Genomic DNA, 57,671 nt, shown 5'->3' on the forward strand with positions numbered 1-57,671 from the left:
GGATGAAGCCGTGCGCCTTCTCGACGATGCTTCGCCGCTCGTGCGCGCCATGGCGGTCTGGGCCGTCGGCCGGCTGCTCCCGGGCAGGGCCGTCGCTTCGCTCGGTGCGCGCCGTTTCGAGCGCGAGGACGATGCGGCCGTGCGCGCGGAATGGAGCCGTGCGCTCCCGGTGAAGAAGGAGGTCGCGTGAGACTTTTCGTTTTCGGACTCGGATATTCAGCACAAGCCTTCATCCGGTCGGCTCCATGGACGCATGTTGCCGGAACGGTGCGCGAGGCCGAGAAGGCCCGGCGTCTCAGGGCCGGGGGCATCGCGGCTCACGCGTTTGGGGAATGCGGCGCGGATCTTCTGGAGGATCTCCGGCGCGCCGATGCGATCCTGATCTCGGCCCCGCCCGATGCCGGGGGCGATCCCACGCTGAACGGGTTTGCGGACCGGATCGCATCGTCGGACGCCTCGTGGATCGGCTATCTCTCCACGACCGGCGTCTATGGCGATCACGGCGGGGCCTGGATCGACGAGACGATTCCGGCGGCGCCGCAAAGCCGCTCATCGGGCCTGCGCTATGGGGCCGAACAGGCATGGCTCGAACTCGGGCAACGAGGCGGACGGGCCGTTCACGTCTTCCGCCTCACCGGCATCTATGGTCCGGGGCGCAATGCCTTTACCAGCCTCGCGCAGGGAACCGCGCGGCGCATCGTGAAACCCGGGCAGGTGTTCAACCGCATCCACGTGGATGACATCGCTTCGACGCTCGCCGCATCCCTGCTCAGGCCACGGCCCGGCGCCGTCTACAACGTGACGGACGACGAGCCCGCGCCGCCGCAGGATGTCATTGCCTACGCCGCCCGGCTGGCCGGTGTCGAGCCGCCGCCCGAGGTGGCATTCGAGAATGCCCGGATGAGTCCGACGGCACGCAGCTTCTATGCCGAGAACAAGCGCGTCTCGAACCGTCTGATCAAGGACGAGCTCGGCGTGCGGCTGCGTTTCCCCACCTATCGCGAAGGCTTGGACGCACTTCATGCGGCGGGGGAATACGTTCAGGCCGCGTGACGGTTCGCGGTCGGTCCGAAATGGTCGATGTAGCGCGGGTTGATGGCTGAGACCGGCAGGATGACGAGCACGTCCGTCGTGCCGAATTGCTCGTCGATGACGGCCCCTGTCCCGAAGGTCGCGCCGAGCCGCAGATAGCCCTTGATCAGCGGCGGGAGGGCATGGAGCGCGGCCTTGGGGTCGACGGCCTCCCTCGGCAGAACGTCCATCCGCGTGAAACGCTCGGGCAAGGCATGGGCCTGCCAGGAGGCGGGCGCGGCGGCATAATGGTGGAGGAAGCTCAAGGGCAGGGCGAGCGCCCCGGCATCGGTGCCTTCAAGGCTCGCGCAACCGATCATCACGTCGATCTTGTAGTGCAGAACGTAAGACCAGATGCCGTGCCACAGCAGCTCGACCGTGCGCTTGTTGCGATAGGGTTCGAGCACGCAGGAGCGGCCGAGCTCAAGAAAGCGCAAGGAGGAATGGGCCTTCAGAAGCGGGGCGATGTCGTATTCGCCGCGGGTATAGAAGCCCTGATGGCGCTCCGCCACATCCTGGCGAAGCAGGCGATAGGTACCCACCACCTTCGGTTTGGCCCGGCGCAGGGAGCCTTGCTTCGCGTCATGGTCGAGCACGAGAAGATGATCGCAGATGGCGTCGTATACATCCACATCACGCCGCGAGAGCAGGGCGGCCCCTTTCGGCACGGCCGACATCTCCTCGTAGAACACCTTGAACCGCAGCTTCTGCGCTTGGCGGATTTCCTGAGCCGTCGTGGCGAGACGGACCTCGAGGGAGCCGATGCGGCCGAGCACGGGGTCGAGGCTGCCGTAATCGCGCACGGCCCGCCTCGCCATCGCGCGAAACCCGTCCAATGCCGGAGTCAGCGCAGGTTTTACGGAAGCTGCCATTCCATTCAGCAGAGAAGACGTCATCGAGATCTCATGGGGCGGGCGGGTCGGTGGTCGTGCCGGCTTTGCACCGTGACATAGCCATCGTTTCAAACTGTTTTGTGACAAAGTATATCACAGGGGCCATGCGATTTCACCAGAATGCACAGGCACTTTTCTCAGGTCATGCCGCCGACCGGCGGTCCATACGGGACCGGTAGGACAGGGCTTCGGCAAGATGGATTCGCCGGACGCGCTCCTCCCCGTCGAGATCGGCCAGCGTCCGGCCCACCTTCAGGATCCGGTGGAAGCCGCGTGCCGAAAGGCGCATGGCATTGGCGGCGTCACGAATCAGCAAAAGCCCCTCCGAATCAGGCTGCGCGACCTCCTCCAGAAGAGCCGGTGGACAGGCGGCATTGGTCATGAGGCCGATTCCCAAGGCGGAGTAGCGCTTCTCCTGCCGCCTGCGGGCTGCCGCCACCCGGGTCGCCACCTGCGCCGAGCCTTCCATCGGCGGCGGCAGAATGAGATCGGCCGCGGTCACTGCGGGCACTTCGATGGCCAGATCGATGCGGTCGAGAAGCGGGCCGGAGAGACGCGCCTGATATTGCGCGATGCAGCGCTCGTTGGGCTGGCGACGGCAGACATAGCCGGGCTCCGTCGCCTGCCCGCAGCGGCACGGATTCATGGCCGCTACGAGCTGGAACCGCGCCGGATACGTGACCCGGTGATTGGCCCGCGCAATCAGGATCTCCCCGGCCTCCAGGGGCTGGCGAAGGGAATCGAGCACCTGGGGCTGGAATTCGGGCAGCTCGTCGAGGAAGAGAACGCCGTGATGAGCGAGGGACGCCTCGCCGGGCCTGGCATTGGGGCCGCCGCCGACCAGGGCGGCCATGGAGGCGGAATGATGCGGAGCCCGGAAAGGCCGCCGGTTCGAGAGCGCGCCGTCCGCAAGCAGTCCGGCCACCGACTGAATCATCGAGATTTCCAGGAGTTCGCGCGGCGAAAGCGGCGGCAGGATCGACGGCAGGCGCTGAGCCAGCATGGATTTGCCGGCCCCAGGCGGCCCGCTCATCAGCAGATTGTGGCTGCCGGCAGCGGCGATCTCGAGAGTTCGCTTGGCGCTTTCCTGCCCCTTGATGTCGCGCAGGTCCGGCAGTGCGTCGGAGGCGGGCATGATGGCCGGTTCCGGCCGGCTCATCACCTGGGTGCCTTTGAAGTGGTTCGCGAGCTGGATCAGCGAGCGCGGCGCCAGGATTTCGAGATCGCCGCTGGCCCAGGCCGCTTCCGAGCCGCACCCCGCCGGGCAGATCAGGCCGTGCCGTCGCTCGACGGCCGCCATGGCGGCGGGCAGCACCCCGGCCACGGTGGTGATGGAGCCGTCGAGCGCCAGTTCGCCGAGAACCGTGAAGCCGTTGAGCGCGTCGCCCGGAACGGCGCCGATGGCGGCCATGACGCCGAGCGCGATGGGAAGATCGTAATGGCTGCTTTTGACGTATGTACGAAAGCCTACTCTTAAGACTGGTGGATCGTGGCACAGGCGAGGAGCCGCATGACGTGCGAGCTGGTCAGGGTTGCGCGCACGTCATGCGGCGGTTTCAGTAGCCGCGCTCTTACCTCTGTGGGGTAAGTATGTAATCCAAGTCTGAGGATAGAGTTCCGAGGGCGTTGGCACCCTACCGTCTTCGGTGAGGGGCCTTAGGTAACGGCATTCTCGTCCATGATGGGGCCCCCAGTGCCTCGCGGTGATCGGCCGGGAGGATCTTGGTGAGGGCATCAAACTCGTCGCTTGCCGCAGCTCGTGATCGTCCAAGCGGTTGGCTTTCCAATGCTCGACGATTGCACGTCGCCCAGGGTGCGTTGCAGCTGGGAAGGAGGGAGTGGCTGAGAAGAGATTAGAGATCGCTTCTGAGTGACAATCGGGCGGAGACCTTTATCTCCACCTCGGAACCACAAGGAAGGCTTGGGACAAATGGCGACCTCAATGGCCCAAACGTCATTCCGTCGTACCGATCCAAATCTCATCTTCTGATCCACGCCCAGCGAGTTCGAAGGCACTGGGTGGACGAGCAAGACAGAAGCCGTCTACCGCAAAGATGATCTCATGCTAGAGGCGTCCCAGGCAATCTTCAAAGTCTCCAAGGAGCTTGAACAGCAGTCCACCTCCGGATTTATAGAGGTCCCCGTACAGACGGACGTGATAATGCTCAGCGAGCGGCTTCGTCCCAGACTGGAATCCCTTCGCACGAGCAATGCCAAAGACACCGTTGGAAAAGTGCGCCCGATATTGCGAACTTCGGCCGCCCCAACCCACGTGGGTACCCGCCGCGTCAGCGAAAACGCGATACCCATTCGGTGGGGAAGCTTGACCCAAGAAGGTCAAGTCGAACATCCTGGCAAGCTTCTCACGAACTTCATCCAATGGACCTAAGGACACCTTGTCCTTGCACTCGAAGGCCATGACGGGCAGACCACTTGGATAACCACCAACAGTGCCTCGGAAATGTCCCGCGACCCCAAATGGAATCATCGATACGTCAATCTCATGGAAGGCGTTACTGCGGCCCTGCCATTGCAAACTTCCATGAAGCTCGAATACTGCTGAACCGCGCAGACGGCTGATCCGCACAAAACTGGGCGAATTTCGTGAGGCAGGAAGAATTCCTCCTCGCTGCTTGCGCAGCAAGTATCGCGCCCCTGCACGTAAGGGAGCGTCCCTTCCGTCACGCAGTGACACTGACCACGCGGGCAAGTTGCGGGTATGCTCGGCCAGCTTCATGGTAAGCCAGACCTCGAATGCCTTTCCCGCTGCGAGAGGCACGCTGGTGCGGCTATGGGAGGCAGCAAAAGATGCGAAGATCGACTGAAGTTCTCGCCGGATCGCCAGTGGGATAGCCATCAGCTTCACTCCGCCCGAAGAAGAGCTTGAGCGAGGGGATCAAGCAGATGATCGAGACGATAGGCAGCTTTTCGTGCAGCCTCAGAGAAGAGTTCGGTGTCTTTGCCCGTCTCGGTATCGACAAGGTAGATCCCGACAGGGCTCTTGCTTTCCGTCAGGAGCGCGACAATCTGCTCCGCTTCGTCAAGCCGTTTGACTGGCTCGACTAGACGAGTGCGCAGGAAGTCGATCGTGACTCTTATTTGCTCCGCGTCCTCGTAGGCGGTGTCGTCAGTCTCTTGTTCCGGCGCCGGAAACTGTTCGGAGCTCTCTGCATGGAGCTCTGTGGTTGATCCGTCTGATGTTCCGATTATCCGGCCCTGAGCAAGGACGCCGTACAGCTCACCAGCGAGTTCACCGAGCCCAGCCCTATCCATCATCAAGATGATCCTCATCACATCGGCAGCAATAGCCATCCTGGCGTTCCTTCATGTTTGGCAACGTAGCGTGCTGATTCTATTTGCCATCCACTCAAGCCAAGATAAATCCAGCCTTTCGATATCGATGGTTCGGGCAGGTGAGGGTAGGAGTTGCGGATCCTTGGGGCGATGGAATCGGGAAACAAGAGGAGATGCGTACGCCAGACGCCATGACAGGGTCCGGAAGGCAGAGATGGTTGAGGGTCAGATCAGAGTTTGACTCCTGTTCTCTCTTCGATCTGCTTCTTCAGAAGCCCCTTTCCGAGGCCAATGAGCAATTCGACCGTCCATCCACCTGCTTTCAGTGCTCCGTCTTTCGCCTTGCGCCAGATGTCTGGGTCACGAACGCTTTCCAAGAAGCCGTAGCCTGCCTTGGTGGTACGAATACCAAGGTCGAACCTAATCATCGATTGATGCCCCGAACTGTACTGGGGGCGGACGACTTGGTGGTTGGCAGGGCCTGCCTCATTCTGGCGTTCGATGTGAGGATCGATCTGCTCTTGGCTGTAGCCCTCCAACTGGAGTTCTTTCCGGCTCAGTCGTGCGCGATCATGGTCTTCAAACCGAAGCAGCAAACCTCTGATGAGATCCATGTCACGTTTCATCAACCCTCATCCTCGACATCTGGGAGAGTCTCGGCAAGATCGCCCTCAGCCTCGATCCCATACTGGGCCGCCAGAACGGCAATCTGCATCGCGGTGATTGTGCGAAATGCTCCTAAGACCGTGATTCTCTTAAGAGAGACCTTGTCTCAAATTCTAGATCTCAGGTACCTGAAGTTATCCTCTTCCGTTTTGCGCGGGGCGCGACCTCAGAGTTAGTTAGGCTTGTCATACGCGAGTTGTCTCAAAGTCATCAGCCATTCGGAATCTGGATAACTGGCCGGGTCGGTTGAATATCGATCACCGGGTTGCAGCGAAGAAACGGTAGGATTCCGGTCGCTTGTGTCCTGGTCGTCTCTCTTGCATAATCAGACTGTCAGGTGCCCTCCGGAGGAGGAGTTAGCCGACAATTGACGCATTTCGATCAAATAGGTTCGGAATTCACAATCGTTGACAAAAACTGGCATTCTACACGCTAAGTAGGTCGCCATAAGTCTTGCAACGCGAGAGCTGTGGGTGTTCTCTGGGGAGCATGCACCGACATGATCACTCTCCCGAGACGTGGCTCGGCGAGGCGGATCGCAAGCGGCTGGCCGCAGCGCTTGCTGGCGCCCGTGAGGCCCGTGTGTATCGCCGCCTCGAGGCCCTGTTGCTGGTGGCCGAGGGCTATTCCGTGGCCGAGGCGGCTCGCCGCTGCCGCGTCAACCGCTCCAGTGTGCACCGCTGGCTCGTCCAGTACCGGGCCGAGTATGAGGCCACGGCACTGATCGACCGGCCGCGCAGCGGGCGCCCGCGTCTCCATCACACCCTCACGCCGCGTCGGCTGGCGGCGGCCCTGGCACGTGACCCGCGCCGCTGCGGCTACCAGGCCACAAGCTGGACGGTGCCGCTGCTGGCCCACGACCTGGCCGCCAAGGGCCTCGCGGTCAGCCCCCGCACGCTGCGGCGCCGGCTGCACGAGGCGGGCTATCGCTGGAAGCGGCCCCGCTATGTCTATGTCGAGCGCGCGGCGCATCTGCCGCAGAAAAAGGGGGGATCACCCGACGTCTGAAGGCGGGCTGGCACAGCGGCGATCGGCTGCTGTGCCTCGATTGGACATTGTTGCGGCTGTTTCCGCCGCTGCGGGCCACCTGGGCGCTCAAGGGCAGGCAAGCGGTGGTGCCGATCACGGGCCGCAATGCCAAGCGGGTGCTGTTCGGGGCCATCGACCTGCGAAGCGCTCGCCGGGTGGTGCTGGTCCGCACCCGTGCCGGTCAGGCCGACGCTCAGGCATTCCTGCGCGCGTTGCGACGCTGGTATCGCGGTGCCGGCTGGCTCTGGCTGCTGACGGATCGGGCGAGCGCCCACACCGCCCCGCAGACCCAGGCCCTGGCCGACCGGCTGCGCATCCGGTTCGTGTGGTTGCCCCGGCAAACGCCCGAACTGAGCCCGATGGATCAGCTCTGGCGCGACCTCAAGCGGCTGGTAGCGGCCAATCGGCAGGCGGCCTCAATCGATGCCCTGGCCGCCGATGCAGCTGATTGGGTTCTGACGTTGACGCCACAACAGGCACGCCGCAAGGCTGGCATGGCATCCGAACGCTTCTGGCTCAGAAAGCTGTTGCAGGACTTTTGGCGACCTACTTAGGACCTCAGACCACGAAGCCAGTATCTGAACGCAACATCTCTTCGGTATGAGTGACGACCTCGAGGTCGGAAGCACGAATTTCCAGACAGTGTTGGCGTGGCCGGGGTACAAGTTGCGCCTCGAGAATCACGGTCTTGCCGACCATCGGCTACGTGGCGTCGACAACTTTCTCGATACGAAAAGCGCCTGCACCGCTCTGACGCCCCTCAACAGTTCCCTCAGCTCTCCATTCAAGATCCCGAGTTATTGATGCGGGCGCACATCCCTCTATTGTCGTGATCGAGATCGAGGGCGCGACCTGCGCGGACGCTTCCCAACCTCTCCTGACTGCTGGGGGGCAGAGTTTAGAGCAGGCCAGTCATCAAGTAGGCGACGCCGCAAATCTGCGGCTAGGCCGGGGCTCTGCACATAAATTCCAATCTCAGCCTGCGGAGCATCACTCCGCGTGTCCGCTGACGACCAGTTCAGGCTGGTGATCACGACATGGTCCTCATCCCACAGGAGGAACTTGCCATGGAGTTCACGATCAGGGATTTGGACAAGGCGGACACCCGCAGCTGCTGCAATCCCCGAGAGATCTCGCGCATCCTGCTTCGTGACTGGTCCTGAGGGGCGGGAGTAACAAATCACGGCATCGACCAGTCTTTTCCCGGCCTTTACCATGGGGACAATCGTACGGGCTTCGGCAGCAACCCCAAACCGATCGCCTCCGATCACAATTGAGTGCTCCGCCGTCTCCCGAGCTTGCCGTATGAGAGCGCCATGTCCATCGCCGGTGACAATCTGCAAGCGCGCGTCTCCGCTAGGAGCCGATTGCTTCTTCAGCGTCCGGGCCATTGTCGTCAGGTCGGCTGCAACAGGCGAACTCGTTGACGATCCAAAGACCAACTCTGCAAATTCCTGCGCCACCCAGGCAACGGCGTGCGGGTGACGCACCGCAAGCGAGGCTTCCACGCGATGAAATCCCGTTGAGAGCCAGTTGCAGGATCCGACGACGGCGATATGCTCTCCCTCGGGCCCCTCGCCACGGTCCGCAATCAGGAGCTTGGCGTGGGAACGGGTCGAGTACAAGTGGACTCGTGCTCGATTGCGCAGGTGGTGATCCGTCCCGATCCGATGGTTGATGGCGATTGCGGCTTCAAGGTTGGCAATGCGGGACTTCTCATCCTTTGCGGCGCCCCAGAAAATATCGATGCGAACGCCTCGCTTGGCCGCGCGCCGGAACTCGTCCTCAAGTTCGACAAAGGCAGCTTCCCGTAAGAACGTCGAGTGCATGACCACGCGTTCCCGAGCATGGCGCAGCACGTCCAGCAGTAGCTCACGGTGATCGTGTCCCGTCAGGACGAGATCAGACGGATTGAGGGGCGGTATCGACACGGGGTCGGTCAGGTCTGCACGGGCCGATGCGGGACGTTTTGCGGAGCGAGCGCGGATCACTACGCCGGTCTGTGTCCCGGCGGCGGCCCGGTGGAGGGCATTGATAAGGTCCTGCGGAGGATGCGGGGGAAGCCCTTTGATCTTGTCACCGATGATCGTGAACAAGGCGAATTGATCTAAGGTCGCCGAGGCGTTGAAGTCAACGCTCGACAGCTCCTCGTCATCGGCAAGCACCTGGTCGACGGCGCCATAGAGGTCGTGGGCGCTCATGTTGCCCCAGCCTCCTTCGACGATGATACGACGCACATCGTATTCTCTCTCGATGGTTTCGAGTTCGCCTGACCGATATGGCTTGAGATCCCGAAGCCCGAAAGCCTTCCATTCAAACGGCTCCATGACGAACGAAACTCGTCTTGCGGTGCGTTTGATCACCGCCGGCAGGATATCAAACGTCTCAATGGCTTCGCGCCCGGCTCGGGTTGCCCGGAAGGCGGCGCCCCTCCGGGCGGCTGCTAGCTCAACCCATCCAAAACGCATCATGCGCAGAATGATCTCGTTGACCAATCGCGCGGGAAGACACGCGTCCGCAGCAAGATCCGCTGCTGTCTGTGGCGTGACAGACAGCGCCCAAAGGACCAGCCGGTCCACGCCGCTCCAGTGACGCCCCTTGTCGACCCACACCCGCAGCCTAGCGAGCTTGACCGGAACCGCGACCCGAATGGTATTGCTCTTGCGACTCATTGGGCTTTCCCGACCAGATCCGTCCACCGCACGATTGAGAGCTTTTTGGTTTGGCCGTTAGGGAGATACTCGTCCTTAAGCCGGTCGACCACGTCGATCATAGTGGCCAGGAAGGGCGGGGCCCCGCCTTCTTTATGGCGGCGGTAGCGCCGTCCCTGCACACGCAGAAACTCAAGACTGCCAACAATCACCAGCTGCCATTTGGCCCGGCTCAGAAGGACGTTCATGCGACGCCGGTCCCGCAGGATCCCAAGCGCCGCTCGGCCGACATGATCATTGTTGCGCACGAGCGAGACGATGACGAGATCTGCCTCGCTGCCCTGGAACGAGTCGACCGTGCTTTGAAACGCGCTGGCATTGGCGGCGGTCATGAATCCGGAAAGGTTGTCCAGACTGCCAGACAGCTGATCGTCAATGGCCCGGCCTAAGCGTTCCACCTGCTCGTTGTAAGGTGAGAGTACTGCTAGCGTGGGGGCCTTGCCATCCGCTGTGGGTTGCGGGCGGAAGTGCGCCAGGATCTCCAACACGGCCTTGAGTTCGGCGGGATTGTGATAAGTTGGCAGCTGTTCAGCCGCGCCGGCCTCGCTTTGCATGTAAGGGAGATCGACGAACACGATCGGCGAGGAGGGCAGCCGCGGATCAGTGATGGTAAACGGCGGGGGATCGCGCTCAACCTCGTTGGCTCGCGCCGGGGCCGTTTCCAATTTCCCGTCGTAGAAGCATTCCGATATCACAGTTGCAATCACAGGATGCATGCGGTGTTGCTGGAGGAGCTCTGTGGCAACCCGGCGGCGGCGCTGATCGGAGCGCTTCTGCCGTTCAAGCTCCTGCGTTACCAAGCTTTCGAACAGAAGCAACACCCGCCGCGCAGCGTCACAGATCTCGCTCAAGACCTTATCGTCTTCGGCGGCTTCGCGCAGCTCATCAAGGCCAAAGTCGCGGAAAATGTTGCCGACCACGATATCGCATTCGTCCAGTGCCTGTTTGACCCGTGTCTGATCGGCAAGAAAGCTCCCGATGCGGTCGGTATCGAAAGGCGGGAGTTGGTTGTGGTCTCCGATGAGAAGGCGGCGCATCGAGAGCAGTTGCGGCGCCAGAAGCTCCGGTCCGGTCGCCTTCGCGGCCTCCTCAATGATGGCCCAGTCGAACTGGGCGCGCTCCTCCACGAGACGCTCGAGATCGCCGGAATTCGTGGTCGAGAACAGGACGTTTGCCGACTCGAGCACCAGAGACTCGAATGACCGGCGCTGGCGCAGAGCCGCAGGGCTGAGTTTGGTGCGCAGATCTCCGGTGACGGCGGCGGCTTCCTTCATTTCGCTCAAAGACCGCCGGATCGTGAGTGGCGCTCGGCGGGCGAGAGGACTGCCACCAAGCTTCGCGAGATAGGCCTTGGCGCGCTCGGGCGTTTGCGCGCCCGACAGATCTGCCCCCGTGTCGGCTTTCGAACGAACAAGGATGATTTCCTCTGACAGTCCGGCTTTCTGCAGCATTTTTTGCACTGCTGCCGCGAGATGATCGAGGGCTTGGTGCGCTTGCGCGCTCAACAGCAGCCGCGCTGCTGGGTCTGCGGCTAGGGTCCGCCGCACTGTCTCGGTCACAAGCGTCGTCTTGCCGACACCGGGAGGCCCTACGACAAGCTGATTAGGCCCTGTTGACCAGATCGACCGAAGCGCCTCCTGTTTCGACTCGTCGAGCGCCTGAAAATGCGCATCCTCCTCGAGCACGTCGTCCCGGTAGGTTCGCAGGCGCGCCCGAGGATCAGCGAGAACGGTCGCCAGCTCGGCCTGCGTTGCCAGAACGCCGAGCATGCGGAGCCTACGCTTCAGCACCTGCTCGGTGCCGGTATCATCAACTTTCCGCAGATGAAGCTGCATCGCGGGGGGCACGGCGCCCTCGACGACTTGGAACTCATAAACCCACCGGTTGTGCTTCTGTACTACACGCAGGAAGCGTACACTCGCGGACGCACGGGCGGTTCCGCCGAGACCGCCGAAGTCCGACAGTTGCCAATCCGCGTCAAAATCGGCCTGTTCCTGCTGAAACAAACGGCGCATCAGCCGGTGCGGATCATCGACGCGAAGGGCTTCATTGAGACGCGCCCGCTGCTCGGCATCACTTGGGACGAGGTCGACGACTGTTCGATCCCCCTGACGCCGTTGTGCAGCGAGCACCTCAACCGGAACGATTTCCGCGGCCCTGAATAAGGCTTCCGCGACCTGGGCGAGAAGCAGTCCTCGGCGAACCGTTACCGTTGGATCGTCGTCCCTGTCGTCAGATGCAAAAGCGGCGCTCCAATCCAAGGCGTCGCTCCGCAACTCCTGGAGCCGCCGGGAGGCAGCGCCAAACCGCACGATCTCAATGCGGTTTGCGGGGATTTCCAGCGTCTGGCGCCGCCCAAGTTGAACCTCCCGGCGCAGGCGAGCCGCGTTGGTGCTGGCAATCGCCCAAGTCTCATCGGAACCAGCCTGCCGGAACGGCTGCAGCCCATAAACCAGTGTTTCTGTAACAAGGAAGAGTTCTCCACGTGTGGTGCGGATCAGCTCAGCGCCAGTTTCAATGTCAGCCTGGACGAACTCTGTCTGGGCCTCGACGTCATCGATGTCGAACGCATCGTTGGACGCTATGGCGAGGGCATTGGACAGTTTACTTGTTTCCCCGAGGCGCAGAGCCAGTACATAGCGGCTGTTGTCGGCGCGGGCTTCCGCTTCCAGCTCATTGACCACCGTGTCAACCCGACTCACGACAAGAGGCGCATCCAGGGCGCGGTTGCGCTCCGGCCGGACGAGGGCCCGCACTAGGTCCATCTCAGCGGCCCGCAGTTCGAGGCTCGACCGCCCCGTGAGAAATGCCGGCTCCTCCTCATCGAGCCGACCGGGATCAAGTCCAAGAAGGTCTGCCGTGATCAGGCCAAGGGCCCGCCAATCATCCAGAAAGGAGAACACCACAGCTCCGACGGGGCGGCTCTTTGCGATCAACCGCAGGGGAGCCTTATCGACCTCGGCAATCCGCAGGCAGAATTCAAAGCCGCCAAGGCGGAAATCGGCTTGTGTCGACGCACCGGTCGTGAAGACCGCCCGGTGGTCCAGCCGTCCGTGAACGAGGCCTTGGCCGTGCACCGCTCCGAGTGCCAGAGCCATGCGGCGGATGTTGGTCCACAGGATCAGCCGTTGACGCGGACCATGGAGAGATTTGAGCCAATGATCGGCTCTCAAAAAGCGGGCCACGTATTCTAGCGGAGCGAGATCGCCGGGCATCGCGAGATAAAACGCGTCGCTGGTCTCACCCGACCCTGTCACTTCCACTATGACCTCGTCCGCATGAGGGAACGCGCGGACACGTTCGCTTTGGCGCATCTCATGACGCCAGAGTTCGCGCAGATCAGAGTCAATCGCGGATCCAGTCTTGTCCCAGTATTTCAGGACGGTTGGCTCATCGTTTCGCTGGTCGACAGCCCGGATAAGAGCCGATTTCAAGGCCGCGGTATCAGGTGTTGCAAGGAAGGCTTCTTCCAAGTGGAACCTGTCGGCTAATGTTCCGGCTTTGCGCCTTGAGGATGATGCTCGCATGGCTGATTAGGTTGCTTCCCCCTTATCATCGACTTTGGTTGTGTCTGAGTGGTGAAATCGGTCACCCTTCGGACATTCCGCACTACAGGTGTAATGGAAGTGCTCGACATCCGTCGAATGCCGCCACAGGAAGTCTGCTGGAAGTTCACAACTTTCGACCTCCTGTCCGAAGGTGAGGTTGGGAATATGTTATTCCATTTAGAGCTGTTTCCACTTGCGTGGAATCAGCTCTCTATCTTTGGCTCGGTCGCATTTTTGACGGTGAACCGGATCCACTTCACCGAAAAATGCTCTAGCATCCTGGCGCCCAGCCGATAGCCTCGGTGAGCGGGCCTCCGCTCACCCGTGGGGGTTCAAGCATTAGGACGGCAGGACCAGCTGAGAGAGGCAAGCCGAAAGTTGCGCCGCTCGGGTCTGATCGAGGAAGCTTCAGCCCTCGAGCCTGAACGACATTTGTCGGTTGTCATCGGGTTGGCCGAAGCCAACCGCGTCAGATAATGTGGTACAACGTTACCGTTCTCCTTGTTCCTCTGTCTCTCCTCCGGGCCTTTCACGATTGGGCAATCTCAGGACTTTGTCTTCGGCGTAGGAGAGAAGGTCCTTGAGTGGCTTCGCGAGTGCCTACAGGCTGCCCCACGATACATCGCCGCCTTCTTGAATGGCCACGAGGTACCGGTGGAGGCGGTAGTAGGCACCAGGTTCAAGCTTTCCCCATCATAGAGGTCTCTCTGCACAGCTCTCAAGTCGGCGTACTTGAGTTCACCTTGTGTGGCTGGGAATCGATGTGCCAGATATTCGCAGCGAATGTGCCCATTCCCGCCAGAATGAGAATGCGTATGGCCGGGGGCTGGTTCTTTGCGCCTTCCAACGTTTCTCTCGTTGACGCCAAGGCCTTTTCAAACTGGACCCGACTTCTGACCTGCAGTCGTTTCAGTTACCGTGCGCCAGTCTGATCTTTCGAAAGGGGTCTATATACCTAGATCACCCGGTGTGCGGATTTAAGCTGTAATGAGCTTTGCGAAGGCCAGCGACGAGAGATCACTGTGTTGGCACCGCAGCGCCATCGTGTGGCTGACGAGCTTACGCAGCCATTGGGCCGTCAAGTGCCACAGATCCCGTGCCCACGTCCGCTTGGCCTGATAGCGCTCGGTCAGTTGGCTCAGCACAGTTTCAATCCTGCGTCGGGTTTGCACGAGCCAGTGCGGCCAGCCTCCTGCTTTCGCCGCCGCTCCCCGAGGCGGCGCCAGCAGAGCAAGCCCCTGCATCGCCAGATCGTCCCGTAAGCGCGGGCTCCAGTACGCGCCGTCCCCAAGAGCCCATCCCGTCTGACCGGCCAGGAGTTCAGGCGCAAGGGCGAGATCAGCCGCATCCGAGGAGGCTAGGGTGGCGGCGGTGATCACGCCCGGCCAGGTGACGCACAAGTGCAACCGCGGGCCATAGTATGTCTGATGGGCGAGCATCATGCCCGAAGCTGGCAATCCCCGGGAAACCGCGGCAGCGATGTGCCCGCGCGAAGTGGCAGACCGGTACCGGCAGGCTATCGATCAGGGCCAGGGCGAGGTCCTGACGAGCCGTTGTGGCCAGGTGCTGCCACAGTCGGGATTTGATCACCCATAGGTTGGCGGCATGACGGGCGAAGGTCGTTCGACGGATCGTGAGCAAGCCGGGAAAGAGGTCACCGAAGTGGCGGCGGAAATCGGCATAAAGCTCCCGGTCGGTATCGATGTGCAGGAGCTCGCCGACCGCTTCAATGGTCAGAACTTCGCTGTCGGCCACCGTGGGAGCGGGACCGCGCTGGCGCAGCTTGGGGCAGGATTGGCGGAAAAAGTCGTCGATGGTGCAGAAGACAGTTATGGTGAAGCTCTCGAGGTCCATGGCAGGCTCCTCTGGCAGCAAACAAGTATCGCAGGCTGTTCACCGCTTCAGGATAGCCGTGGATCTCGAGACCTAAAAACTCGCACACCGGGTTTGCTAGCCGAGGGACATCATTTGCCCGGCGGTTTTAGGAACAGTGTGAACTGAACGGGCTTTTTCCCGTAATGCTGGGCCACACGCTGCCTAAGCTCATGGATATCGTCGCATGGCTTCGCCATACCGATAACCTCATAGCATCGTGAGACGAGCTGCCGGACTCCGACATTCTCTGTAAGTTGGCGGTGCCAGTGAATCCCTGCTTTAGGTTTGTTCGCCTTCAGATATTCGGCCACATCAGAATCAAGCGTGTCGTAGATCAGCTCAATGACCAGTTTGCCCCACCACTTTGGACGGGAGTGCAATGCCCCCTTCCATTTGGTCAGTCGGCCGAACTCCTGCCAAAGTTCGTCTGGAAATGTCTTCTCCCAATCCCTGAGTTCGTCCGCTATGAAAGCGCGCAGTTTGACCTGCAGGGCATCTTCGGCACGCTCGTATTGGTAGCCGGTGGCTTCATCGACAAGCGCATCAAGGCCCGTTCGGGTAAGGCCTGCGGTCAATACTGCGCAACGGATAGCAATTTCACGCTGGCGATCTGTGAGGGCTGCACCCTCGTAGAGCGCCTGCACGTATCCCCTGCAGATCAGTTCAAAATGCTCGGTCGTGATACCGAGTCCAGGCCACTGCGTGCCAGGGATCGAAAACTTCACGACCTCCTGCAGGATCTTATCGATGTTTATGTAAGGGTTAAGGGCCTTCTGCCCCGCATAGTCCTGCAGGCTTCCACGCTCCACATTGGCAATGGCTTTGGTCGTGGAGCCAGATGACAAGACGCGCGTTCCATCCTCAAGAACGTAGCAGTCTATCTCGTTGCCCCCCAAATCCAGAACGCCACGCCAGGTGGCGGTGGGCAAGCTTGCATCGGCAACCTCCCGATTGCCCTTTCCGGGGCCTTCCGGGTCGCCATCACCTCCTGCAGCAACCATCGCCTGGGCAACCTCATCGAAAGCTGCATCTATCGGCTCAATCGTCTTATCGTGAGGCATGGATCAGACCCTTGTAGGTAAGGTGCTTGCCGACCATCCGGTTGATGGCCATGTCGATGAACGGCCTGGTGCCAGCCCGCGCGGTATTGTGGCGGAAGGAAAATTTGTTGGCGTAGCGGTGAAGGTGCTTCGCGCTCATGTAGTGATAGATGCCGATGTAGCGGCGCTTGAGAAGTGACCAAAAGCTTTCGATGCTATTGGTGTGCGCCATGTCGCGGACGTATTCGCCAACCAAGTGATTGATCTGAATATGGGTAAAGCCAGCGCCTCGCAGGCCCACATTGCCGCCATGTGTGTCGGTAACGACTGTAGCGCCGGGGGTGGCATTCTCACGCACGAATGCGCTTAGCATTAGTGCCTTTGTATCTTCTACGACGGCGGCGCGAACGTCGCCAATCTCGGAGTGGATACCGACAACAGCAGTCTTGCCGACCGAGCCGCGACGAGCGCGAAGCTTCTTTTTGGCGCGCTTGTTCTTCTCGCGACCGCTAACATAAGTTTCATCGACTTGGACATGATCGCCCATGCTGCCGCCCTGTCCGGCCATCCACGTTTCACGGATGCGCTGCGCAAGGAACCAAGCCGACCTCTGAGTTACACCAAGTTCGCGGGCCATTTGGGTAGAAGGGATGCCCTTGGGCGCCGTGGTCATCATGTGGATCGCCATCAACCACTTCTGGAGCGGCAAGCGGCTTTCAGCGAGGACCATGCCAGTGCGGACGCTGAAGTGCTTGCGGCAATCCCTGCAGCGGTAGGGCATCGGCTTGTGGTTCTTGATCTCGGCAACCGAGATGCTGCCACAGTGGGGGCAAGATACCTCGCCAGCCCAGCGATTGTGCTCGAAATACTGCCGGGCGGCTTCCTCATCAGGGAATCGCTGGAAGAACTGATGGAGGCTGACAGATTCGAGCTTTTCGGTCATTCCGACTTTCTAGCCGGTGGATCCTGCAGGTGTCAATCCAATTTTGGCTAGCTATGTATATAGGCCCTTTCGAAACATCAAGAAAGTGAATCAAGAAGAGGATAGAGGGATTTGATTGGTGGCTAAACGCTTCGGAGATGGCCTCGAGGCGGGCGACTCTGACCGCTCCCTATGCCTGACGAGTGGAGCCCTGGGTGAGAGCGATTGGCGATCTCAACAATGATGATCCTTGCTCCAGCTTGTTCTGGGCTGAAGGTGTTCGTTCGGCCGCGGTATGCGACGAGGTCCAGTCCTATGCTGTCAGCAAGCTCGATATCAAACAAGAACAGTTTTACATCGCGGCGTACTCTATAGCCCATTGCGCGGTACTCTGCGGCGATTATCTTGATTTGATCCTCCTCGTTCATCTCTGCACCACCTTCGAATGATCTGGTGGATCCTGGGCACGGACGTAAATCGCAACCAGATTGTATTGCGCGGAGGATGGCGGCGAATTCCATGGGTGTTGAGGCGGCACCATAGAGCACGTTATGAAACTTGAGGTTGGTGCGCTGACTCGCAATGCGCTCTATCTCCCGATCATCTCTCAGGATTTTCCGCAGACCTTTTCTCCTTTGGATCCATTGCGTCCGTCGAGAGGGCGTCAAGAATCGCTTTGAGGATGTTATCCTTGCGACGATCCAAGTGGCGAAGATAATGGACAACCAAGGAGGTGGAGGGCTTGATCTTGACCCCGGCCAGATGCCCCTGAACACTGACTGCATAGACGCGTTGGCGCCACGCCTTGTAAGAGCGGGTTTCCGTAGCGATTCACCGAGATAGGTGATCTTGCGACGACAAAATGGTGGGGATCTTCAATCGGAGGCCGAGAGCGACGGCAGTGGAATCTTCTTTCCCACCTATTGCGCGCCTGGCATGGTTCGGGGCAACACGGCCCCCAGCAGAAACAGCCTGAGCGAATGCCGATGAGCTGTCGAGATACGCTGACAGCAGAGGCTGCACTGTCTAGGCGAGGAGCGCGATGGTCCCTTCTCGGATTTCTGGCCAGACGCCCGTACCAATATCGGACCCGCTGTTCCGCAAACAGGCCGAGCATCGCTTGCTCTCACGTTCATAACTTTTCGGGCATCCTCCAGAGCTGTAAGAGGCACGATTGAGGTGACCGTGAACCTTTATTGTTCGAGCAGCATTCTCAGCTGTTTCTGCGAGGGTTCGTCCCGTCCGGTATAGCGATGAGCTTGCTTGAGCTGGCCGTCAATGATTCTGTAGATGCTGGTAAAAATGGCGCGGCCGCCAAAGCCCTCTCCGCCATGCTGGGTGTAGAGGCTCTTCTCGCCAGCGACGACCCAGAGTGCCGCGAGGCCTTCCCGGTGAAGCAAGGCGAGAAAGTGCTCCCGATCGATCAGGGCTGCGCTCGTCCCGCGGTCACGGGTCGATGGGTCGAAGAACCGGATGACACCGCTTGCGTCAGCAAAGGCAGGCTCCCGCCCGTCGACGAGCCGCAGCCCCAAGCTCTGGAGGATCCAAGGAGCAGGCAACCGTACCGTTACGGTTTCATCGATGGAGTGGTCGTAGTTCCCACGCTCACATCGATACTCTGTGGTGGTTGCCCTCACCGATACGCCAGGCTCACGCCACTCTTTGTCTTCCTCCGACCACACCGCTCCCCATTGGGTGCTCCATTCGACATCGCCGGCTCCATTGCGACGCCAGGGATACTCGCCCAGGTACCGCCGGGTCCCTCCGCCCTCCGCAATGGGCAAGCAGTGCGAGTCTGTGAGCCGGCGATCTGCAAGCGCCTCAACCAGGCGATCCTCATCCTCTTGCCGGACTAAGATCGCTGTAATCCGGCACCAGGTTTCCCGCACGACTCCAGCAGGGCTTCGGCTCGACTGGGGCAGTTGCCAGAGGTGAAACCCGTGCAGGGCTAACCAGCGGCGCCCCGTGTTGGGATCCAGCAGGTCAATGAACTCGGGTCCATCGAGGATATCCCGCTCGGAGTCGCGCCAGAGCAAAGCCTCTTGGGTCGACCGGACAGCGGTGCGGGGAATCTTGGGGATCCAGAAAGTCGCGCGACTCGGCTGGCCCCATCCGACATCAAGCGTGCTGCGGATGAGGAGCGAAGGATCGATGTTCCGGAGGCGATCCTCGACGCCATCCTTGACCTCTGCCGCGGTGTCGTCCGTCACTGGAGCAAGATTGTCCTCCATTCGAGCCCGGAGCTCGTAAAGGGCGAGCCACTGGTACTTCTTTCCGATCCGCTCGATCCGGTGGTCGTTCCGGCCTGAGCGTTGGCCTCGGTCGAACTGGCCGTGACGATCTTCGGACCAGCCAAGATCATGCGCCCGCTTGCAGACCCAGCGGCGTGCCCAGGCCAGGTTGAAATGGGCCGGGCCCGAGCGAGCCCTGATCTGGTACATACCGCCAGCGCGCCAATTCTCTGCCCGGGCACGATAATCCTCGTAAAGCGTCTCGCCGACGGCAGCTCGGAACGCCTCCGTGGCGATTTTAATCGCCTCAGCCTCTGGCCCATGCCATGTTGGATGCGGTCCCGCTTGTTGGAGTGTCGCCATTAGGCTGTTGTACGCAGCCAGCATCTCCGGCGTGGCGACAGCACGGAAATCCGCAAGCCATTGTTCGCCAAGATCTTGTGTGGTTGGCAGGACGCCCGTTTCCCGAAGCGCGGGACTGAACCCGTCGACAACATAGTCCAGGACGTACCTGGCGAAATCGCCATCGCGGACACACGAGGAGACAATCTCGTCCGGTCCAACCCACCCAGAATCGTAGGTACGGGTGTACCCAGCAATGGTCTCATCGGATACGTGCTCAATCGGCCAAGCGCTGTGATAGGGAGGGTGCATGAGCGAGAGATCGAAATCCGCCGGCAGGCAGCCGCGGACGGAGGCATATTCGATCAAGGACCTAGCGTGATCCCGCAGTAGAGCATTGGCCGGAGGCCCACCAACCGCGAAAAATGCGGTCGAAATTTCCGTCACCACCTGTTGCAGGGCCTCATCGATCCACTTGCCCTGAAGCGCGGCGCCGTAAACAGCGGCGACCATCCGCTCAACCAAATACAGATCGTCAATCGCAGCGAACCGGCGGACGATAGAACGGGCAATCTCGGGGCGTGGTGTCATGAGCGCGGCCAGCGTCTTCGTCGCCCGGTCGCGCACCACGCGATTTGTGGTGGTCAGGAACCAGGCCAGGATGATGCCAGCGAGTTCCGCGCGCTCCTGATCAATGAAATCGTTGCCGGCCTCGAGAGCCCAGTCGATCAAGGTCTCGATGGGCCCACCCTCAGCTTCGCCAACTGTAGCCACATGGATTGACCAATCGGCATCGCGCTCGGGCATCGTTTGGGCCGCCAAGCGATCATGCAGGAAACGGGCATTGTAGCGGTTCTCTGGCTCGGTGGCGACCGCGATCAAGGTGTCCAGGACAAGGCCTGCATCGTCCAGCTGCTCCACCGTCTTCAGGGTGTCTTCGGTGAAGTATGCCTGATTGCGCATTAGGAGGGAGGTTTTGAAGGCGTCCTCGATGAAGATCCGCCGCCAGGGATCAACCGGAAATGCTGTGATCTCGATTCCGTATCGTTCGGGGAGCTGCACCGCCAAGGCTTCCAGGACGCCGGGACCGATCACGATATCGTCCCGGGTCATCATCCGCCGGAACGGTGTGTCGTCGTCGAACGCCGTTCTGATATCTCGCCCGTTGAGGCTCTCCTCCAGAATTCCACGCGCGATCACATGGTCGCTGAAGCGCTCAAAGGTGAATCGCAGCACCTCCCCGGGAGTGCCATCGGTAGTAATGATCGGCTCGAACGCGACCACTCCCTCGCTCTCCAGCTGGAAGAGCAGGTCGCGTTCCAAGGTGCCATCACCGGGATAGATGGTGTCGACGAGGTCATAGGCTTGATCCCTCGCAATCTCACTGTGGCCGGTCATGGCCATCTGATCGGCCAACGCCTTGAGGGTGCGTTCGACAAACTGCCGCCCCCGCGCAAGCTTGAGCCGCAAATTGATGGCCTGTGTGACCGCCGCCGCATACAGGTCGAAAATTGCGGTGACGCCGCTCATCCCACGGGGGAATGCCTGAAGGCCTTGCTTCTCGAAGCTGTCGCAGCACGATTTTAGAAACAGCGGGTTGCGGAACTCCTCTGCCGGGTACGGTTGGGAGGGCAACACGACGCTGCGCATCATGAGATAGGCGCGTGCATCGGATGCATCAAAACCCCGATGTTCCACCCGGGGGAGCTCCTCAGCCGGCAGCGAGTCTGGGATAACAGTGTTGAGATATGTCGTGCGGCAGGACACCACGATTGCAACGTGAGGAAACGCGCGGGCGTCATGGAAGAGGCCCGCCAGTCGGGACGGCCAGATATCCGAGCCGTTGCGCTCATTGAGGGCATCAATGAGGATCAGCGCCCGTGCCCCGGCGGCCTGGGCAGCCGCGTCGAGAGCGCCGAGGAATGTCTTCGCCTGGACATGCACCGGCAGGTCGAGCTCGCGAATCACTTGGTTCCATGGCTCGGCATCGTTGAACTTGCTTCCGAGCAGCATCAGAGCTGGTCGGCCCCGCTCCACCTCATAGGAGCATGCATCGGCGAGCAGGTGGGATTTGCCACGGCCGGCATCGCCATGGACCAACAGCCGCGTGGCATTGGCAAGGCGCCAAAGGTCGGAGCCCAGCTCGTCACGGATGGTGGCCAAGACCTCGGATAATTCGTGCAGAGCCTGCCTGCTTGGACCAGTCCTGGTCGAGGAATCCCTGCACGTCCATAGCCTTCCGACCTCTGCCAGGACATGCTCGTGGGCCTCGTCCACGAGCTGGCTCCATTCGGCTACGGGGTAATGGGCATCAGGCCCGGAAGGAGGCTGCGCAAAGGCCTTCATCACAGCCTCCAGGGAGGCAGACAATTCCCGAACGGCGCCAGCCGCGCTAGCACCGACAGCGGCAAGCACTAGCCGGGCGCGTTGGGACAATGTAGCGCACCAGTCTCCAACCTGCTCGGTAAGGAAGGGATCACGGGCCATGCCGAGAAGAATTCGGCGGATAGGCAGTGCGACATTCGTCTCGGCTGTATAGCGGCGTCCGAGGTCGGCTCTCGTGCGTTCGAACTTCGAGCGGAACCACGCGTGCGTCAGCAGCTCCGTGTCGAACCAGAACAGCACGCGTCCGACCCGAGCTGGATCATCAGTCGTAAGAAGGCGCTTGAGGGTGCTAGACCCCCAGAAGACGATCTCGATCGCGCGGCCCTCAGCCATACACTTGTTGATCCATTCGGTGCGCCAGGTCTCCCAGCGAGCCAGCGCCGTTTCCTGGTCCCCCTTGCGGCCGTCGCTGAGGTCGAAGGGAACACAGACCACGTACTCGACGAGGTTTGGGTGCTTCTTCAGCGCCGTCCCGATCGAGTCGTCGAGGCTCGTGAGGAGGCTGCTATCCATCCGCTTGTAATATTTGACCTGCCAGCCGACCTCGGAGCCATCTGCCCGAATCGTAAAGCACTCCACTCCGGCATCAGCTCCTGGCCCTTTTCGGTAATGCCTGGCGCCGGTTGGCAACGGTTCGAGGGCTGCCAACTGGCAGCACAGCTCCTCAAAGGCGCTGTCCTGGCTTCCACGGTGCAGGCGGATCTTGGAGAAGTCGATATCGGGCAGAGACATTGAAGGCTGGCAATTGGAGGGGGAAGGTGCACAAAGGAGAATGAGCCGACCAGAATGGCATATACAGCACCAGCACCGTGGGCAACCGTGTTCGAAGCATCGCTGGACTTGGTTTCAGCCCCGATGTGTTGATCGCGCCGCCGTTTGCGGTCTGAATTCCTCAGATAGAGTAAAGCCGCGCTGCTTTTCCCATGGGCCGTTCTCCGTCGTTGTAGTAGCTGGCTGCCTGCTGAACCGAGCGGTGCTGCGACTGCTGCATGGCCTCAGGCAAGGGGACTCCGACACGGGCGGCCTGGGTTAGATATCCTGAGCGTAGCCCATGGGCACTGAATAGCGCCGGGTCGAACCCAGCCAATCGGCAGCGGCGTTTGACGATGTCATTGATAGCGTCGCTGCTGATCGCGCCTTGGCCTATCCGGCTCCACCGATCAATTGCCCGAAACACCGCTCCATCAGTAATCCCGGCCAGATCCAGCCATGTGATGAGCGCCTCGGCCGGACGGCCGATGAGCAGGACGCGGGAGCCGTCATCCGCGTTGCCGCGTTTGGTACGTCCGAGGCGGATCGCCAGGCAGGGAAGTTTCGCCGACTCTGGATCCCGAGGGTTGGCCGGCACCGGCGGGAGTGCCTCGATCTGATCCACCCGCAGTGAGGCCAGTTCCGAGCGCCGGCGGCCACCGGACGCGAAAGCGGTCAGCAGCAGGGCGCGGTCGCGCCGGTCGACGAGGCGGTTGAGCACGCAGGTGGCGAGCAGCCGGTCGAGCACATCGCGGGTGACCGCCCGCGGGCTCTTGCGCTGCGGGGGCCGGGCATTGGCCCGTACGGCGAACTTCAAGGCCGTCTTGAACGCGGGCGTCGCGAAGGTCGGCGCAAGGCCGCGCCAACGATGCAAAGTCGCCCAGCTGGCGAGACGGCGGCGAACGGTCCCCGGCGCGTGCGGCCCCTTTGTCCGCAGGAGGCCCTCGGCCTTGAGACCCGCCGCGACCGCCTCCGGCATCCCATGCCCCGGATCTGTCTCGCGCCTGACCGGATCCCAGAGATGATGGGCCAGGAATTTCAGGGCGAGCCCCTCGGGCGCTGGCCAGGGAAGGGGGAAGCCGGTTGCGGCGAGCGCCCAGCTCTCCAGATAGCCGAGATCCGAGGCGAGAGCGCGCAACGTGTTCGCGCCCATGCCCTCCTCCGCGAGATGCTTGAGGGTCGCGACGTCCTCATCCGTCAGCAAAGCCGCCAGCGCCTCGCGCCGGTCAGCCGGAAGAATGCCGGCGAGGGCGTCGAGCTCGTTCGTGCGGCGCAGATGGGGGCCGTCCTGGCGGTCGGTGACTTGGTCCATAGTCGCTCCTCATCCGGACCCACCGCATTCGCCCCACTTGGTGTGGGAGTAACCGGTCGGCCATTCTCCTGATACCCGCACAGCGTGTGAGCGTCAGCGAAAAGATCGTATCAAGGGCGAGCCCTGACGATAGGCGAGGGCATCACGGTCCGAATTCGCGATCTAAGGCTTCCTGCTCTTCAGGAGTGCGTCCACTCTGCGCCTGCGCCAACACCTGCCGAAACTGGGCGCGCCTGTCCGCGGCGGAGGGGCGGATGGGGATAAGCAGGGCGATAGCCCGGCCATGGCTCCGGACCGAGACTGGACCGGGCAGTTGCACAATGGCGGTTGCCGACAGCGTCCGCAGGGTGCGCAAAGAGATCTTTCGAGCCATTCACACAGTGTCATCTTCGCTGCCGCAACGGTCAAGATCAGGCAGGGCTGCGACCACCGAAGGAGCTGTCTGCAGAGCGGAGGGGCAAGAGCCAGACCTGCCTCAATCGCCGATGCCACCCTTCAGATCCGGCTGATTTTGCGTCACTCCTGATAACAAGGAATTATCGGGAGTGAGGCTGCATCTCCGAGTATATACCAAGTAAGCGGACTTATCGTTTGATTAAATCCAATTACTCGAAAATGAACAAGTGTAACCAATCTTCTAGAGCATTCGGCGCGCCTTCTGACGAGGAAAGCCGCGGCCAAGGCAGCAAAACTGGGTTGAGCAAGTAGGCATGTGAGGTGAGCTCTTATCAGACACAACTCACACTGCAGTTCGCGCTTCCGCTGAGAGGCTGGTGAGCAATTTTATTGCTCAATCTAAGTACTTGATTCAACATAGGTTTGGAGCTGGCTGCTGCTGCGGATGCGGGCTGTGTGACGGTCTGGGAGCCCCGCCATGGATGCCTGTCTCTACGCCAGCGACCTCACCGATGCCGAATGGGCGTTGCTCGAGCCCCTCGTTCCCCGCAGCCATCCGGCCGGACGACCGCAGACCTATCCGTTACGGCGCATCGTCGATGCGATCTTTTACCTGCTACGCACTGGCGCACAATGGCGGCTGCTGCCGCACGAGTATCCGCCGCGTGGTGCCGTCTTCTACCACTATGCGCAGTGGCGCGAGGATGGCACCTGGGAGCACGTGACCCAGGTTCTGCGGGAGAGGTATCGCCGCGCGATCGGGCGGGCTGCTCAGCCGACAGCAGCGATCATCGACAGCCAATCAGTTAAAACCACTGAGATGGGCGGCCCACGGGGGTACGATGGCGGCAAAAAGGTCAAGGGCCGCAAGCGTCATTTGCTGGTCGACACGCAAGGCACGCTGCTGAAGACCAAAGTCCATCCGGCCGACATCCATGACCGCGCCGGAGCTGAGATGCTGTTGGCAGGTCTGCAGCAACTCTTTCCAGCCATCGAGCGGATGTGGGCTGACACGGCTTATCGCGGATTGAAGGACTGGCTGCGCCGAGCACTCGGCTGGAAGCTGTCGATCCCGCAACACTGGTGGAGCGGCGGCGTCTGGACACGGATTGATGCAGAGCCGCCGACGCGGCCGAGTGGCTTTCAGGTGCTCGCACGAAGGTGGGTGGTTGAGCGAACACTGGCGTGGCTTACCACCAGTCGACGGCTCGCCAAGGACTACGAACGCCTGATCGAGACCGGCGAAATGCTGCTCTATCTCGCCATGAGCCGCATCCTGCTGCGCCGGCTCACGCGAAAGGAAAGATAATTGCTCACCAGCCTCTGAAAGGTCGCGCTATTCATGGCATCCTCGCGGCTCAGATCAGGAGGTAAACAGAGTGTCAGCTTTGAGCGAACCCGCTCTGCTAGCCGGGCGCGGGCAAGTTGTTTGTTGCGGTTACAGCGTCTTAGTGGTCGCACGGGGGCTGCCACTCTTCGAAGCTAAGTCCTCGCAAGCGATAACAGCGCGTAACTTTGTCGCCATTTCTCAACTTGGAGAGTATCAGCTATCCTCCTGCCATGCGCGATGAACTTGGAATGCCTCTGCCGCTCGAAATTCAAAGTCGTCAAGCGGCGTTCGAATCCACTCCAGAGTTGCTCAGCCGAGGAGAGTGGGTTTGCCTCAACATTCAACCGAATGTCGCTTGGCCTGTCCGGCCGCAATGGTTGGATTTTGCTGGCCAGCGTATCTGGGTTATCCCCCTCACAAACGAGTGCTACCCCGGTGTGGCAATGAAGTGCTCGCCGGGTGTGAGTCGGGATGAGGCCGAGGGTATTTTGTATCGTCTCCTCAGCGTGATTTCTTGGCGAGAGAATTGCGGGATTGTGGTCGCCCATCGCTCGGGCGGAAGCCTGCCACACATGATGGGCCTCGAAAAGAAATCAGGCTTCTCAATCCGAGACAGCTTTGACTTCACCGATATGATCTGCCCGCAAGAAGATGGTCCGCGTGTGGCCTTGGCGCTGATGCGGGAGGCGCGCGGCCTCAATCACTACGGCTTTGCATTCCTGTCCTATTGGCGCATTCTGGAGTTGGCTTTCCCTAAAGCGGGTACCCGTGTTGCGTGGATGGAATCCGCTCTGCCGACCCTCTCCGGGCAGGGGATTCAGGATGCACTGACTAGCATCGCTGCCCGAGGCGTCACCGACATTTGCCGCCATCTGTTCGACTCAGGGCGGTGCGCGATTGCACATGCCACCGGCCAGCCGATCATCAATCCCGACGATCCTCGCGATGCCGCTCGGCTGTCTCGCGAACTGCCATTGGTACGTGAGATGGCAACCCGAGCCATCGAGGAGCGCTTCGGGATCGATACGCCAATGACCGAGTACCGCAAACACCTTTATGAACTCAGAGGCTGGAAGGAGAGGCTGGGCTCAGAGTTGGTAGAGCGAATCTTATCTGGTGATCAGCCTAAAGACGGCGAGTTGGTCGACCTGCCCCTAATCAATGTCCGACTCCGCGAAAGCCCACCATACCTGCCTTTGGAGGGTATGAAGCCAGCAGCCGTATTTGTGGATGGACAATTACTTGAGCTTCGGTATTGCACAGCCAATGGCCTCATGACCGTCCGTTTTCGATTGAACTTTGCGGATGAGCGATTGTTGTTCGATGTCACCAACGGCTTATACTTACACGACGACGGTTCCGTCACGACGGCGGAGTACCAGCGAGAGGTTCAACGCTTTCTCCGGGACTACTTCTTGAATGGCGTCCTTCAAATGTGGGACGCAGATAATGGGGAATTGCTATCGCGCCTAGATGCCTTCATTCCCGTCAACTGCATGATTGACCTCGATGCCTGCAATGCTGGAATTGGGGAGGCGGATGCCGAGGTGGAGCGCCGTCGATTGGCACTCGCCGAGTCCGCATAGGCGCAAGCGGGCGTGGACTGGATCGAAGGGCCCTTCGCTGTCGGAGCCATTCGTTCAAACGATTATCGACCTGTGCACTCTGAGACGTGCGCGTTTGGTCCGCTTCAGCCTTCGAGAGCTGACGTTCGTTGATCTTCTTGAACTTCTCAGTTTGACCCATAGCAGCCCATCTATGATGGTCGCAATGCCTGCCCAAAAGGGAATCGCACTGGTAGTGTGATATCGGTTGTGATTGAGTCTGTGAGCTCTCTATGCAGATAACGCGCTTCGAGCTTTATAAACGGGTCTGCGACAGACCGCTCAGCAAAGTCGCGCCGGGGCTTGGAATTTCAGGAACGCAGCTTGCAGCCCTCTGCAAACGATATCAGATTCCTTACCCAGGATCGGGGTACTGGACCCGCAAATCCCTCGGGCTTCCGGCAGAGCTGCCAATGTTACCAGATGCGCCCGATGAAACCATCGAAGTCACGCTGTCCGCCGTCAAAACGCGAAAAATGCGGACGCCGGAAGAAGGTTCTGGGCGCAAGACAAGGCCCATCGAGAAACCCCGTCGTCCGGCGCATCACCCGCTGCTTTATGGTGTTGAAGAGCATTTACGAAACACCCGGGACGTCAAATACGGCGAGTTCCTCAGACCCTACAAAAGGATTCTGCCAGACCTGATCTCATCAGAAGCCGCATTGCTGCGGGCACTCTCAATCGCAAACGACCTATACTTGGCGCTCGACGAACAGGGGTATCGAGTTCACATCGCTCAGGCTGCGGATAATCTGCATCGCATCCATGTTAAGGAACAAGAGGTGGAGCGAAAGGATCGCCTATACGGCCGCTATTACTCGGGAAGTATCTGGGCTCCAGACCGGCCAACCATCTTTTACATCGACACAGTGCCAATAGGCCTCGCTCTAACGGAGATGACGGAGAGAGTAACGCTGCGATACTTGAACGGCGAATATTATCGTGAGGACAGCAAACTGATCCGATCAGCCAAGCCTTGGCAGCTGACGCACTCCTGGACAACAGAGCAAGATATGCCCTGCGGGCGCTTGCGGGTCGTGGCCTACTCGCCCAAAAAAGGCGTCGATTGGTCTATGAGCTGGCAGGAAACGGAGCAGCAGTTGCTTGGCCCCCAAATTCCTAGAATTGTCGAGACGTTGAGCGCCTCCAAGAAAGATCTGCGACGCCTCATGGACGCCGAGGATGCGGCCGAGGCGAAGAGGAAAAAAGAGTGGCAAGAACAGTGGGAGCGCTACGAAAGGCAGGAGGATGCCCGCAAGACGGTCCAGGCTCTTACCGATAGCCGTCAACAGCTTGCAGAGATCATCGAGAGTTGGGGAAGAGCGATCACCGTAGAGCGTTTTTTCGCGGATGCGGAAGAGCGGCTTAAAAGTACGAATGGCGAGCGTCGGCAGCGCCTAGAGGAGCGTCTGACACTCGCTCGGGCAATGATGCAGGGCATAGATCCTCTAGACTTCATAGAAAGCTGGCTAGCCCCAGAGGAGCGACACCATTCAAAATTTCCCGAAGAGGCATCAGCTCAACTGAACAATCGTAGAGCATAACGTAATCGGTTTGAAAGACACAAAGTTAACACCATGGCCGATGGCAGATCGTCTTGCTTGGACATCATCAACGATGGCCAGCAACATTGCGCGAGTATTGTGACGGCTCTGGCTAATTCAACAGTTTATGTAAAGCCCCGCTTGGCTCTCGCCAGCGGGGCTTTTGCTTGTGTCCGCACTGTGTCCGTTTTTCGGGCCATTCAGAAACACGATGGCTCCAAATCAGGCGAAGCAGTGCACGCGAACCGCAGGGGGCATTGTCAGCAAAGCGCAACATTCTGGCTTCTCGAGCTCTCAGGGAGGCACAAAAGTGGGTCTGGCGAAGCTCATTCGGCCCCCGGCAACAGAGAAAGCCCGAGTTCCTTCAAGAAGGCGTTGTGCCGCGAAGTTGCCTCCCGGATCTGCTTTTCAATCTCAACCAGCTCGCCCTGGGTGGTCGACAGATCAATCTCTTCCTCGCCGACGGCGGTGCTGATGTAGCGAGAGATGTTGAGGTTATAGCCCTCCTCAGCAATTCGCTCCATGCTCACACGCTTGGAATAGCGGTCCTCTTCCCTGCGGAATTGGTAGGTCGAAACAATTTTGCCGATATGATCCGGCGTCCCATTCTTGCCATCTCCCAATTGGTTTTGGCGCTTGCCCTTTGTGAAATGCTCGGCGGCATTGATGAAAAGCACGTCATCCGGCTTTTTGCACTTCTTGAGCACGAGGATGCAGACCGGGATGCCGGTCGAATAGAACAGGTTCGCGGGCAGGCCGATGACTGTGTCGATGTGACCGTCCTTTAACAGCTTGGTGCGGATGCGCTCCTCTGCCCCTCCTCGAAATAGCACCCCGTGAGGCAGGATAATAGCCATCACGCCCTCGTCCTTCAGATAGTGGAAGCCGTGCAGCAGGAAGGCTAAGTCGGCGGCCGATTTGGGCGCCAGCCCGTAATTCTTGAACCGCACATCGTCGCCCATCGCCTCGTTCGGCTCCCAGCGCAAGCTGAAGGGCGGGTTGGCCACAATGGCATCGAAGGCAGGCTTCTTAGCGGGGTTCAGCTCGCGCAGGATATCCCAGTCATTTGCGAGGGTGTCGCCGTGGAAAATCTCGAACTCCGTGTCCTTCACCCCATGCAGCAGCATGTTCATGCGGGCGAGGTTGTAGGTGGTGATGTTGCTTTCCTGCCCGAAAATCTTGCCGATGCCATGAGGCCCCATGCGTTTGCGAACGTTCAGCAACAGCGAACCCGATCCGCAGGCAAAGTCGAGAACGCTCGCCAGCCGGTCCTTCTTACCCGTGGCGGGCTCCTGACTGTCCAAGGTCACGATCGCCGACAGAATGTCGGAGATCTGCTGCGGCGTGTAGAACTCGCCCGCCTTCTTGCCAGAACCGGCGGCGAATTGGCCGATCAGGTACTCATAGGCATCGCCGAGATGATCCACGTTGGACGAGAAACCGGCCAGTCCCTTGGCGATCTCAGCGATGATCGAACAGAGCTTCTTGTTCTTGTCCGACTGGGTCTTCCCGAGCTTTTCCGAGTAAAGGTTGATCTCCGAGAAGAGGCCGCTGAACGTGCTCTGGAAGGACTCATTCTCGATGTACTTGAAACCTTCATGCAGCGTCAGCAGCAGCTCATCGCTCTGCGTACGGGCCAGATTTGCGATGTTGTTCCATAAATAGGGCGGCTGGATCACATAGTGCACCTTGCGGCGCATCTGCTTTTCGAACTCGGCCACGTCGTTCGGATTGTCCTCGTACCACGCCTGCAGGGGCGTGCTTGCACCCGAACGCGCAAGCACGTCTTCCGGCAGATCAGGGTAGTCCGGTCCCAGTTCCCGCTTCGCCGCCGCCTCATAGTTGTCCGACAGATAGCGCAGGAATAGGAAGGACAGCATGTAATCGCGGAAGTCGTCCGCGTTCATTGCCCCGCGAAGCGTATCGGCGATGTTCCAGAGCGTCTTGCCCAGTTGCCTTTGGATTTGGTCGTTCATTGTGCAGGTGCTTCCTGGGGGGCGGGCGCTGGCGCCGGGGCTGCGGGCTGAGCCGGAACAACTCCCGGCAGGGCGAACTCGAATCGCGTGATGAATTCGCGCAGGATGCGGCGGAACAGTTCCTTGTTGTCCTCGCCCATCTCTGTGGGTTCATGGATGGCATAGGCGCCGTGGCTCAGCAGGTTCAGGGCCCGGTTGAACAGCGCCCGATCCTCTTCGTTGTTCAGCGCCTTCAGGCAGAAGGCGATGCTTGGATGACCGAAGAAAGAGGCTGTTTTCTCCATGACGCTGCGCAAGGCGTTGAAGTGGAAGGTGTAGAGCTTCCCCTTGTTGGGATCGGCGGCACGCTGCAACTCGGCTAAAGTGGCGACGTGGTGGAAGAAGGGCGTATCCTCGGTCGCATGAAGCGTGTAGGCGCCGTCGCCATTGGGGCGATGAAAGAAATAGCGTTTGTGGGCAATCGTCGGCGATTCATCGACCTTCCGGCCAACTTCGTTGCACATGACGTTGAAAAACAGCGCGTGGTGAGATGAGAAGATCACACTGATCGGGGCGGGCGCACCGGTGCCGTCCTTCCGCGTGACCGCCCGACGGAGGAGCTTGGCTAGGTCGCAGGCGACGGAGATCGCGTTGTTGTCATCCAGTGACGAGATGGGGTCATCTATGTAGAGGTATTTCTTTCCCTGATAGGATTCATGCCCATCAAGCATCCGTTCGCAGATCGCCATAAACACGCACCAGATGAAGATGTTCTGCTCGCCCCGTGAAATCTTGATGTTGGTCTGATCGCCCTTTCGGAAGCTCACGAAATCCGGCTTAAAGAACTTCTCCTCGCCTTGCTCAACCTCCTTATAGGTGAAGTCGAAATCGAAGTCCGCGTATCGGGAAAGATACTGGGCAATCGTTTCGTCTAGGGCGAGCTCAGTCATGGCGTTGAAGAAGGACGATTTTTCGTTCAGCTGAAGGCGGCGAACGCTGTCACCTTCAAGGTCGTTTTCCCAGACAAACAGATCCTCGGTGAAGGCGTTAAAATAGAGGGTGTCGGGTGTCCCGGTCGGGTTCTTCTTGTTCTTGCGCTTCCCAGCGTCCTTGAACTCCATAGACAGGCGTGTCTTGCCGGTGCGGTTGTAGGCGTAAATCAAGATCAACGGGATTGGCTTCGTTGGATTATTTAAATCGTCACGAAGTCTGGTCACCAGAGTCTTTAGGTTCTTGTAAGTCCTCATGCGTCCGCCTCCTCGACCGAGGGGAAAAGCTGTTGCATCAGCCCCTTCTTGTGGGTCTTGAGGGTGTCGAGCTTCTGGCTCTCGACGGCGATGAGGGCGTCGAGGGAGGTGAGGCAATCTGCAATGCGTTGTTGTTCAGGTAGGGGCGGTGCCATGATCAAAAGAGCGAGAACATCTGGTTTGGTAATGTTCTTCATCGAGCCGGAACTTCCTTTGGCCAACTTCGATAAAGCCGCACGACCTTTGTCGGATCCCAAGATGAGGGATAAAAAGGGCATTGACGTGCTGGACTTAGGCTTGGCCGCCCAAAGTCGATCGGGAAGAAAGATGTTCTCCAAACCAGTCTTCACGTACGCATTAGCCCCCACGAGCGCTGGGGTGTTCATTCGGCTGATGATAATTGTGTTTCCTTGGACCGGCTCTTTGACGCGATCAATATCAGCCTGCTCAAATACCACTTTGTTTTCTTGGGGTTTAAAAACTCCATTTGTAACGGCGCTCGTTTTCAAAACGCCAATCTCTCCACTCGTTGCGGGTCGGTCCCCTGAATTTACACTCACTCCGGCATCCAGCGAACTCACAAACTCAGAGAGGGGCTTTTCCTCCCACTGCCGCGCGCCCCGAAACTCAGGGAAGCGGAGGCGGGGTTGGGTTTCGCCTTCTTGGGGGAAAAGCTGCTGCATCAAGCCTTTTTTGTGGGCCCTCAACGCTTCCACTTTCCGCCCCTGCGCGGCAATCAGCGCGTCCACCGAGTCCAAAAAGTCGGCGATCTTTTGTTGCTCGGGGAAAGACGGCAGCGCCAGTTGAAGACGTGCAAGGTCCTTGTAATAGATGCGCACACGGACGCTTCCATCGCCCTTCTCCGAGACAAACTCCTCCCAGGCGTCGGAGCGTCGAAAGTGATCAAGATACGCGGGATCGAGCCTGTGAGGGCCTGCGCCCTTGCATTTGAAAACGACATAGTCCGGGCTGACCAGAATGTCGTTGTTACCTTGCCAACGAGCAATCGAGCCTATGTTGAGGCGCATCGGATTGTAAGCGAACCAGTCCTTCCGAACGAACTTGTAACGTGCCGTGTCAGCCGCGACGATGCGCTCCTCCATCGGCACAATGCCTTCGACTTTGGACACCCCCATGATTTGCGATGGGGCCTGACCAGAGCCATTTCGTTCTGTGCTTTCGGCCGTAGCGTCCGCTAGCTGCAATTCCTGCAAAGGGTGTCCGATAAATTCCGAAAAGCGCAGCTTGGGCACCGATGCAGACTCATCGCGCGTCGCCGCTGGCAATTTCCCCTTACTGCTCATAAGCGCTTAGCCCCGAGATTTCACGGCCACCGGCGCGCTTCAGCAGCAGCGGCATCAGGTCGGCCATTAGGTCCAGTTCCTTCACCCGCCGCGCCTTCCAGTTGAGGCCAAGCGGTTCCATCAGGTCGGTCAGCGCCTCGCCGTCAAAAATCATGCGTTGCAGGATGGTGTCGACAAAGCCTTGCAGCGCCTCGGTGGCCAGCCCGTGCTTGCCCGCGATGCCCGCCAGTTCCGCCGCGTTCTTCTCCGCCTTGAAGCGGTTGTAGCCATCGCGGATGGCCTTTTCGCTGAGGCCCTCACCCGCCTTGAGGGTGTTGATATAGGCCGCGATATCCTCGCGCTCGTCCATGAACTTGGCGTCGGACTGGATCAGGCCGATCAGCTCCTCGCGGCTCATCTTCTGCTTGCCGGGTGGCGCCTCGGAATAGCGGGCGATCAGACCCATGATGTAGTCATAATCGATGACGGCCGAGGCGAAGAGGACAAATTCGAAATCCAGTTGGTCGGCGTCAGGCGTAGGCTCGTCCGCGCCCTTGCCCTGCTGTGCCCGAAGGCGCTGGGCGGTTTCCAGATAGGCACCGCGGAAGCCAAGCAGGTTCTCGCGCGGCAGGACCTGCTCAATGGTGTTGCGGTTCTCGTCGGTCAGGTCGGTGTACTGGTCAAGCTGGGTCTTGAGCCGCTGGACCTCTTTGAAATGCTCGATGAAGGCCGCGCGGGCGGCATCGCCCCTGAGGTTCGGCACGGCATTGGGGGCGCAATCGAGGCCCTGCGACTTCATGAAGGTATCAAGCTTCTGGACGGCGGTTTCAAGTTTCTGGATGACCACGGGGGCCTTATCCACCAGCCAGATCTCGCGGGCCTTTTCGGAAGCCGCCTCACCCGAGAAGAGCGCGATGGCCGCATCGACCGCGCCCTGCTGCTGCCGGAAGTCGAGAATGTTGCCATAGGGCTTGGTGGCGTTCAGCACCCGGTTAGTGCGTGAGAAGGCTTGGATCAAGCCGTGATGCTTCAGGTTCTTGTCGACGTAGAGGGTGTTCAGGAACTTGGAGTCAAAGCCGGTGAGCAACATGTCAACGACAATCGTGATGTCGATCTTGTGGTGCGGCACGTTGGGATAGGCTTTCCGCAGGTCGGAATCTGGCCATTGCTGGTCTTTGATGCGCTTCTGCACGTCCTGATAATACAGATCGAACTCGCCAATCTTGTGGTTGGTGCCGTAGTGCGCGTTGTAGTCGGCGAGTATGGCCTTCAGTGCCTCCTTCTTCTTCTCCGGCTCGACCGCGTTGTCTTCCTTCTCCTGCGGCAGGTCTTCCTGAATCTGTTTCACATCAGGATCGCCTTCGGCAGGCGGGGAGAAGACGCAGGCGATGTTCAGCGGCTGGAAGTTGGGATCGACGGCCAGCCTCTCGGCCTGTATCGTCTTGAAGAGGGTGTGATACTCGATGGCGTCATTGATTGACGATGTGGCGAGCAAGGCATTGAACCGGCGCTGACCGGTGGCCAGATCGTGTTTGGAAAGGATCGCCTCGATGACCGCCCGCTTGGCCAGCGGTTCGCCCGGTTTGGGCAGGGTTTTGCCCTGCGGCTTGAAGTAATCGACATGGAACCGAAGGACGTTTCCGTCCTCAATGGCATGCGTGATCGTGTAGGTGTGAAGACGCTGCTGGAAGAGGTCTTCCGTCGTCTTCATGCTGGCCTGGGTGTCTTCGATCTTCTGCTGAGCGGCGTTCTGATCGAAGATGGGCGTTCCGGTGAAGCCGAAGAGTTGGGCGCGCGGGAAGAACTCCTTGATGGCCTTGTGGTTCTCGCCGAATTGCGACCGATGGCACTCGTCGAAGATAAAGGCGATGCGCTTGTCGCGAAGGGGCTCAAGCTGCTCCTTGAAGCTCTTCTTACCATCCTTCTTCTGTTGCTTGTTGCGCTTGCTGTTTTCATCCAGTGCAAGGCCGAGCTTCTGGATGGTGCAGACTATGACCTTATCGGCATAGTCGTCTGAGAGGAGGCGGCGCACAAGGGATGCGGTGTTGGTGTTTTCTTCGACGCAGCCTTCCTGGAACTTATTGAACTCCTCGCGCGTCTGCCGATCCAGATCCTTGCGGTCTACGACGAAGAGGCATTTTTCGATGTCGGGATTGTCCTTCAGCAGCGTTGATGCCTTGAAGGAGGTGAGGGTCTTACCGCTGCCGGTGGTGTGCCAGATGTAGCCGTTGCCGCAATCCTGCGCAATGGAGTCAACAATCGCCTTCACCGCATAGACCTGATACGGCCGCATCATCAGAAGCTTCTGCTCACTTGCGACCAGAACCATGTAGCGGCTGATCGTCTGGCCGAGGGTGCATTTGACTAGGAAAGTCTCGGCGAAGCTATCGAGATGGAAAATCTTCTTGTTGTCTACGTCGGCGAACTCGTAGACCGGCAGGAAACGCTCTTCGGCATTAAAGGCAAAGTGACGCGCATTGTTGTTAGCGAAATAGAACGTTCGATCGCGGTTGCTGACGATGAAGAGCTGAAGGAAGCACAAGATCGTCTTAGTATAACCGTTCCCAGGATCGTTCTTGTATTCGACGATCTGCTCCATCGCCCTGCGAGGGCTAATGCCGAGGGTCTTCAGTTCGATTTGAACAACCGGCACACCGTTGATCAGCAGAATGACATCGTACCGATGATGGCTGTTGTCCGTGTTGATGCGGAGCTGGTTGATTACCTCAAAGGAATTCTTACACCAGTCCTTGATGTTGACGAGCGTATAGTTGAGCGGCGTGCCGTCATCTCGGGTGAAATTGTTCCGCTCGCGCAGGGTTCTTGCTGCCGTGAAAACATCCGGCGTGACGATCTCATCCATTAAGCGCGAGAATTCGGCATCGGTCAGGTGGACGCGATTGAGCGACTCGAACTTCTCACGGAAGTTTCGCTCCAGTGTGGCGCGGTCTCGGATATCGGGACGGTAATCGTACTTGAGGTCCTTCAGCTTTGAGACCAAAGCATCCTCAAGATCGCGTTCGGGTGTGATCGTTACCATCTATGCAGCTCAGTTTTCTTCAACGCCAGTTGGATGGGCCGTCTTGCTCTTGGTCAAAGTTCTGTCCTCGCCGCCAACTTTGCCATTATTCAATCTTTCGTATTCCTCAACTGACATCACCACCACGACTGGCCGACCATGCTTGGCAACCAACACCGGCTCGGCGCGAGCCAGGTCGATCAAACGTCCGAAGCCGTACTTGGCGTCCTTCGCCGACATACTTTGCATGGCGTGGCTCCTGTTAAAATCAAAGGCTACTTTGGCCATTTTGGCCCGTTTCTCAAGATGGTTTTGGACGGTTTCCACATGCCCCGCCCGATCGCGTAGGCGGGCGCATCCAGCATCGCCCGTTCCAGTGCCGCTCCAGGCGGCAGGCGCTGGATTTCGTCGGCAAGCCGCACCTGGAGTGCGCGGTTGTAGGCGACGATCGGCGTCTGACGACCGACGTTCACACCAAAGCGCTGGTGGTCACGCAGCTCCACACACTCTTCGTTAGCCGGAACGCCCTTGGCGAAGCAGCTCCGAGTCTCTCCCTTGGGAGGGTTCGCCGCGGAGAGAAGCCGATGACGACGGAACTCGCCGAAAAGGTCAGGTCCGCAATTCGAGATGTTGGCGAGGAGGATCGTTCCGGCTCAGTTGGTGCCTAAAATCCGGCGCAGCCACACGATCGCTATATCCCCAACCCGAAGATTTGTAGAACCCTTTCAGGTATGCGAGGTTCATATTCCCCTGAGCAGACTGAGATTTGCCACCTACTGAAGGTCTGTCCATGGCACTAAGACGAAGTATGGTGAACGTCTACTCTCGCGGGCATACCCGACCTTGCCGAAGGGCAGGGAGAGCTTCCGAACCCATAGGAGCCTCGGTGTCGGGGCCTGTTGGCCAGAGGCACGTGTAGGCAAGTTTCACAGGCCGGAGCCAGGACGGCTTCTCCTAGGCTCCGAATGCACAGCTGGATTGCTCCTGTGGCTGAGCCAACACTCTTGTAGGAACTCTCCACCACCTCATGGGTCGGGAACTGCAGACCAAGTAGCGGGCGGTCTCAGTCGTATGGCGCCGGCTCACGGTTACGGTCGCTACAATGAAAAGCTGCCGCGACTCTCAAGATAGTCAGCAACCCGCTTCAGACCTGTATGCTGTTGCATGAGTTCGAGCGGGCGAGCTTCAAGAACGACATTATAGCTCTTCAGCCATGATGCCGCGGCACCTGCATCGCCTCCGACAATGGCCGTCAGCAAAAAGTGGAGCTGGATAAGAAGCAGGGTGTTTGTCAAGGCGGCTTCGTTTGACGCCAGGGATGCAATAACGGTTTCGTTGTCCGCTCCCCCGATGATAGCGCGAAGGTCCTGGTTCGAAAGATCGAGCCAAGCCGCTAGGCGGGTCAGCGCCTTCGTGATGATGGTCGCGTCTTCAACCATCAGACAGTCCCGACCGTTGGCGCTCATAATCCTTTACCCCGCCGTTGCGCTTTCTTGCTCGGGGGGGCCGTTGATTGGGCGACGCTGCACGTGGATGCCCGATACGAGCCGGCTCCAAGCCAACTTAGAACTGGCCAAGTGTTCAGATCCTAGGTCCTGTGATCCATGTCAGGGTCTGTTGGGCATATGGCTCGCCTCGCTTCCGGGCACATTACTTGCTCCCTCAAGGCCGAAGGGGGGCGAGCCGGCCTGGGCCTTCTCACGGCCATGCGCTCCCTCAAAAGAGTGCGTACCTGCTGCGCTCAAGTGTTGGCATCTTACCAGCGGTCTCCTCGGTCTCCGCACACGTGAATGAGTATGATGAGCCAGACATACGTCATCATGGCAGTGGGTCCGAGAGCAAAATAAAACAGGTCGAAATCGGTGAAATGTCCGGTTCGGTGGGCCCACCAGCCGCTGAGTGCCAGAATGGCGGATGCCGTTGCAAGAAGGATTATGACCCGCATCAGCTCTATCTCCTAAGGTCTAGGGGCGGACAGGTTTCATAGAATTGGTATTCGTGTCCCGGCAGAGCTGCTCTCATGATCGGGGGATCACTTTTGAGTGGATCCTTTTCTGTTAGCCTCAAGCAAATGATCCCAGTTGCCAGCTTTCATGTCCGGGAGGGGGACAGGAAGGCCTAACGTTGCCCGTGCGGCAGCCCATGTTCGATAGTCTGCCAAGCGTGTTCGCGCATCAATCTTATGAGTAAGGCTCAGGAGTTCCTGAAGCTGATTGAAGACGGGAGAGAGATCAACTTCAGGCGCCTCAGGAGCATTGGCAGCCCCGTCGAGGGCTCGTTCGAGCCATTCCAAGCCGACCCATTCAACGATGAAGGAAACAACGGCCGAAGCACCCTGTAAGGCGGCGCTTCTCGACGTGGTGTGGCGGTATGGCCGATTGCCAGTCAGCACCTGTCCTTGTGCTTTTCCCCAGCGCTCAAGGGCTAAAAGCCAGTGGTCCCGTTCCCTAGACGGTCCTGTGGCGGCGATCGAGACCTCGAAGGACGGGCGCTGCCAGTCGAGCGCTTCGATCGAGCAACGGAACACGAGGTTGGGATAGTCCGGGAGGCTGTAATCAACGCACTTCATGAGGGTACTCAAACATCACCAGAATTCACATCTGCCTTACCCGCTTGGAACAGCGGCGTGTCTCCCGGCTCGGGGACAAGACTTGAAGGGCGTGGCAGGACGAGAGGAGCCTTGGCTCGGGGAGGTGGCACGCCGGCTCCTGAGGGTGAGAGCATTTTGTAGAGTATACTCCGTGGAAGAATACTCTACAAGGCGGTCGGATCTCGGACATGTCGATCCGAGATGTGCTCGCCCGCAATATTAGAAAGTACCGAAAGGCCGCCGGGCTGTCCCAGGAGGAGCTTGCTCACCGGGCGGAGATCGATCGGACCTATATTAGTTCCATCGAACGCAGCGTTTATGGTGCGACGATCGACGTCGTGGACCGCCTGGCGAAGGCGCTTGGGGTCGAGGCGGCCGATCTCTTGGTCAAACCGCGGCGCCGGGTGGCGGCAAAGACACCCTCGTCCCGATAACCTGATTAACATGGGTTCGAGCACGGTTTCGGCGGTCAGCCCGCCCGCCCTTCATGCCGCCGGCTGCGAACCTGTACTTGACCGCTGAATTTCTGGTCGTTCAAGCTGAGAGTGCTGGACGGGACCGCTCAGGCTTCTTCCAGGGCACATACGTGACGTAGCCGAAGCTCATGAAGAAGAAACTCAGCGTTCTTTGGGTCGCAATCTGCATCGCTTTCGGTTCGCGCGTCACGGGATCGTATTCCAACGAGCAACTTTGTCCGGTCTGATCCAGCTTCGTCTCGGCCCACATCAAGTCGATGCTGATCTGACCGGGCGTATGGGTAACGGTGTAGCCGCCGATCCTGTGAGACTGTGGTGTGTTGAGAGTGACACTTTTCTCAGTGCGATCGCCATCCAGCTTGACGTCGCCGATTCCCGCAGCATGCCCCTTCACGCCAGGTTCTTGCCCTGAGAACCGGCCAATGAACGACCACCGGGCCCGAGGCGCGATCGGGATCAAGTCGATGAGGCGACGCGCGGCCTCTGCAGGAAATGTGTCTCCGTCGGCAACAAGGCGATCAATCAGCGAGTTGGCTTCGAAACGAGCTTGTGCATTAAGCATTTCGGTCGGTCGCTCCCAAGAGGCCATTTCCTGTAGCCTGCCAGTCTCACCTGAGGATGACAATGCCTCACAGAAGCGAGCTGGCTTGTTGCTCCACGGGTAGTCTTCTACAAACATGATATGGACCATCCCGACGATCAACAACAGGAAACCTGGTCGGAGTACCAGCCGCGTGATCCTGAGATCACAGGATTGGTGCAGCAGTTGGCGGCCAACGGTTTGGTTCTCAGCCAAATTGAGGAGTTGATCAAGCAGGCCTTGAAAAGCAAGCTCGCGGAGCTGAGCGAGCGGGATAGCGGCTACGACGATGTTGCCTGGGAAGTGTTGGAGGATCTCCGAACACCACCGCGTAACCGGCAACATTGACCCATGGGCCCAGTCTCTGCCTTGGAACGGGCTAGACAAGCTCATTCTTCCATTGTCCCGCAGATCCGCTCCTGCACAGGACGGGCCGCGAAACCTTATGGGTTTCACTGTGGCTGCCTCTCAGGGTGTAGTCGTGCTGCTGCCCGTTGAAGAATGCCAGCAACAGGGCATGGTTGGGAAAGATCGTGGGCAGGGGAGGGACGTTGCCGGCGCCGTCAATCGCGTTGCTTTGGTCTGAAAGAACGAGATTTCCTGGCTTCTACAACGAATGGGCGGACTGTAGTCTTCAGGCCCCATTCCTCTTCGAAGGCGGTTGTAGTGGCCTCAAGATCGGAGGCTTGTGCGACGGAGACGTCGCAACGAGGACCAAAACTGGTTGGCCGAATTTCACCAATTGCATCTGCTGCAAGCGATAAATCGATTCCCGCAGCAACGAGAGTGTCAATGTGATGCGCCCTTCGCATGACGCGAGTTTGGTCGTCAACCTGTGCATCACCATCGGTGGCCGGCAGTGATCCAGCCAGATGGTGGAGTTCATTGTAGTCTCGGTATCCCAGCATCTTAGCAACGAGATCCTGACAGGTGGCTAGGCGAAGGTCACAGCCATACGCCTGCAAATAGCGCTTGAGACGTTTAGCATCTCCTTTAGGGCGATTGGTGCTTACGACGTTGAAACGCATGAATGTTTCACTTTCTGCAGAGGGGTGCCGAAACACGAGCTAAGCGAAGCCAAATCATTAGGGGCGAGGAAGCTACCCAGGTTCTTGGTGCTTCTCTGATCTCTCGCTTTTGTCGGATCGATGCTTCGCAGATCAATGGGGTCAAAGCCTACATGGGAGCGGAGCCGACCACTGTCGCAGAGGTTTCGTCAAATCTCAGGAAAGTTTGATGGTCCGCCTGATACAGTACTGAACGGCTTTTCCCAGCTGGAGATCGCGAAGAGACTCGCACTCATAGGAGGCAAAACAGACGTATTATCCATGTTGCCTTACGAGGATTCAACTTTCTTGAGGGTGAACTATGATCGACAGCTACGGCGTCAGCATGAGACGAATCTAAATTACTTTTGTATGATACTTAGATATTTTTATTCTCTGCGCGAAGTCGTATTTGTGGTTGCATAACATTGGGTCCCTCCAGCGAAAGCTATCTGTCTGCGGCAATTATGCATAATGTGCCCATCAGTCAAGTTTGACATGTGAATATCCTAAAACCGAATAAGCATTGTCTCAGAATTAAAGCAACATTTTATAGATGGTTATTTCAGAGGGGCGCAAATGTGTACGGCGTTGTAGCTGAGGTTTATGTGGTCGAATTCTCGACGACTTCATGAATAATGGTGTGCGCCAACGTTCTATTAGAAAATCAACCTGCGTTGAGGATAGTAAAGCGGTTGCCGCTCGGCCGGTATCAGGTTCGCGGCGATTGCCGATAGTGATTGTATCCAACGCGACACCTAGGGTGTGGACCCATTAAAGCGCAGCCACAGCCTGATCGACGCAAACTTGACGAGGGCTAGGTGACGACAAGCCTCTGCCGGATATCTGGCTCAGTGGGCCGACGCTAACGCGGATCACCAAGCCTTGCCGGGCCGTCCAGACGGCCGCCATCCTTGCACCCAGTTCCTTCGCAATAGTAATCGAACCCGAGCCACGGTCGCGCTGATCCCACGCGGGGAGAGGAGAAGCCTGTCATGTCGAGATTCGCAATCGCGTTTGCGCTGGCGCTGGCCGCAACCACCGCCAGCGCTCAAGATGCTCGGTCCAGGCAATCGCACGCTCCGGCTGCTACGAGCAGGAATGGAACACAGCCTACTAACGGCGTGAATGAAACACAGCCGTTCCTATTCGATGGACGGATGAAAGGTGATGGTGTCCAGCGAGGAACGCACGTGGACAATCGCCACCCCGACGCTGGCGCCATCGTCGTGCAGCCGAGATCGAGCCATCCTGAGCGGGAATGATGAGGCTGCGCATCCGTTCATTGGATCATTCAGTGGCTCCGTGCGCGCTCTGGCCCCACATGCCCGTGGGAAGATGCGGCGCGATTTTCGCGAACTGCCCGGCCGTGCGCCAGAACCACTCTCGATCCATAGTGGCCTCCTCAGAGGACCTGAATTACAAACCGCGCGCCTCCTTAAGCCCCTTTATGGTTCCGGACCCTAAGTTGCTTTAGATTGCGCGCAGAAATTCTCGTTCTCCTACCAAAGATTCTCTAATCTGAGCCTCATCCAGGTAATGCTTCAGCGTCTCTGGATCTTCATGGCCTGCGATCTCTGCGAGTGTGAGGAGAATGCCACGTGTATCGTAGTTATAGCCGAACTTCGTTCTGGCATCCTGAAGAAGTTGGCAAGCGTAGCGGGTGAGAAACGCTGCTCGAAGTGAATGGATGCTACCCTTGACACCGGCGGCCTTGAAGCCGCGAACCTTTACGATGTCTTTGATCGCCGTGATGGTCAGTGGAACGGCGTCCCGGTCGGATAACCAAAATCCGCCTGACAATTTTTCACGGTTTGAACTGCCTGAAACCCGCAAGAAGCGGTTACGCTCCCCCCAAAGATGTTGAAGGAGGGCAATGACCAGCGGAATCGGAAAGGCCACGTTGCGGGTTTTTCCCCGTTTCTCCCTCACGCCGACAATCAAATTTTGCCGGCCTGTGCTCGCGAGGTGGTACATTTTCTCCCGGATGCTTGCTTTCCTGACACGGTCACTGGCCAGGAACTCAACACGCTCAGACGGGCCAATGAGGTTATCGCCCCGAAGAAGCGCGTTAAGAGTATCGCAGCTCAAGGCCGCAACTCCCATGGCGCGTAGGCCGGTTTCATACACCGTGCGGCCAAGAAGCCAATTGCGCTCTGCCATGAAGGCACCGGGATGGTTCATCAGCGCCTGAAGGACCCGGTTTGCCTCATCCTCATTCGGAATTGAGCGCTTGCCATGCTTGAGTTTCGGCCCACGAGGAGCTCTGAAGCGAGGCTGGGGCTCCAAGACTTCAACACTCAACGGTGATGCTGAGATCGAAGCTGCGAAAGAACGCAGAAGCGGCCCGCCGATGTTCCGTGATGCCAGAAAATGGCACCAGCGCATGACGACACCGGCCCAGCGAGCTTGCCGATTGCGTCCAATTCTATCGGCGCTCAGCGCCTCGGTTAGCCACCTATGATAGTGGTGTTCTCCCGGTTCGTTCCAGGAGACATTATGATCTTGAAGATAATTACACCAGATACAAATGATGCGAGCGATGTCTTGAAGGCTGCCGCTGCGCTGTGAACGCCATGCAGCCAGCTCACGGATGAACGCATCTGCAGGTTCGAACACGCCGTAGTCTGGATGCACGACAATCGGATAGTTGGGGAGCTTCAAACGCTCCGAGATCTTTATCACCCCTGATCCATTGATACAGTGGAAATGGGCATTCTGGCGAGCGAATCCTTGCATCAGCGTGATCACCTCTTCCCAAAGGGCACGATCTTTTCGAACTTAATCAACAGCTCGCGGTGTTGATGCTCCTTCTCCAAGAGGAGGTGACGGAGGCGCTTGACCTCTGCGCTGAGTGCATCTCGCTCCACCAATAGCTCGACATTCTGATGAGCCAATCGATCTCTCTCGTGGGAAACTTGAATCTGCGAAATTGGTCGGCCGCGGCGGGGCTTTCTCGGCTGGGCGGATTTCCCCTCCCGTATGCGCTGCAATGATTTCAATGCGTGGTCGAGGCGTAACCTCAAATCTGCATTCGGCCCGCCGGGAGCCGCGATGGAGTAACTCGTCCAGGTCACAAGCCCCCTTGCCGGGTCGGTCCATTGCTGGACATCCTTGATGGTAACGAGGACCGGAGCATCCGGGGGGATGGATTCATTGGCGATCCACTCCTCCAACAAGGTCACTTTGGCCGCGAGCGCTGATCTCGCGGGCCGTGTGCGTTCCTGGCTTTCTCGATTGTGTGACATGTGCCTAGCCTCCCGACTTCGTCCCAAAGCATCTGGCGTGATGCGCCTGTGCCATGTCGAGCCGGTCCTGCGCGAGGGCTTGCAGCAAAGGCGCGAAGGAGCAGGAAAGCTGTTGTTGTGCATGGGCGATCGTTTCGGCCCAGTAGGGTTCGCATTCGGCAAACTGCACGTTGTGGGGACACCCTGAGCAGATATGATCGGCGGCAAAGGCAGGGTCAGGTGCACTGAAGAAAGATGCCTCATCGCGCTCAGCCTCCCGAGCGGCGAGACACCCCGCCGAGCGAAGATCTTGTGGCTCCGAGGTGCACTTACAGTAGCTGTGACCGAGACTGTTCGGCTCAAGTCGCTTATCTTTCACAAAGCTGACAAGCAGAGAGTCGAGGGTAGGGCCGGGAAGATCATCGTCGGGGCTAATGTCTAGCTGAGCCTTGGCCTGTTGAATCAAGTCATCGAGCTGTCGTTTGATGACTTCACCGCCCCACCCTGAGATGCGCTCTCTATCAAGAGCAACATTCCGAAACCGCGCGAACCTGAAGGCTTCCCCTTCCGCGTTGAAATCTTCTAGGCGTTGGGCATGGTAACGAGCGGCGTCGAACTCTGACCTCCGAGCGCGAACGCGGTTCTCCTCAGCTTCGCGAAGAAACCCGCCGCGGGCCGCCTCTGTAACGTACCGTCTCGTTTGATCGGGATCAAAGTGGCGATAGAAATTGGAGAGCGCTGTCAACTGCGGAAAGCTGAACCGATGATAATACGTAACGCCGAAGAAGCGCCTGAACTGATGTGGCTTTGGATCCCACTGTGTCCCGTCGGGGAGAGAAGGCAGTTGCACAAATTCTGCAAACCGCGACAGACTGCGGGACACAGCGAAGCGGGCGGTCTTCGACGCCGTCGAGCGGTCAACTTGGGCGACATCATCGAATTGAAAGAGCCAGCGTTCTCCGGTGCGCTGGCGGGACATAGACGAAAGCCAGGCTAGAACATCGACGGCCTTTTCGACAGATGTCGGGACCGGGATTCGATCCAGGTCCCGAATCGTTTTCTCAATCCAGGTCTCCAGCCATGGGTCGCCATCAATGTGGTGAATTGCTGGAAAGCGCAACGAATCGATTTCTTCACGACGGCGTGCCGAGAACGCCGCAATCACGATCATGCAGGCGACAGCGAGGTACTCAAACAACACCGTACGAAGGCTAGGACGGGTCTCCGCATAGTTCTTGATGGCGTTTTTGCCAGGATAGTAGGCTGCACGGATTGGCCAGGGTGATCCTGGTTGGGTGCAACTCTTGTGATCCTCGAAGGCGATGTTTACGCGTGTTGCAGCCGCTAGGTAGGGCTTCCAGTGCTCTCGGACCTCCTCCGTTGTGAGTAATCGCTCGATCTCCTCAACATAGCGTTGAAGATCCGGCGCATAGTCGAGAACCCAGCGAAGGGCTTGGTCAATAAGGGTGCAGGCCTGCAGTGGGGGGACGGTGAACGTTCGGCCATCGTGGTCGTTCGCGATCGCCCGTGTGATACTGTTTACAGTCCGGCCCCCTGGGAACGGGTTGCATCCGATGGGATCGTGGGAGAGGCGGCCCCGGAGTTGCCACAGATAGGCAAGCGGGCGCAGGAAGCCGCCGATACGACCGGCCGAAAGAGATGTAGATAGCCCTATTGGGTTCTCGGGGCCGCTCTCTTGGCAGTCGTCGTCGTCAGTCTCGGTGTTCTGACCATGTGATGCCCCAGCGATCACAAATCCGGACGACCGTGCCTGATCGGGGCGGAGCGGGTAACCCAACTCCGCCGCAAGCGCAATGAGGATGCGGCGAGCCTCGTCAGTTAGAAGGCGGGAATTTGAAACGCCCAGATGTCCTGCGGCGGTATCGAAGTCAAAGTAAGTGTGCTTGCCTTTCTTGTAAGTCGGAGGCCGCTGCTGTCCCGCGCGAACAGCATAGGCGAATGAAATTGCGCGTTCCTCTAGCGGGATCAGCCCTCGAACGCCAAAATCACGAAGGGTCTCAAAGAGCCTGTCGATCCATTCAGGTGTAAGACTCGCATTCTTGTCTAGTCCACAGGATAACCTCCATCGTACGAATTGAAGGTAGTTCCGGTGCATAATTCCAACTGAGGAGCCGGACGAGTGCGATCCTTCACTCGGTGAGAGAGACCAGTAGACCAGCAGTTTCGCGGTTATGCAGTCGTGCTCGCAACGGGGGTCACTTAATCGTAAGCCGGGCGCCAAGACGCTGTCGAAGCGCAGTGTAAAGTTTGTGTTGCGCCGTTTCTGAGGATCTTCCGTGCCAATAATCCATCGATGGTCGAGCAACGACCCTCCACGCAACCAGGATGGTGCTGCTAGGCTGCCAATCATGTGGTCGTGCAGAGTTCCTGGCGAATTGGAAGCAATGAAACGTGTAGTACGAGGAGCCATCGCGGAACCTACCAAGGGCGAAAGAGTACGAGGGAGCCTTGATCCAGCCCCTTCTTCACAGCTTCGACACTCCGCTGCACAAGCGCCTGTCTCGGGCTGGACATGAGAAGATTGATGAGAGCCATACAGAGTGCGAGGGCGGGGAGCCACACGCGAACCCAGCGCTCAGGATTCTTTGCCGTAAACGCCTCTTCTGCGCGTTCGAGGGATTCGTGGAAGAGCGCAAGCGCCTCGATTGATTGTTGCGTGGGGACGAATCTCAGCAGTGGGCATGTGCTGCAGGCGTCCAACCGCGTACAAATCGAGTCTTTCGTTCCGGGTTGAATGCCAGCGGTTGGATCTAAACAGGTTAGGCCCAGCCCTGTCTCAACGGCGCGGGTGCGCCGTTTCTGAAACTCCTCGGGCGACAGCCCCAATTGAGCTGGCCGATCGGGATTGTCACCGGCCACACTCGCCTCGAACAGGTTCTGAAACTCGCGGATCCTTTCGTCCAACATGCGTCGGATGTACGCTCGGTTCAGATAGTGACGCGATGCAATGCGTCCTCCGCTTTGGCCCGAAAGGAGAGCAACAACTTCCGCGTCACCGCCGTGCTGAGCATCGCGGAGCTGGAGGACAGTCGTCCGGATCATGCGCCTTTGAATGGGAAGGCCCCCGATCACGGGGTCACCGGCATGCTCCTCAAGGAATTCGGTCCACCATCCCTTCCAGGTGTGCTCGAGATACCGTCGGACTTCTTTGGGGTAGTGACCATTGCGCACAATCCAAAGGTAGTCGGCATCTGAATTGCCGGCGCGGCGCGCGCGTTCCCGCTGGGGCTTTGAGAGCTTCAGCCATATTTCGATGGCCTTTGCGGATGATATCCGCGCGTTGGGCACGACAGTGGGAACTTCTAGAATCTCGTTGGCCGCCTCGTCTCGCTCACCCGGGGTGAGCTCAATGATGTTGCCAGTAATTGGCTTGTAGCTTGCACGATTCTTCACCGAACCAATCTGGCGGAGCTGGATCTTGCCGTATTGGGCCCTCCCAATGAATGGGTCCGCAGCGAGGTCGTCGCAGGGCTGAATGTTCATGCCGGTGTCAATAAGGACGAGCGTATAGGCTGCAAGCAGGGCTCGTCCTCCACCCTCAAGGTGGCGCATCACCCTCGCAGTGCCGCCGCACCGGGAAACGACGAGTTGAAGCCGGTAATCGAGCTCCTGCAGTTTGAAGACCCCTTCGTGGTCAGAGATGATGTAACGAAGGAGTGAGCCCAGTCGGCGATCGTCGTCATCCAGCGGAAAGCACTTTTCGACCTTTGGATGCAATATCGGATCGCGATCAGGTCGAGCGTAAGATAAGGAGATGAGAGGGATGGCAGCGCGGATTTCTCTAAGTGAGGGCCGGCCCGGCGCGAACAACAACTTGAGCCGGCGGTCGAAGGCTGCTTGTTCCTCAAGCAGTGCGTCCTCGCAGAGGGATCTGAGGCGGAGCAGGCGTTCTCGATTGCGTTCGTTAACGACTCCATAGGTAGCCGTACTTTGAGAGGTGGTTTCGGAGGCCTCTGTCGAATGCTGGAGTTCGCCAAGTGACGGAATATTGGTTCCGCGTGATACCCGTGACCCTGGGAGCCCCCGTAGAGCGCCAATATCAGGCCAAAGCCCCTCCTGCGCTAAATGCTGGAGCGGGATTGATAAGCTCTCGATGATGTTCTGTCGTGTAAGTGAGTTACTGCTCTTGACGACTGAATGGTCGCTGAGATCCCTGAGCCGGCTGACAAACACATTAACGGTATCGGCCCATTGCGTAGGCGTAATGGACGCCGACTGGTTCTCAATAAGAGCTTTATAGGATTGGGCGGCCGCCGTGTTCTGGTTCGACGCGTCTGCCGCAAAGCCTGCTAAGTAGAGGAGGAACTTGCGTAAATTGCCGCAGCGCTTTTCAGTAGTGGATGCTGTGTCATGGACGTATTTCCGGGCGAACGCGTCGAGGAGGCGTTCGGTAAACGAAGCTCCATAGAGCGGGATCAACGCACTGAAATCGTGTAGCTTACCGTTTAAGCGAACGGAGTGGCCTGGTACTCCCGGACGCTCTCGGGCGTCTGTACACGGTTGGTTGAGTAGGACGTGCGCCGGTAATTCAATCGCGACCGCTTTGGTCATGTGGCCTCCTGACGTGGGGAGGCCAAACTCTTCTAGGACTTCTTAAGATTCTACTAAGCTCATAAACCTATCATATGACTTTAATCCTATTAGCCATTTGTGGCGCAGGGGTCGAGTTTGGACATGTTGACGCGGCCGGTGTGAAGACGCTCCAAGTAGCCTACTCTTGCGGCCGGCGCCAAAAAGTATGTTTGATCAACTGCTTATATGAGATGATAGAATGCCACAGAGTCAAAAACTTGCCCTCCTTGGGAAGGTCGGCCGGTGCAAGATTGACGGTGATGCGCTTGGCAGGAAGCGCGAGCCCGGAGGCGATCAGGGCCGAGCGCACCCGCTCGCGGGATTCCGCGACCGCCTTGTCGGGCAGGCCGACGATCATGAAGGCGACCGTTCCGGGAGAAATCTGCACCTGCACGTCGACCGTGCGCGCTTCGACCCCCTCGAAGGCAACCGTTGAAACGCGCATGACCATGAGGCCGGACCCCCAGACGGAAGATTCTGGCCCGTCGTTCGGGCCGATATATCATTTATATGAGTTGAACAAAATTGTGCAAATCTTTGAAGGAAGCGGCGGAACCCTCCCGACTTCATGACGTTGAGTCACACTGCACCCGCCAAAGGGCGATTCCCACCAAGGGTTTCGGGGAGACAATCGATTATGGCAGCAACCCGTGCCAAGCCGAGGGCTGTTCGCACCTGCATGCGTGCGGGTCCCGCCTGCGTACGAGCATGAGCACCATGCACTCTCAAAGCCTGCTATCCCTTGGCGCGGTGGCTTCCAGGCAAGGGCAGCAAGGGGCGGGGACATCCGTTCTGCAAGATATGCACAGCCAGTACCCCCTTGAGGCGTTGACTTGGGACGCCGGTCGACCAGGTACAGCTGAAAGAACTGAGTTTTTCACGACGCGTAATGCCGGGGGGGCACGGGTTGAGTAACGCGAAGCCTTTGCGCATTCTCATTGTCGAAGACGAGTTCCTGATTGCGCTCGAACTCGAAAGCTTGCTCCAGGACCAGGGACACGACGTGGTGGGGATTGCCGCTACGTCCGATCATGCCATGGCTCTCGGCCAGCAGTTCGCACCCGATCTCGCATTCGTCGATATTCACCTGGCCGATGGCCTTACCGGCATCGACGTTGCCCGCAAGCTCTCCGACCAACATCAGGTGACCGTGCTGTTCATGACGGCCAATGCCAAGCGTATCCCGGAGGATTGCGCCGGCGCCCGCGGCGTGATCGCAAAGCCCTATACCGAGCGTGGGGTGAAAGAGGCTCTCGCCTATGTCACGGCCGAGCACGACCCTACGGGCGGCATCACGGATCGACTGACCTTCACCCCTTTCGACGCGAAAAGCCGCAGGGACAGCAGCTCCCAGCTGTCCTGAAGGCGCATCCCCCTAGCGCTGCGCTTTCAGGCGATAGAGCGCATCCAGCGCTTCGCGCGGCGTCATCTGGTCGGGATCGAGTGCATCGAGCGCCTCGCGCAGGCCGTCCTTCTTCTGCGGAGCCTGGACCGGCTCGGCACGAACCGGAGCGGCGAAAAGCGGAAGGTCGTCGACAAGCGCCCGCTTCGGATGCTCCCGGTCCGACTTCTCCAATTCGCTTAGGATCGTCTTCGCCCGCTCGACCACGGCCATGGGCAGACCGGCAAGCCGCGCGACCTGCAGCCCATAGGAACGGTCGGCGGCCCCCGGCACGACCTCGTGCAGGAACACCACGTCGCCGTTCCACTCCGTCACCTTCAGGGTGGCATTGGCGATGCGCGGCAGCCGTTCGGCAAGCGCTGTCAGCTCGTGGAAATGCGTGGCGAAGAGCGCCCGGCAGCGATTGGCCTCGTGCAGATGTTCGATGGCCGCCCATGCGATGGACAGGCCGTCGAAGGTGGATGTGCCGCGCCCGATCTCGTCGAGAATGACCAGGGAGCGCGCTGACGCCTGATTGAGAATCGCTGCCGTTTCCACCATTTCGACCATGAAGGTCGATCGGCCGCGAGCAAGGTCGTCGGCAGCGCCCACGCGGGAGAAGAGGCGGTCGACGGCGCCGATATGCGCTTCCTTGGCGGGCACGAAGGACCCCATCTGTGCCAGGACGACGATCAGGGCGTTCTGGCGCAGATACGTGGATTTACCGCCCATGTTGGGGCCCGTGATCAGCAGGATGTGGCCCGCGTCCTTGCCCGACAGCTCCGCGTCGTTGGCGATGAAGGCCATGCCCTCCCGCTTGAGCGCCGCCTCGACCACCGGATGCCGTCCGCCCTTGATCATAAAGGCAAGCCCCGTATCCACGACCGGCCGGGTCCAATCGAGCCTGACGGCGAGATCGGCGAGCGAGGCCGTCACGTCGATCGCGGCGATGGCCTCGGCCGCCGAGGCGACATCGCCCGAGAGAGCCAGAAGCGCCTCGGTCATCTCGTCGAAGAGGCCGAGCTCGATCTTCAAGGCGCGGTCGGCGGCGGAGGCGATCTTCGCCTCCAGCTCCCCCAGTTCCTGCGTGGAGAAGCGCATGGCGCCCGCCATGGTCTGGCGGTGGATGAAGGTGTCCTTGAACGGCTCCTTCAAAAGATCCTCGCCCACATTCTGCGGCACTTCGACGAAGTAGCCGATCATATGGTTGTGCTTCACGCGCAAGGTGCGGCAGCCGGTGTCGTTGGCATAGCGCGTTTGCAGGGCTGCGATGAAGCGGCGTGAATCCTGCTGCAGCTCGCGCAGCTCGTCGAGGTTGGAATCGTATGCTGCCCGAATGAAACCGCCGTCCCGCCTCAAGAGCGGCAGTTCGTCCGCCAGCGCCGCCGAGAGCGTGTCGGCCACGTCCGTCCGCAGGGACTGAAGCTGTTGAGCATTCGCCGACAGCTCCTTGGGAAGGTTGGGCGCGATGGCGAGTTCGAGGCCCAGTTCACGCGCCGCGAACAATCCGTCCCGCACGCAGGCCAAGTCGCGCGGTCCGCCGCGGCCCAGGCTGAGCCGTGACAGGGCGCGGGCCAGATCCGGCGACCGCTTGAGGATGCGCCGCAGGCGCTCGCGCAGATCCGCATTCTCCACCAGGAAGGCTACCGCATCCTGCCGCTCGCGGATCAGGCCGGGATCGGTGAGGGGCCCCGCCAGCCGCTCCGCGAGGCAGCGCGCGCCGCCCGGCGTCACCGTGCAGTCGATGGTGGCGAGGAGGCTCCCCGCGCGCTCGCCCGCCAGCGTGCGCGTCAGCTCGAGATTGGCGCGGGTCGCGGCATCGATGGCAAGCGCCGCCCCGGCCGTCTCGCGGGAGGGTGGGTTGAGGACCGGGCGGCTGTCGATCTGCGTCTTCTCGATATAGAAGAGCACGCTGCCGGCCGCCGTGATCTCCGCCGGCCCGAAAGACCCGAAGGCATCGAGCGTGGCGACGCCGAAGTACTCCTTCAGCCGCCGCTCGGCGGAGGCCGGATCGAGGCCATCCCGGGAGAGCGGCGTGATCGACGCCCGGGTCTCGCGCCAGAAGCCGGAGAGCTCCGGATCCTCGTGAATGACGTCGGGCACCAGGATCTCGCGGGGCTCGAAACGGGCGATCTCGGCGGGCAGGCCCATGGCGTCCGTCTCGCTCACCACGAAATGGCCCGTGGAGATGTCGACGGCGGCGAGGCCGTAGCACCATTGCGTGTCCGACAGGCGGCGGCGGGCGAGACCAAGCAGGAAATTGGCGCGGCCCGGCTCGAGGAGGCGCTCTTCCGTGATGGTGCCGGGGGTCACGAGACGCACCACGTCCCGGCGCACGACGGACTTGGAGCCGCGCTTCTTGGCCTCCGCCGGGTCCTCGGTCTGCTCGCAGACCGCGACCCGGTGGCCGAGGCCGATCAGCCTCTGGAGATAATCGTCGGCCCGGTCCACGGGCACGCCGCACATGGGAATATCCTGCCCGAGGTGCTTGCCGCGCTTGGTGAGCACGATGCCGAGGGACTGGCTCGCGATCTCCGCATCCTCGAAGAACAGCTCGTAGAAGTCACCCATCCGGTAGAACAGCAGGCTGTCCGGATTGGCGGCCTTGATCTCGATATATTGCGCCATCATGGGCGTGACGCGGCTGTCCTGAGCGGGCTTCTGCCCGGCAGGATCGGCTTGTTGCGGGTTCTCGGAGGCTCGGTAAAGGGCTTGGGACGACATTCGCCCTATGTAGCAAAGCCTGCTTCCCCTTTCACCCGTATCATGGAAGTTGCGCGAAGGGTGTGCACAAGTCTTGAGGCAAGCTGCCCCAGGCCTTATGGTCGCAGCCCCTGCGAACAAAGGTCCCGCAGCCAAGATACGAAAGTCCCATGACCGAAGAAACGCCCTCGACCCGCCGCAAACGCCCCACCTTCACGGACCAGGAGGCGTTGCAGTTCCATGCCCAGGGCAGGCCCGGCAAGCTCGAGGTCGTGCCCACGAAGCCGATGGCGACCCAGCGGGATCTGTCCCTGGCGTATTCGCCGGGCGTCGCCGTCCCGGTGCTGGCGATCGCCGAGAACCCGGCGCTCGCCTTCGACTATACGACGCGCTCCAACATGGTGGCGGTGATTTCGAACGGAACGGCCATCCTCGGTCTCGGCAATCTCGGGGCGCTGGCCTCGAAGCCCGTGATGGAGGGCAAGTCGGTTCTGTTCAAGCGCTTCGCGGACGTCGATTCCATCGACCTGGAGGTCGATACGGAAGACGCCGACGCCTTCATCAACTGCGTCCGCTATCTGGGGCCCTCCTTCGGCGGGATCAATCTTGAAGACATCAAGGCGCCGGAATGCTTCATCATCGAGGAGCGCCTGCGGGAACTCATGGATATTCCCGTCTTCCATGACGACCAGCACGGCACGGCGATCATCGCCGCCGCGGGTCTCATCAATGCGCTGCATCTCACCGGGCGCGACATGGCCGAGACCAAGCTCGTGGTGAACGGCGCGGGGGCTGCCGGCATCGCCTGCACGGAGCTTCTGAAGGCCATGGGCTTTGCGCCCAACAACGTGATCCTCTGCGACACGAAGGGCGTCATCTACAAGGGCCGCACGGAGGGCATGAACCAGTGGAAGTCCGCGCATGCCGCCGAGACGGACGCGCGCACGCTGGCCGATGCGCTGAACGGGGCGGACGCCGTGTTCGGCCTTTCCGCAAAGGGAGCCTTCACGGACGACATGATCCGGTCCATGGCGCCCAATCCGATCATCTTCGCCATGGCCAATCCCGATCCGGAGATCACTCCGGAAGAAGTAGCGCGTATCCGCAGCGACGTGATCGTCGCCACCGGGCGTTCTGACTACCCGAACCAAGTCAACAATGTCCTGGGCTTCCCCTACATCTTCCGCGGTGCGCTCGATGTGCAGGCCACGACCATCAACATGGAGATGAAGGTCGCGGCCGCACAGGCCTTGGCCGAGCTCGCCCGCGAGGATGTGCCGGACGAGGTTGCCGCGGCCTACCAGGGCGCGCGCCCGCGCTTCGGCCGGGAATACATCATCCCGGTGCCGTTCGATCCGCGCCTCATTCACACCATCCCGATGGCCGTGGCCCGGGCCGCAATGGAGACGGACGTCGCCCGCCGTCCCATCGTGGACATGAAATCCTACAAGGCGCAGCTTTCCGCCCGGCGCGACCCCGTCGCAGGCACCCTCAACCGCATCTTCGAGCGCGTCCGCAAGATGCCCAAGCGCGTGGTTTTCGCCGAAGGCGAGGAGGAGAAGGTCATCCGCGCCGCCCTGTCCTTCGTGAACCAGGGATTGGGCCGGGCGATCCTGGTCGGACGCGAGGAGCGGATCTTCGAAACGGCCGCCCAGGCGGGCATCGATCTCGAAGGGCGCGAGGGCATCGAGATCCACAATGCGCGGCTGTCGCACCGCAACAGCACCTATGCGCAGTTTCTTTACGAGCGCCTTCAGCGCAAGGGCTATCTGTTCCGTGACTGCCAGCGCCTGATCAATCAGGACCGCAACCATTTCGCGGCCTCGATGGTGGCGCTCGGCGACGCGGACGCCATGGTGACGGGCGCGACCCGCAACTACTCGACGGCGCTCGCCGATGTGCGCCATGTGATCGACGCCAAGCCCGGTCATCGTGTCATCGGCGTTTCCCTGTGCCTCGCCCGCGGTCACACGGTTCTCGTGGCCGATACCGCGATCCACGAGATGCCGAGCGCTCAGGAACTCGCGGAAATCGCCATCGAAGCGGCGGGCGTGGCCCGCCGTCTCGGCTATGAGCCGCGGGTCGCGCTGCTGTCGTTCTCCAGTTTCGGGCATCCGAAGGCGGAGCGCGCCGAGAAGATCCAGGAGGCCGTCCAGATCCTCGACGACATGCGGATCGATTTCGAATACGACGGCGAAATGGCGGCGGATGTCGCGCTCAACCGGGATCTGATGGCGCAGTATCCCTTCAGCCGCCTGAAGGGGCCGGCAAACGTGCTCGTCATGCCCGCCTTCCACTCCGCATCCATCTCCACGAAGATGCTGCAGGAGCTCGGCGGCGCGATGGTCATGGGGCCGCTGGTGGTGGGCCTCGACAAGCCGGTCCAGATCGTCTCGCTCGGCGCCACCGACAACGACATCGTCAACATGGCGGCGCTGGCGGCCTACAATATCGGCGGCTAGAGCATCGAACGCAAAAGTGGGTACCGGTTTTGCGTGAAAAGATGCTCAAGATCAAAAGCATCGAACGCGGGAAGTGGGTACCGGTTTTGCGTGAAAAGATGCGTCAAACCAAGAAGTTGAAGCGCGGGACGTGAGTTCGATGTCACGTCCGATGCTGTAAAGCCCGGATCGATCAATGCGCCATGGGATGGGCGGGGAGAGGGCTCCCCCGCCTGTCCGCGCTCGCCTCTCCCACGGGCACTATCATGGACAGGGTTGCTGCCTTCACGGCTGCCAAACCTTCGGTTCCATGCATCATCTCGATCTCGCCGCGCTGCGAATGGCGCGTGGCGTGCGCCATGAGCCGCAGGCGAATGTCGCCGGCCTGGCGGAGCGCCTCGTCCGCCATGAGGATCGCGCCCTTGTGGTGCATCGTCATGAGCGAAATGAAGAGCGGGTCGAAATCGGAGCCCTCGGCACGGCGCAGGCTCTCGATCTGCCCGGATGAGAGCATTCCCGGCATGGTGGCGTAGTCCTCGGTCGGGGGCTGCAATGGGCCAGGGAACCAGCTGCGCCACCATTGCGCGAAGATCGTGATCTCGCCCTTCTGGTTCGCAGCCATCAGCCGCGCGAGATCTCTCAGATAGGGTTCCTGCGCCTTCTCGACGGCGATCCGGGCGAGCTCGATTCCCTGTGCGTGATGCGCGGCCATGCGGCGCATATAGCCCTGGTCGTAGGCGGCGTCGCGCCCCATCCAGGGCAGCTCGCGATCGTGCCACCCGAGGAAAGCAGCGGCGCCGAGGCAGAGCAGGCCGATGAGGGCGAACGCGCTCCATGCGAGCGCGAAGCGCCGGTGGAGGGAGGGCAACCTGCCGCCGAGCCGATCGCGCAGCCAAGGAAAGAGCGGATACATCGAGGCCGAGGTCATGTGGACCAGAAGACCGATCCAGTAGGGCTGCTCCAGGGTGAAAACAGGCTGCCAGAACGGGACCAGCGGAACCAGGAAGAACCATTCCGTGGCGGAGGTGAACACGGCCCAAGGCAGGGCCACGAGGAGGATTGTGAGAGGCTTCAGGCTCCCGGTCCACCGCCCCAGCAGGCCGAAGAATACGAGCGCCCACGAAAAGTCGGCCCATTGGTGAAAGAGGATCCCGGCCGCGATGGTGCCCCATGACGGGTCCATGGCGAAAACCTGGGATCTCAAGGGGATGGAGGCGACGACCATCCACTCGATGACGGCATCCCGCCCGATTCTGGCGGCCATGAGCTGACTGACGAGAGTGGAAAAGGTGCTGGAGATGAGGCCCAGAAGCATGGCCGTACGCCAGTTCAGGCTTTTCGCGGATTTCCACCACTCTCCCATGCCGTTTCCCGCTCCCGATCAACACGAGGGCAAAACGCAATGCTGTCCGGGTTGATCCGCTCAAGCTTCAGGGGGGGCCTGTTCCTCGAGCTGCGTTCCTGGCGCGCCATCTTCCGCACCATCCTCATGGACGAGTGGTCAAGCGGAGGCTGAAGGGATGAGGGCCCGGAGCATCGGACGTGAAAAGTGGAATCCGCCCTTGGGATCGTATCCGATGCTCCCTTCGTAGGTGAGTGCATCGTTCGAGCGAAAAACCGGGTCCACTTTTTCGCACGATGCGATAGTGAACAAGCAAACGAGCAAGAGGGGGCCTTCGTGAACACTCGCCAACCGACCACCGTCGTCTTCGATATCGGCAACGTCCTGCTGCGCTGGGACCCGCGCCATCTCTACCGCGGCCTCTTCGAGGACGAGGCGGAGATGGAGTGGTTCCTGAGCCATGTCTGCACCCCGGCCTGGAATCTGGAGCAGGACCGGGGCCGCGACTGGGATGAGGCCGTTGCTCTCCTCGTGCAGGATTATCCCGGCCACGAGAGCCAGATCCGCGCCTTCCACGAGCGTTGGCCGGAAACCGTCTCAGGGACCTACGAGCAGAACGTGGCCCTGCTCCTGAAATTGCGGCAGGCCGGGGTCCCGAATTATTCCATCACCAATTTCTCCGGGCCCAAATTCGTCCTTTCGAAGGAGTTCTTTCCTTTCCTGGCCGGTTTCGACGGCGTGATCGTCTCGGGCGACGAGCGGCTCCTGAAGCCCGATCCCGCCATCTACCGTCTTCTGCTCGACCGTTACAGACTTTCTGCGGTGGATTGCGTGTTCATCGACGA

At 59.8% G+C, this 57,671-nt stretch carries 41 protein-coding genes and 2 pseudogenes (2 of these 43 only partly in view); 13 read left to right on the top strand and 30 right to left on the bottom strand.

Annotated elements, in window-relative coordinates; genetic code table 11:
• Positions 1-190: the 3' end of a tRNA epoxyqueuosine(34) reductase QueG gene (gene queG / locus AB8841_RS12715; RefSeq protein ID WP_370436207.1), read on the top strand. 938 nt of this gene lie to the left of the window's left edge; 190 of the gene's 1,128 nt are visible here — the last part of the coding sequence; its start codon lies off the left edge, out of view; the stop codon is at positions 188-190.
• Positions 187-1,053: an SDR family oxidoreductase gene (locus tag AB8841_RS12720; protein WP_370436208.1), complete on the top strand. Its 867-nt coding sequence runs from the start codon at positions 187-189 to the stop codon at positions 1,051-1,053. The genes queG and AB8841_RS12720 overlap by 4 nt, the downstream gene beginning before the upstream one ends.
• Here AB8841_RS12720 and AB8841_RS12725 read toward each other — a convergent pair.
• The 5 genes and pseudogenes from AB8841_RS12725 to AB8841_RS12745 all read right to left on the bottom strand — a co-directional run bounded on the left by AB8841_RS12725 (position 1,041) and on the right by AB8841_RS12745 (position 5,884).
• Positions 1,041-1,889 carry a GNAT family N-acetyltransferase gene (locus AB8841_RS12725; protein ID WP_370439261.1) on the bottom strand — a complete coding sequence of 283 codons (849 nt, stop codon included), beginning with the start codon at positions 1,887-1,889 and terminating at the stop codon, positions 1,041-1,043. The two genes, AB8841_RS12720 and AB8841_RS12725, sit on opposite strands and share 13 nt — an antisense overlap.
• Positions 1,890-2,106: 217 nt before the next feature.
• Positions 2,107-3,414, bottom strand: a pseudogene (locus tag AB8841_RS12730) (YifB family Mg chelatase-like AAA ATPase); the annotation flags it as partial.
• Between the two features lie 615 nt (positions 3,415-4,029).
• Positions 4,030-4,821, bottom strand: coding sequence for a hypothetical protein (locus AB8841_RS12735; protein WP_370436209.1), 792 nt, complete (start codon positions 4,819-4,821; stop codon positions 4,030-4,032).
• Between the two features lie 5 nt (positions 4,822-4,826).
• On the bottom strand, positions 4,827-5,276 hold the full coding sequence (locus AB8841_RS12740; RefSeq protein ID WP_370436210.1) for a hypothetical protein: 450 nt from the start codon (positions 5,274-5,276) through the stop codon (positions 4,827-4,829).
• 212 nt (positions 5,277-5,488) lie between these two features.
• On the bottom strand, positions 5,489-5,884 hold the full coding sequence (locus tag AB8841_RS12745) for a DUF2513 domain-containing protein (protein ID WP_370436211.1): 396 nt from the start codon (positions 5,882-5,884) through the stop codon (positions 5,489-5,491).
• A gap of 529 nt (positions 5,885-6,413) precedes the next feature.
• Between AB8841_RS12745 and AB8841_RS12750 the strand changes: the two genes are divergently transcribed.
• A complete protein-coding gene (locus AB8841_RS12750; protein ID WP_370436212.1) occupies positions 6,414-6,932 on the top strand; it encodes a helix-turn-helix domain-containing protein in 519 nt (172 codons plus the stop codon).
• Between the two features lie 29 nt (positions 6,933-6,961).
• Entirely contained in the window at positions 6,962-7,507 is a 546-nt protein-coding gene (locus AB8841_RS12755) for a transposase (protein WP_370439262.1), read from the top strand.
• Positions 7,508-7,774: 267 nt separating this feature from the next.
• On the opposite strand, the gene AB8841_RS12760 is transcribed toward AB8841_RS12755, so the two are convergent.
• From AB8841_RS12760 to AB8841_RS12785, 6 genes are all read right to left on the bottom strand, one after another.
• Positions 7,775-9,625, bottom strand: coding sequence for a phospholipase D-like domain-containing protein (locus AB8841_RS12760; RefSeq protein ID WP_370436213.1), 1,851 nt, complete (start codon positions 9,623-9,625; stop codon positions 7,775-7,777).
• Positions 9,622-13,137, bottom strand: a complete 3,516-nt coding sequence (locus AB8841_RS12765) for an AAA domain-containing protein (protein ID WP_370436214.1) — start codon at positions 13,135-13,137, stop codon at positions 9,622-9,624. The genes AB8841_RS12760 and AB8841_RS12765 overlap by 4 nt, the downstream gene beginning before the upstream one ends.
• A 1,052-nt stretch (positions 13,138-14,189) precedes the next feature.
• On the bottom strand, positions 14,190-14,591 hold the full coding sequence (locus AB8841_RS12770; protein WP_370436215.1) for a hypothetical protein: 402 nt from the start codon (positions 14,589-14,591) through the stop codon (positions 14,190-14,192).
• Positions 14,551-15,066 (bottom strand): hypothetical protein, encoded by a 516-nt coding sequence (locus tag AB8841_RS12775; protein WP_370436216.1) that lies wholly within the window; start codon positions 15,064-15,066, stop codon positions 14,551-14,553. Before AB8841_RS12775 ends, AB8841_RS12770 begins: the two co-directional genes overlap by 41 nt.
• Before the next feature lie 110 nt (positions 15,067-15,176).
• On the bottom strand, positions 15,177-16,148 hold the full coding sequence (locus AB8841_RS12780; RefSeq protein WP_370436217.1) for a P63C domain-containing protein: 972 nt from the start codon (positions 16,146-16,148) through the stop codon (positions 15,177-15,179).
• Complete coding sequence (locus tag AB8841_RS12785) at positions 16,135-17,070, bottom strand: IS1595 family transposase (protein WP_370436218.1); 936 nt, start codon at positions 17,068-17,070, stop codon at positions 16,135-16,137. Before AB8841_RS12785 ends, AB8841_RS12780 begins: the two co-directional genes overlap by 14 nt.
• A 194-nt stretch (positions 17,071-17,264) precedes the next feature.
• Between AB8841_RS12785 and AB8841_RS12790 the strand changes: the two genes are divergently transcribed.
• A complete protein-coding gene (locus AB8841_RS12790) occupies positions 17,265-17,498 on the top strand; it encodes a hypothetical protein (protein WP_370436219.1) in 234 nt (77 codons plus the stop codon).
• A gap of 744 nt (positions 17,499-18,242) precedes the next feature.
• Here AB8841_RS12790 and AB8841_RS12795 read toward each other — a convergent pair.
• Together AB8841_RS12795 and AB8841_RS12800 are read right to left on the bottom strand one after the other, a co-directional pair.
• Positions 18,243-22,739, bottom strand: coding sequence for a hypothetical protein (locus AB8841_RS12795; protein ID WP_370436220.1), 4,497 nt, complete (start codon positions 22,737-22,739; stop codon positions 18,243-18,245).
• Positions 22,740-22,899: 160 nt separating this feature from the next.
• Complete coding sequence (locus AB8841_RS12800) at positions 22,900-24,069, bottom strand: tyrosine-type recombinase/integrase (protein WP_370436221.1); 1,170 nt, start codon at positions 24,067-24,069, stop codon at positions 22,900-22,902.
• 874 nt (positions 24,070-24,943) lie between these two features.
• Here AB8841_RS12800 and AB8841_RS12805 point away from each other — a divergent pair.
• From AB8841_RS12805 to AB8841_RS12815, 3 genes are all read left to right on the top strand, one after another.
• On the top strand, positions 24,944-25,774 hold the full coding sequence (locus AB8841_RS12805) for an IS5 family transposase (RefSeq protein WP_370434091.1): 831 nt from the start codon (positions 24,944-24,946) through the stop codon (positions 25,772-25,774).
• Between the two features lie 269 nt (positions 25,775-26,043).
• Positions 26,044-27,381, top strand: coding sequence for a methylamine utilization protein MauJ (gene mauJ, locus AB8841_RS12810; protein WP_370436222.1), 1,338 nt, complete (start codon positions 26,044-26,046; stop codon positions 27,379-27,381).
• 251 nt (positions 27,382-27,632) lie between these two features.
• Complete coding sequence (locus tag AB8841_RS12815; protein WP_370436223.1) at positions 27,633-28,943, top strand: hypothetical protein; 1,311 nt, start codon at positions 27,633-27,635, stop codon at positions 28,941-28,943.
• A gap of 326 nt (positions 28,944-29,269) precedes the next feature.
• Here AB8841_RS12815 and AB8841_RS12820 read toward each other — a convergent pair whose 3' ends face one another.
• The 8 genes from AB8841_RS12820 to AB8841_RS12855 all read right to left on the bottom strand — a co-directional run bounded on the left by AB8841_RS12820 (position 29,270) and on the right by AB8841_RS12855 (position 39,016).
• Entirely contained in the window at positions 29,270-30,919 is a 1,650-nt protein-coding gene (locus AB8841_RS12820; protein ID WP_370436224.1) for a type I restriction-modification system subunit M, read from the bottom strand.
• Positions 30,916-32,145: an AAA family ATPase gene (locus tag AB8841_RS12825; protein ID WP_370436225.1), complete on the bottom strand. Its 1,230-nt coding sequence runs from the start codon at positions 32,143-32,145 to the stop codon at positions 30,916-30,918. The genes AB8841_RS12820 and AB8841_RS12825 overlap by 4 nt, the downstream gene beginning before the upstream one ends.
• Positions 32,142-33,398 (bottom strand): restriction endonuclease subunit S, encoded by a 1,257-nt coding sequence (locus AB8841_RS12830; RefSeq protein WP_370436226.1) that lies wholly within the window; start codon positions 33,396-33,398, stop codon positions 32,142-32,144. Before AB8841_RS12830 ends, AB8841_RS12825 begins: the two co-directional genes overlap by 4 nt.
• A 40-nt stretch (positions 33,399-33,438) precedes the next feature.
• Positions 33,439-36,468: a type I restriction endonuclease subunit R gene (locus AB8841_RS12835; protein WP_370436227.1), complete on the bottom strand. Its 3,030-nt coding sequence runs from the start codon at positions 36,466-36,468 to the stop codon at positions 33,439-33,441.
• Between the two features lie 9 nt (positions 36,469-36,477).
• Positions 36,478-36,735, bottom strand: coding sequence for a type II toxin-antitoxin system Phd/YefM family antitoxin (locus AB8841_RS12840; protein WP_370436228.1), 258 nt, complete (start codon positions 36,733-36,735; stop codon positions 36,478-36,480).
• Positions 36,723-36,950 (bottom strand): hypothetical protein, encoded by a 228-nt coding sequence (locus AB8841_RS12845; protein ID WP_370436229.1) that lies wholly within the window; start codon positions 36,948-36,950, stop codon positions 36,723-36,725. The genes AB8841_RS12840 and AB8841_RS12845 overlap by 13 nt, the downstream gene beginning before the upstream one ends.
• Before the next feature lie 594 nt (positions 36,951-37,544).
• Complete coding sequence (locus AB8841_RS12850; RefSeq protein ID WP_370436230.1) at positions 37,545-37,886, bottom strand: antitoxin Xre/MbcA/ParS toxin-binding domain-containing protein; 342 nt, start codon at positions 37,884-37,886, stop codon at positions 37,545-37,547.
• Between the two features lie 593 nt (positions 37,887-38,479).
• The gene (locus AB8841_RS12855; protein WP_370436231.1) at positions 38,480-39,016 is read right to left on the bottom strand and encodes a hypothetical protein; all 537 of its coding nucleotides are present in this window, start codon (positions 39,014-39,016) and stop codon (positions 38,480-38,482) included.
• 209 nt (positions 39,017-39,225) lie between these two features.
• Here AB8841_RS12855 and AB8841_RS12860 point away from each other — a divergent pair, with 209 nt between their 5' ends.
• A complete protein-coding gene (locus AB8841_RS12860; RefSeq protein WP_370436232.1) occupies positions 39,226-39,471 on the top strand; it encodes a helix-turn-helix domain-containing protein in 246 nt (81 codons plus the stop codon).
• Positions 39,472-39,571: 100 nt separating this feature from the next.
• On the opposite strand, the gene AB8841_RS12865 is transcribed toward AB8841_RS12860, so the two are convergent.
• Positions 39,572-40,192: a hypothetical protein gene (locus AB8841_RS12865; protein WP_370436233.1), complete on the bottom strand. Its 621-nt coding sequence runs from the start codon at positions 40,190-40,192 to the stop codon at positions 39,572-39,574.
• A 3-nt stretch (positions 40,193-40,195) separates the two neighbouring features.
• On the opposite strand from AB8841_RS12865, the gene AB8841_RS12870 reads away from it, so the two are divergent.
• On the top strand, positions 40,196-40,441 hold the full coding sequence (locus AB8841_RS12870) for a hypothetical protein (RefSeq protein ID WP_370436234.1): 246 nt from the start codon (positions 40,196-40,198) through the stop codon (positions 40,439-40,441).
• A gap of 215 nt (positions 40,442-40,656) precedes the next feature.
• Here AB8841_RS12870 and AB8841_RS12875 read toward each other — a convergent pair whose 3' ends face one another.
• The 6 genes and pseudogenes from AB8841_RS12875 to AB8841_RS12900 all read right to left on the bottom strand — a co-directional run.
• Positions 40,657-41,121 (bottom strand): hypothetical protein, encoded by a 465-nt coding sequence (locus AB8841_RS12875; protein ID WP_370436235.1) that lies wholly within the window; start codon positions 41,119-41,121, stop codon positions 40,657-40,659.
• A 1,491-nt stretch (positions 41,122-42,612) separates the two neighbouring features.
• Complete coding sequence (locus tag AB8841_RS12880; RefSeq protein WP_370436236.1) at positions 42,613-43,890, bottom strand: hypothetical protein; 1,278 nt, start codon at positions 43,888-43,890, stop codon at positions 42,613-42,615.
• A complete protein-coding gene (locus AB8841_RS12885) occupies positions 43,887-44,387 on the bottom strand; it encodes a hypothetical protein (protein WP_370436237.1) in 501 nt (166 codons plus the stop codon). Before AB8841_RS12885 ends, AB8841_RS12880 begins: the two co-directional genes overlap by 4 nt.
• A 4-nt stretch (positions 44,388-44,391) precedes the next feature.
• Positions 44,392-46,692 carry a hypothetical protein gene (locus AB8841_RS12890; RefSeq protein WP_370436238.1) on the bottom strand — a complete coding sequence of 767 codons (2,301 nt, stop codon included), beginning with the start codon at positions 46,690-46,692 and terminating at the stop codon, positions 44,392-44,394.
• A 113-nt stretch (positions 46,693-46,805) separates the two neighbouring features.
• Entirely contained in the window at positions 46,806-48,938 is a 2,133-nt protein-coding gene (locus AB8841_RS12895; RefSeq protein WP_370436239.1) for a hypothetical protein, read from the bottom strand.
• Between the two features lie 226 nt (positions 48,939-49,164).
• Positions 49,165-49,410, bottom strand: a pseudogene (locus AB8841_RS12900) (magnesium chelatase domain-containing protein); the annotation flags it as partial.
• A 438-nt stretch (positions 49,411-49,848) separates the two neighbouring features.
• On the opposite strand from AB8841_RS12900, the gene AB8841_RS12905 reads away from it, so the two are divergent.
• Complete coding sequence (locus AB8841_RS12905) at positions 49,849-50,322, top strand: response regulator (protein ID WP_370436240.1); 474 nt, start codon at positions 49,849-49,851, stop codon at positions 50,320-50,322.
• A gap of 12 nt (positions 50,323-50,334) precedes the next feature.
• Here the strand turns inward: AB8841_RS12905 and mutS are convergent, their stop codons facing one another.
• Positions 50,335-53,064, bottom strand: a complete 2,730-nt coding sequence (gene mutS / locus AB8841_RS12910) for a DNA mismatch repair protein MutS (RefSeq protein ID WP_370436241.1) — start codon at positions 53,062-53,064, stop codon at positions 50,335-50,337.
• A 149-nt stretch (positions 53,065-53,213) separates the two neighbouring features.
• Between mutS and AB8841_RS12915 the strand changes: the two genes are divergently transcribed.
• Positions 53,214-55,505 (top strand): NADP-dependent malic enzyme, encoded by a 2,292-nt coding sequence (locus AB8841_RS12915; RefSeq protein ID WP_370436242.1) that lies wholly within the window; start codon positions 53,214-53,216, stop codon positions 55,503-55,505.
• Between the two features lie 172 nt (positions 55,506-55,677).
• Here AB8841_RS12915 and AB8841_RS12920 read toward each other — a convergent pair whose 3' ends face one another.
• Positions 55,678-56,799: a DUF305 domain-containing protein gene (locus AB8841_RS12920; protein WP_370436243.1), complete on the bottom strand. Its 1,122-nt coding sequence runs from the start codon at positions 56,797-56,799 to the stop codon at positions 55,678-55,680.
• Positions 56,800-57,162: 363 nt separating this feature from the next.
• On the opposite strand from AB8841_RS12920, the gene AB8841_RS12925 reads away from it, so the two are divergent.
• Positions 57,163-57,671, top strand: partial view of an HAD family hydrolase gene (locus AB8841_RS12925; protein ID WP_370436244.1) — the 5' portion only. The gene runs 112 nt beyond the window's last position; 509 of the gene's 621 nt are visible here — the first part of the coding sequence; its start codon is at positions 57,163-57,165; its stop codon lies off the right edge, out of view.

It is taken from the genome of Microvirga sp. TS319 (assembly GCF_041276405.1).
GTDB lineage: Bacteria > Pseudomonadota > Alphaproteobacteria > Rhizobiales > Beijerinckiaceae > Microvirga.

What these genes read in the sequence shown, in the direction of transcription:
- AB8841_RS12870 (WP_370436234.1), top strand. Translation starts at nt 40,196, where the DNA reads ATGGACCATCCCGACGATCAACAACAGGAAACCTGGTCGGAGTACCAG.
- AB8841_RS12785 (WP_370436218.1), bottom strand. Translation starts at nt 17,070, where the DNA reads ATGACCGAAAAGCTCGAATCTGTCAGCCTCCATCAGTTCTTCCAGCGA.
- AB8841_RS12840 (WP_370436228.1), bottom strand. Translation starts at nt 36,735, where the DNA reads ATGGCCAAAGTAGCCTTTGATTTTAACAGGAGCCACGCCATGCAAAGT.
- AB8841_RS12835 (WP_370436227.1), bottom strand. Translation starts at nt 36,468, where the DNA reads ATGGTAACGATCACACCCGAACGCGATCTTGAGGATGCTTTGGTCTCA.
- AB8841_RS12775 (WP_370436216.1), bottom strand. Translation starts at nt 15,066, where the DNA reads ATGGACCTCGAGAGCTTCACCATAACTGTCTTCTGCACCATCGACGAC.
- mutS (WP_370436241.1), bottom strand. Translation starts at nt 53,064, where the DNA reads ATGTCGTCCCAAGCCCTTTACCGAGCCTCCGAGAACCCGCAACAAGCC.
- AB8841_RS12750 (WP_370436212.1), top strand. Translation starts at nt 6,414, where the DNA reads ATGCACCGACATGATCACTCTCCCGAGACGTGGCTCGGCGAGGCGGAT.
- AB8841_RS12850 (WP_370436230.1), bottom strand. Translation starts at nt 37,886, where the DNA reads ATGGTTGAAGACGCGACCATCATCACGAAGGCGCTGACCCGCCTAGCG.
- AB8841_RS12895 (WP_370436239.1), bottom strand. Translation starts at nt 48,938, where the DNA reads ATGACCAAAGCGGTCGCGATTGAATTACCGGCGCACGTCCTACTCAAC.
- AB8841_RS12920 (WP_370436243.1), bottom strand. Translation starts at nt 56,799, where the DNA reads ATGCTTCTGGGCCTCATCTCCAGCACCTTTTCCACTCTCGTCAGTCAG.
- AB8841_RS12855 (WP_370436231.1), bottom strand. Translation starts at nt 39,016, where the DNA reads ATGAAGTGCGTTGATTACAGCCTCCCGGACTATCCCAACCTCGTGTTC.
- AB8841_RS12795 (WP_370436220.1), bottom strand. Translation starts at nt 22,739, where the DNA reads ATGTCTCTGCCCGATATCGACTTCTCCAAGATCCGCCTGCACCGTGGA.
- AB8841_RS12735 (WP_370436209.1), bottom strand. Translation starts at nt 4,821, where the DNA reads ATGGCTATCCCACTGGCGATCCGGCGAGAACTTCAGTCGATCTTCGCA.
- AB8841_RS12905 (WP_370436240.1), top strand. Translation starts at nt 49,849, where the DNA reads ATGCCGGGGGGGCACGGGTTGAGTAACGCGAAGCCTTTGCGCATTCTC.
- AB8841_RS12745 (WP_370436211.1), bottom strand. Translation starts at nt 5,884, where the DNA reads ATGAAACGTGACATGGATCTCATCAGAGGTTTGCTGCTTCGGTTTGAA.
- AB8841_RS12860 (WP_370436232.1), top strand. Translation starts at nt 39,226, where the DNA reads ATGTCGATCCGAGATGTGCTCGCCCGCAATATTAGAAAGTACCGAAAG.
- AB8841_RS12815 (WP_370436223.1), top strand. Translation starts at nt 27,633, where the DNA reads ATGCAGATAACGCGCTTCGAGCTTTATAAACGGGTCTGCGACAGACCG.
- AB8841_RS12725 (WP_370439261.1), bottom strand. Translation starts at nt 1,889, where the DNA reads ATGGCGAGGCGGGCCGTGCGCGATTACGGCAGCCTCGACCCCGTGCTC.
- AB8841_RS12760 (WP_370436213.1), bottom strand. Translation starts at nt 9,625, where the DNA reads ATGAGTCGCAAGAGCAATACCATTCGGGTCGCGGTTCCGGTCAAGCTC.
- AB8841_RS12820 (WP_370436224.1), bottom strand. Translation starts at nt 30,919, where the DNA reads ATGAACGACCAAATCCAAAGGCAACTGGGCAAGACGCTCTGGAACATC.
- AB8841_RS12915 (WP_370436242.1), top strand. Translation starts at nt 53,214, where the DNA reads ATGACCGAAGAAACGCCCTCGACCCGCCGCAAACGCCCCACCTTCACG.
- AB8841_RS12780 (WP_370436217.1), bottom strand. Translation starts at nt 16,148, where the DNA reads ATGCCTCACGATAAGACGATTGAGCCGATAGATGCAGCTTTCGATGAG.
- AB8841_RS12805 (WP_370434091.1), top strand. Translation starts at nt 24,944, where the DNA reads ATGGATGCCTGTCTCTACGCCAGCGACCTCACCGATGCCGAATGGGCG.
- AB8841_RS12825 (WP_370436225.1), bottom strand. Translation starts at nt 32,145, where the DNA reads ATGAGGACTTACAAGAACCTAAAGACTCTGGTGACCAGACTTCGTGAC.
- AB8841_RS12740 (WP_370436210.1), bottom strand. Translation starts at nt 5,276, where the DNA reads ATGGCTATTGCTGCCGATGTGATGAGGATCATCTTGATGATGGATAGG.
- AB8841_RS12865 (WP_370436233.1), bottom strand. Translation starts at nt 40,192, where the DNA reads ATGTTTGTAGAAGACTACCCGTGGAGCAACAAGCCAGCTCGCTTCTGT.
- AB8841_RS12885 (WP_370436237.1), bottom strand. Translation starts at nt 44,387, where the DNA reads ATGTCACACAATCGAGAAAGCCAGGAACGCACACGGCCCGCGAGATCA.
- AB8841_RS12875 (WP_370436235.1), bottom strand. Translation starts at nt 41,121, where the DNA reads ATGCGTTTCAACGTCGTAAGCACCAATCGCCCTAAAGGAGATGCTAAA.
- AB8841_RS12800 (WP_370436221.1), bottom strand. Translation starts at nt 24,069, where the DNA reads ATGGACCAAGTCACCGACCGCCAGGACGGCCCCCATCTGCGCCGCACG.
- mauJ (WP_370436222.1), top strand. Translation starts at nt 26,044, where the DNA reads ATGCCTCTGCCGCTCGAAATTCAAAGTCGTCAAGCGGCGTTCGAATCC.